54 protein-coding genes, 1 tRNA gene and 9 pseudogenes (2 of these 64 running past the window's edge) are annotated in these 55,658 nt (G+C 73.6%); 41 read left to right on the top strand and 23 right to left on the bottom strand.

What is annotated here, in order from left to right:
• The 3 genes from DA06_RS14525 to DA06_RS14515 form a co-directional block, all read left to right on the top strand.
• Positions 1-299, top strand: the 3' portion of a protein-coding gene (locus DA06_RS14525; protein ID WP_418608026.1) for a DUF5682 family protein. 16 nt of this gene lie to the left of the window's left edge; 299 of the gene's 315 nt are visible here — the last part of the coding sequence; its start codon lies beyond the left edge, outside the window; its stop codon occupies positions 297-299.
• Positions 300-380: 81 nt separating this feature from the next.
• On the top strand, positions 381-1,478 hold the full coding sequence (locus DA06_RS14520; protein ID WP_418605333.1) for a VWA domain-containing protein: 1,098 nt from the start codon (positions 381-383) through the stop codon (positions 1,476-1,478).
• Positions 1,479-3,438: 1,960 nt separating this feature from the next.
• Complete coding sequence (locus DA06_RS14515) at positions 3,439-4,068, top strand: HNH endonuclease (RefSeq protein ID WP_418608024.1); 630 nt, start codon at positions 3,439-3,441, stop codon at positions 4,066-4,068.
• Here DA06_RS14515 and DA06_RS14510 read toward each other — a convergent pair.
• Positions 4,047-4,135, bottom strand: a tRNA-Ser gene (locus DA06_RS14510). The genes DA06_RS14515 and DA06_RS14510 overlap by 22 nt on opposite strands.
• Positions 4,136-4,316: 181 nt before the next feature.
• Between DA06_RS14510 and DA06_RS14505 the strand changes: the two genes are divergently transcribed.
• On the top strand, positions 4,317-4,892 hold the full coding sequence (locus tag DA06_RS14505) for a protoglobin domain-containing protein (protein ID WP_043501275.1): 576 nt from the start codon (positions 4,317-4,319) through the stop codon (positions 4,890-4,892).
• A gap of 51 nt (positions 4,893-4,943) precedes the next feature.
• Here the strand turns inward: DA06_RS14505 and DA06_RS14500 are convergent, their stop codons facing one another.
• Both DA06_RS14500 and DA06_RS14495 read right to left on the bottom strand, forming a co-directional pair.
• Positions 4,944-6,128 (bottom strand): FAD-dependent oxidoreductase, encoded by a 1,185-nt coding sequence (locus tag DA06_RS14500; protein WP_043501274.1) that lies wholly within the window; start codon positions 6,126-6,128, stop codon positions 4,944-4,946.
• Between the two features lie 64 nt (positions 6,129-6,192).
• Entirely contained in the window at positions 6,193-6,639 is a 447-nt protein-coding gene (locus tag DA06_RS14495) for a hypothetical protein (protein WP_043501272.1), read from the bottom strand.
• Positions 6,640-6,887: 248 nt separating this feature from the next.
• Here DA06_RS14495 and DA06_RS14490 point away from each other — a divergent pair, with 248 nt between their 5' ends.
• Entirely contained in the window at positions 6,888-7,703 is an 816-nt protein-coding gene (locus DA06_RS14490; RefSeq protein ID WP_043501283.1) for an NAD-dependent protein deacetylase, read from the top strand.
• 15 nt (positions 7,704-7,718) lie between these two features.
• Here DA06_RS14490 and DA06_RS14485 read toward each other — a convergent pair whose 3' ends face one another.
• The 3 genes from DA06_RS14485 to DA06_RS14475 are packed head-to-tail and all read right to left on the bottom strand — an operon-like array spanning position 7,719 to position 8,786.
• On the bottom strand, positions 7,719-7,985 hold the full coding sequence (locus tag DA06_RS14485) for an acylphosphatase (RefSeq protein ID WP_043501270.1): 267 nt from the start codon (positions 7,983-7,985) through the stop codon (positions 7,719-7,721).
• 58 nt (positions 7,986-8,043) lie between these two features.
• Entirely contained in the window at positions 8,044-8,409 is a 366-nt protein-coding gene (locus tag DA06_RS14480) for a GntR family transcriptional regulator (protein ID WP_043501280.1), read from the bottom strand.
• Positions 8,406-8,786, bottom strand: a complete 381-nt coding sequence (locus tag DA06_RS14475) for a hypothetical protein (protein WP_418605332.1) — start codon at positions 8,784-8,786, stop codon at positions 8,406-8,408. Before DA06_RS14475 ends, DA06_RS14480 begins: the two co-directional genes overlap by 4 nt.
• A 373-nt stretch (positions 8,787-9,159) precedes the next feature.
• Here DA06_RS14475 and DA06_RS14470 point away from each other — a divergent pair, with 373 nt between their 5' ends.
• The 10 genes and pseudogenes from DA06_RS14470 to DA06_RS14425 all read left to right on the top strand — a co-directional run bounded on the left by DA06_RS14470 (position 9,160) and on the right by DA06_RS14425 (position 16,298).
• Positions 9,160-9,807 carry a low molecular weight phosphatase family protein gene (locus DA06_RS14470; protein ID WP_043501261.1) on the top strand — a complete coding sequence of 216 codons (648 nt, stop codon included), beginning with the start codon at positions 9,160-9,162 and terminating at the stop codon, positions 9,805-9,807.
• A 122-nt stretch (positions 9,808-9,929) separates the two neighbouring features.
• Entirely contained in the window at positions 9,930-10,364 is a 435-nt protein-coding gene (locus DA06_RS14465) for an SRPBCC family protein (protein ID WP_043501260.1), read from the top strand.
• A 54-nt stretch (positions 10,365-10,418) separates the two neighbouring features.
• On the top strand, positions 10,419-10,895 hold the full coding sequence (locus DA06_RS14460) for an alpha-amylase family glycosyl hydrolase (RefSeq protein ID WP_418605331.1): 477 nt from the start codon (positions 10,419-10,421) through the stop codon (positions 10,893-10,895).
• The gene (locus DA06_RS14455; RefSeq protein WP_418605329.1) at positions 10,886-11,737 is read left to right on the top strand and encodes an alpha-amylase family glycosyl hydrolase; all 852 of its coding nucleotides are present in this window, start codon (positions 10,886-10,888) and stop codon (positions 11,735-11,737) included. The genes DA06_RS14460 and DA06_RS14455 overlap by 10 nt, the downstream gene beginning before the upstream one ends.
• A 230-nt stretch (positions 11,738-11,967) precedes the next feature.
• On the top strand, positions 11,968-12,129 hold the full coding sequence (locus DA06_RS14450) for a hypothetical protein (protein WP_418605328.1): 162 nt from the start codon (positions 11,968-11,970) through the stop codon (positions 12,127-12,129).
• Between the two features lie 13 nt (positions 12,130-12,142).
• Positions 12,143-12,853 (top strand): nicotinate-nucleotide adenylyltransferase, encoded by a 711-nt coding sequence (gene nadD, locus DA06_RS14445; RefSeq protein ID WP_418605326.1) that lies wholly within the window; start codon positions 12,143-12,145, stop codon positions 12,851-12,853.
• 264 nt (positions 12,854-13,117) lie between these two features.
• Positions 13,118-13,549: a hypothetical protein gene (locus tag DA06_RS14440; RefSeq protein ID WP_052436776.1), complete on the top strand. Its 432-nt coding sequence runs from the start codon at positions 13,118-13,120 to the stop codon at positions 13,547-13,549.
• Between the two features lie 144 nt (positions 13,550-13,693).
• Positions 13,694-13,945 (top strand): annotated as a pseudogene (locus DA06_RS14435) (hypothetical protein); the annotation flags it as partial.
• Entirely contained in the window at positions 13,942-15,195 is a 1,254-nt protein-coding gene (locus tag DA06_RS14430; RefSeq protein WP_052436775.1) for a TIGR02678 family protein, read from the top strand. The pseudogene DA06_RS14435 and the gene DA06_RS14430, both read left to right, overlap by 4 nt.
• A complete protein-coding gene (locus tag DA06_RS14425; RefSeq protein ID WP_418605324.1) occupies positions 15,192-16,298 on the top strand; it encodes a hypothetical protein in 1,107 nt (368 codons plus the stop codon). Before DA06_RS14430 ends, DA06_RS14425 begins: the two co-directional genes overlap by 4 nt.
• Here the strand turns inward: DA06_RS14425 and DA06_RS14420 are convergent.
• The 5 genes from DA06_RS14420 to DA06_RS14400 form a co-directional block, all read right to left on the bottom strand.
• Positions 16,267-16,341, bottom strand: coding sequence for a Wadjet anti-phage system protein JetD domain-containing protein (locus DA06_RS14420; protein ID WP_418608023.1), 75 nt, complete (start codon positions 16,339-16,341; stop codon positions 16,267-16,269). The genes DA06_RS14425 and DA06_RS14420 overlap by 32 nt on opposite strands.
• 124 nt (positions 16,342-16,465) lie before the next feature.
• Positions 16,466-16,684 carry a hypothetical protein gene (locus tag DA06_RS14415; RefSeq protein ID WP_418605322.1) on the bottom strand — a complete coding sequence of 73 codons (219 nt, stop codon included), beginning with the start codon at positions 16,682-16,684 and terminating at the stop codon, positions 16,466-16,468.
• A gap of 208 nt (positions 16,685-16,892) precedes the next feature.
• Entirely contained in the window at positions 16,893-18,248 is a 1,356-nt protein-coding gene (locus tag DA06_RS14410; protein ID WP_043501242.1) for a hypothetical protein, read from the bottom strand.
• 84 nt (positions 18,249-18,332) lie between these two features.
• Positions 18,333-19,580, bottom strand: a complete 1,248-nt coding sequence (locus DA06_RS14405) for a hypothetical protein (protein WP_418605320.1) — start codon at positions 19,578-19,580, stop codon at positions 18,333-18,335.
• On the bottom strand, positions 19,577-20,887 hold the full coding sequence (locus tag DA06_RS14400) for a hypothetical protein (RefSeq protein WP_043501238.1): 1,311 nt from the start codon (positions 20,885-20,887) through the stop codon (positions 19,577-19,579). The genes DA06_RS14405 and DA06_RS14400 overlap by 4 nt, the downstream gene beginning before the upstream one ends.
• A gap of 189 nt (positions 20,888-21,076) precedes the next feature.
• Between DA06_RS14400 and DA06_RS14395 the strand changes: the two genes are divergently transcribed.
• The 3 genes from DA06_RS14395 (at position 21,077) to DA06_RS14385 (ending at position 24,305) form a co-directional block, all read left to right on the top strand.
• Complete coding sequence (locus DA06_RS14395; RefSeq protein ID WP_043501235.1) at positions 21,077-22,237, top strand: hypothetical protein; 1,161 nt, start codon at positions 21,077-21,079, stop codon at positions 22,235-22,237.
• Positions 22,238-22,503: 266 nt separating this feature from the next.
• The gene (locus DA06_RS14390) at positions 22,504-23,055 is read left to right on the top strand and encodes a hypothetical protein (RefSeq protein ID WP_418605318.1); all 552 of its coding nucleotides are present in this window, start codon (positions 22,504-22,506) and stop codon (positions 23,053-23,055) included.
• Complete coding sequence (locus DA06_RS14385) at positions 22,971-24,305, top strand: polysaccharide biosynthesis protein (protein WP_418605317.1); 1,335 nt, start codon at positions 22,971-22,973, stop codon at positions 24,303-24,305. Before DA06_RS14390 ends, DA06_RS14385 begins: the two co-directional genes overlap by 85 nt.
• Here the strand turns inward: DA06_RS14385 and DA06_RS14380 are convergent.
• Positions 24,295-24,549, bottom strand: a complete 255-nt coding sequence (locus tag DA06_RS14380) for a hypothetical protein (RefSeq protein WP_418605316.1) — start codon at positions 24,547-24,549, stop codon at positions 24,295-24,297. The genes DA06_RS14385 and DA06_RS14380 overlap by 11 nt on opposite strands.
• Here DA06_RS14380 and DA06_RS14375 point away from each other — a divergent pair.
• The 7 genes and pseudogenes from DA06_RS14375 to pstA all read left to right on the top strand — a co-directional run bounded on the left by DA06_RS14375 (position 24,548) and on the right by pstA (position 32,682).
• On the top strand, positions 24,548-26,770 hold the full coding sequence (locus DA06_RS14375) for an RNA degradosome polyphosphate kinase (RefSeq protein WP_052436772.1): 2,223 nt from the start codon (positions 24,548-24,550) through the stop codon (positions 26,768-26,770). The two genes, DA06_RS14380 and DA06_RS14375, sit on opposite strands and share 2 nt — an antisense overlap.
• Positions 26,767-27,096: pseudogene (locus DA06_RS14370) on the top strand (NUDIX hydrolase); the annotation flags it as partial. The gene DA06_RS14375 and the pseudogene DA06_RS14370, both read left to right, overlap by 4 nt.
• Positions 27,053-27,736 carry a histidine phosphatase family protein gene (locus tag DA06_RS14365; protein ID WP_418605315.1) on the top strand — a complete coding sequence of 228 codons (684 nt, stop codon included), beginning with the start codon at positions 27,053-27,055 and terminating at the stop codon, positions 27,734-27,736. The pseudogene DA06_RS14370 and the gene DA06_RS14365, both read left to right, overlap by 44 nt.
• 262 nt (positions 27,737-27,998) lie before the next feature.
• Positions 27,999-29,126, top strand: a complete 1,128-nt coding sequence (locus DA06_RS14360) for a phosphate ABC transporter substrate-binding protein PstS (protein WP_043501224.1) — start codon at positions 27,999-28,001, stop codon at positions 29,124-29,126.
• A 145-nt stretch (positions 29,127-29,271) separates the two neighbouring features.
• Positions 29,272-30,363: a phosphate ABC transporter substrate-binding protein PstS gene (gene pstS / locus DA06_RS14355; RefSeq protein WP_418605313.1), complete on the top strand. Its 1,092-nt coding sequence runs from the start codon at positions 29,272-29,274 to the stop codon at positions 30,361-30,363.
• Positions 30,364-30,651: 288 nt separating this feature from the next.
• A pseudogene (pstC, locus tag DA06_RS14350) lies at positions 30,652-31,636 on the top strand (phosphate ABC transporter permease subunit PstC).
• Entirely contained in the window at positions 31,636-32,682 is a 1,047-nt protein-coding gene (pstA, locus tag DA06_RS14345; protein ID WP_043501221.1) for a phosphate ABC transporter permease PstA, read from the top strand. Before pstC ends, pstA begins: the two are co-directional and overlap by 1 nt.
• A gap of 492 nt (positions 32,683-33,174) precedes the next feature.
• Here pstA and DA06_RS14340 read toward each other — a convergent pair whose 3' ends face one another.
• Together DA06_RS14340 and DA06_RS14335 are read right to left on the bottom strand one after the other, a co-directional pair.
• Positions 33,175-34,467 carry a glycosyltransferase gene (locus tag DA06_RS14340; RefSeq protein WP_043501213.1) on the bottom strand — a complete coding sequence of 431 codons (1,293 nt, stop codon included), beginning with the start codon at positions 34,465-34,467 and terminating at the stop codon, positions 33,175-33,177.
• A gap of 112 nt (positions 34,468-34,579) precedes the next feature.
• Positions 34,580-36,814: a glycoside hydrolase domain-containing protein gene (locus DA06_RS14335; protein ID WP_043501210.1), complete on the bottom strand. Its 2,235-nt coding sequence runs from the start codon at positions 36,812-36,814 to the stop codon at positions 34,580-34,582.
• 217 nt (positions 36,815-37,031) lie between these two features.
• Here DA06_RS14335 and DA06_RS14330 point away from each other — a divergent pair, with 217 nt between their 5' ends.
• Both DA06_RS14330 and DA06_RS14325 read left to right on the top strand, forming a co-directional pair.
• On the top strand, positions 37,032-37,376 hold the full coding sequence (locus tag DA06_RS14330) for a hypothetical protein (protein ID WP_043501209.1): 345 nt from the start codon (positions 37,032-37,034) through the stop codon (positions 37,374-37,376).
• 68 nt (positions 37,377-37,444) lie between these two features.
• The gene (locus tag DA06_RS14325; RefSeq protein WP_043501206.1) at positions 37,445-38,881 is read left to right on the top strand and encodes a lipase maturation factor family protein; all 1,437 of its coding nucleotides are present in this window, start codon (positions 37,445-37,447) and stop codon (positions 38,879-38,881) included.
• A gap of 38 nt (positions 38,882-38,919) precedes the next feature.
• Here DA06_RS14325 and DA06_RS14320 read toward each other — a convergent pair whose 3' ends face one another.
• The gene (locus tag DA06_RS14320) at positions 38,920-39,234 is read right to left on the bottom strand and encodes a GNAT family N-acetyltransferase (RefSeq protein WP_043501204.1); all 315 of its coding nucleotides are present in this window, start codon (positions 39,232-39,234) and stop codon (positions 38,920-38,922) included.
• Between the two features lie 107 nt (positions 39,235-39,341).
• On the opposite strand from DA06_RS14320, the gene DA06_RS14315 reads away from it, so the two are divergent.
• From DA06_RS14315 to DA06_RS14265, 11 genes and pseudogenes are all read left to right on the top strand, one after another.
• The gene (locus DA06_RS14315) at positions 39,342-39,722 is read left to right on the top strand and encodes a VOC family protein (RefSeq protein ID WP_043501217.1); all 381 of its coding nucleotides are present in this window, start codon (positions 39,342-39,344) and stop codon (positions 39,720-39,722) included.
• Positions 39,723-39,814: 92 nt separating this feature from the next.
• Positions 39,815-40,336 (top strand): SRPBCC family protein, encoded by a 522-nt coding sequence (locus tag DA06_RS14310; protein WP_043501200.1) that lies wholly within the window; start codon positions 39,815-39,817, stop codon positions 40,334-40,336.
• A 70-nt stretch (positions 40,337-40,406) separates the two neighbouring features.
• The gene (locus tag DA06_RS14305; RefSeq protein WP_418605309.1) at positions 40,407-41,639 is read left to right on the top strand and encodes a molybdopterin dinucleotide binding domain-containing protein; all 1,233 of its coding nucleotides are present in this window, start codon (positions 40,407-40,409) and stop codon (positions 41,637-41,639) included.
• Positions 41,636-43,011, top strand: a pseudogene (nuoH, locus tag DA06_RS14300) (NADH-quinone oxidoreductase subunit NuoH). Before DA06_RS14305 ends, nuoH begins: the two are co-directional and overlap by 4 nt.
• Positions 43,004-43,729 (top strand): NADH-quinone oxidoreductase subunit NuoI, encoded by a 726-nt coding sequence (nuoI, locus tag DA06_RS14295; RefSeq protein ID WP_043501195.1) that lies wholly within the window; start codon positions 43,004-43,006, stop codon positions 43,727-43,729. Before nuoH ends, nuoI begins: the two are co-directional and overlap by 8 nt.
• Before the next feature lie 141 nt (positions 43,730-43,870).
• Positions 43,871-44,749 (top strand): NADH-quinone oxidoreductase subunit J, encoded by an 879-nt coding sequence (locus tag DA06_RS14290; protein ID WP_052436770.1) that lies wholly within the window; start codon positions 43,871-43,873, stop codon positions 44,747-44,749.
• The gene (nuoK, locus tag DA06_RS14285) at positions 44,746-45,045 is read left to right on the top strand and encodes an NADH-quinone oxidoreductase subunit NuoK (RefSeq protein ID WP_043501193.1); all 300 of its coding nucleotides are present in this window, start codon (positions 44,746-44,748) and stop codon (positions 45,043-45,045) included. The genes DA06_RS14290 and nuoK overlap by 4 nt, the downstream gene beginning before the upstream one ends.
• Before the next feature lie 168 nt (positions 45,046-45,213).
• Positions 45,214-45,390, top strand: a pseudogene (locus tag DA06_RS14280) (putative sulfate exporter family transporter); the annotation flags it as partial.
• 86 nt (positions 45,391-45,476) lie between these two features.
• Positions 45,477-45,776, top strand: coding sequence for a putative sulfate exporter family transporter (locus tag DA06_RS14275; protein WP_052436769.1), 300 nt, complete (start codon positions 45,477-45,479; stop codon positions 45,774-45,776).
• A 149-nt stretch (positions 45,777-45,925) separates the two neighbouring features.
• A complete protein-coding gene (locus tag DA06_RS14270; protein ID WP_052436768.1) occupies positions 45,926-46,549 on the top strand; it encodes a hypothetical protein in 624 nt (207 codons plus the stop codon).
• A 269-nt stretch (positions 46,550-46,818) separates the two neighbouring features.
• On the top strand, positions 46,819-47,643 hold the full coding sequence (locus DA06_RS14265) for a RecB family exonuclease (RefSeq protein ID WP_418605308.1): 825 nt from the start codon (positions 46,819-46,821) through the stop codon (positions 47,641-47,643).
• A gap of 111 nt (positions 47,644-47,754) precedes the next feature.
• Here the strand turns inward: DA06_RS14265 and DA06_RS14260 are convergent, their stop codons facing one another.
• Both DA06_RS14260 and DA06_RS14255 read right to left on the bottom strand, forming a co-directional pair.
• Complete coding sequence (locus tag DA06_RS14260) at positions 47,755-48,249, bottom strand: HAD family hydrolase (protein WP_418608021.1); 495 nt, start codon at positions 48,247-48,249, stop codon at positions 47,755-47,757.
• Between the two features lie 73 nt (positions 48,250-48,322).
• A pseudogene (locus DA06_RS14255) lies at positions 48,323-48,388 on the bottom strand (hypothetical protein); the annotation flags it as partial.
• Positions 48,389-48,495: 107 nt separating this feature from the next.
• Here DA06_RS14255 and DA06_RS14250 point away from each other — a divergent pair.
• Entirely contained in the window at positions 48,496-49,443 is a 948-nt protein-coding gene (locus tag DA06_RS14250; RefSeq protein ID WP_418605307.1) for a PAC2 family protein, read from the top strand.
• 96 nt (positions 49,444-49,539) lie between these two features.
• Here the strand turns inward: DA06_RS14250 and DA06_RS14245 are convergent, their stop codons facing one another.
• The 4 genes from DA06_RS14245 to DA06_RS14230 form a co-directional block, all read right to left on the bottom strand.
• Positions 49,540-50,529 (bottom strand): Gfo/Idh/MocA family protein, encoded by a 990-nt coding sequence (locus DA06_RS14245; protein WP_052436766.1) that lies wholly within the window; start codon positions 50,527-50,529, stop codon positions 49,540-49,542.
• A 93-nt stretch (positions 50,530-50,622) separates the two neighbouring features.
• Positions 50,623-51,894 (bottom strand): cysteine--1-D-myo-inosityl 2-amino-2-deoxy-alpha-D-glucopyranoside ligase, encoded by a 1,272-nt coding sequence (gene mshC / locus DA06_RS14240; RefSeq protein ID WP_418605305.1) that lies wholly within the window; start codon positions 51,892-51,894, stop codon positions 50,623-50,625.
• 91 nt (positions 51,895-51,985) lie between these two features.
• A complete protein-coding gene (locus DA06_RS14235; RefSeq protein ID WP_052436765.1) occupies positions 51,986-52,441 on the bottom strand; it encodes a DUF4440 domain-containing protein in 456 nt (151 codons plus the stop codon).
• Positions 52,442-52,560: 119 nt separating this feature from the next.
• The gene (locus tag DA06_RS14230; protein ID WP_043501177.1) at positions 52,561-53,445 is read right to left on the bottom strand and encodes an undecaprenyl-diphosphate phosphatase; all 885 of its coding nucleotides are present in this window, start codon (positions 53,443-53,445) and stop codon (positions 52,561-52,563) included.
• A gap of 129 nt (positions 53,446-53,574) precedes the next feature.
• Between DA06_RS14230 and DA06_RS14225 the strand changes: the two are divergent.
• Both DA06_RS14225 and DA06_RS14220 read left to right on the top strand, forming a co-directional pair.
• Positions 53,575-54,036: pseudogene (locus tag DA06_RS14225) on the top strand (aldo/keto reductase); the annotation flags it as partial.
• A 35-nt stretch (positions 54,037-54,071) separates the two neighbouring features.
• Positions 54,072-54,245: pseudogene (locus DA06_RS14220) on the top strand (aldo/keto reductase); the annotation flags it as partial.
• Here DA06_RS14220 and DA06_RS14215 read toward each other — a convergent pair.
• Together DA06_RS14215 and DA06_RS14210 are read right to left on the bottom strand one after the other, a co-directional pair.
• Positions 54,222-55,055 carry an MBL fold metallo-hydrolase gene (locus DA06_RS14215; RefSeq protein ID WP_418605303.1) on the bottom strand — a complete coding sequence of 278 codons (834 nt, stop codon included), beginning with the start codon at positions 55,053-55,055 and terminating at the stop codon, positions 54,222-54,224. The pseudogene DA06_RS14220 and the gene DA06_RS14215 overlap by 24 nt on opposite strands.
• A gap of 73 nt (positions 55,056-55,128) precedes the next feature.
• A pseudogene (locus DA06_RS14210) lies at positions 55,129-55,658 on the bottom strand (acyl-CoA dehydrogenase) (it continues 1,550 nt past the right edge of the window).

The following is a 55,658-nucleotide window of genomic DNA, read 5'->3' as shown; positions in this document are numbered from 1 at the left end:
AGGCCGCGTGGCAGGAGCCGGCGCTGATCGGCGCGCTCGACGGACGCCTGGGCGCCTGGGACCGGGAGACCTTCGTCGAGCACCTGCCCGAGCTGCGCCTCGCGTTCGCCGGGATGACGCCGCGCGAGACGGACCGGATCGCCCGGGCCGTCGCCGAGCTGCACGGCCGGACGGACCTCGGGGTGCTCCGGCGGCCGGACGTCGACGAAGGCTCGGTCCACCGGCACCTGGAGGTCTCCCGTGCGGTCACCGCCCTGCTCGCGCGGGACGGCCTCGCCTCGTGGGGAGGCGGGGCGTGAGCACGGGGCGAGCGGCACGGCGGCGCGTCGGCCTCGGGCCGCGACGGCGGGCACGGCCAGCCGCTGGAACGGTGGCGGCTCGTGCTCGGCCGGTACGCCTCGAGCTCGCTCGGCGGCTGCCGCGGCGGGGCCGCGCGCCTGGACGCCGCGCTCGAGTTTCTCTACGGACGCGAGTACGGCGGCCGCGGCCTGCGACCTGAGGAGGGGCCCGCGGAGACCACCCCGGGGTCGCTGGAGGAGTCCGCTCCCGGTCTCGTGACCTGGCTCGGCGAGGTCCGGGAGCTGTTCCCGCGCGAGACCGCCGAGATGGTGGAACGTCACGCGCTGGAGCGCTACGGGCTCACCGAGCTCGTCACCGACCCGCAGACCCTCGAACGCCTGGAGCCCAGCGAGCAGCTGCTCCGCACGCTGCTCGCACTCAAGGGCCACCTCGGCGAGCAGGCTCTGGTCGTCGCCCGCCGGATCATCCGGCAGGTGGTCGAGGACCTGACCCGCCGGCTCCGGACGGACGTCCGCCGGGCCATGTCCGGCCGCCTCAGCCGTGACCGTCACTCCCCCGTCCAGATCGCCGCCAACTTCGACGCCGCGGGCACCATCCGCCGCAACCTCAAGCACTTCGACGCCGCGCGCGGCCAGCTCGTGCTCCAGGAGGTCCTCTTCTTCGAGCGCAACACGCGGCGGCTGCCCTGGGACGTCATCGTGTGCGTGGACCAGAGCGGCTCCATGGTGGGATCGGTCATCCACAGCGCCGTCATGGCCGGAATCCTCTCGGGGCTGCCCGCGTTCCGGGTGCGGCTCGTGGCCTTCGACACCGCCGACGTCGACCTCACCGACCACGTCGAGGACCCGGTCGAGGTACTCATGCGCGTCCAGCTCGGCGGCGGCACGGACATCGGCCGGGCCGTCCGCTACTGCACCCAGCTCGTGGAGAACCCGCAGCGCACGGTCCTCGTGCTCGTCACCGACTTCTGCGAGGGCGCCTCGCCGGGCGAGCTGGTCCGCGCGGTGCGCGGGCTGGCGGAGTCGCGCGTGACGCTCATCGGTCTGGCCGCGCTCGACGGCGAGGCGCACCCGCACTACGACCGGGACGTCGCCCGGCGCCTGGCCGACTGCGGGATGAGTATCGCCGCGCTCACGCCGGGCCGGCTCGCCGAGTGGCTGGTCGCGGTGACCTCGTGAACGTGCGCGCCGCAGTGGTGGCCCAGCTCGAGCGGTACGACGACGACGCCTGGGCGGCGCTCGCCAGCCGCGGCCTGCTCCGCCGCGCGCGGAAGGACCTCGAGACGGTCGGGATCGACGTCGTCGCCGACGACGAGCAGGTCCTGCGTCTGCGGGTCGGACCGCACGAGGTGACCCTCGACGACCGCGGACCGGTCCACGCCCGGTGCTCGTGCCCGAGCGCGACGACGTGCCAGCACGTGGTCGCCGCCGGCCTGTGGCTCGCCGCGACTGCGGCGAGCGACACCGGGCCCGGCCCCCCGAGGCGCAGCCGGCACCACTGGCGCCGACGCCGGCCCCGGCCCCGGCGCCGAACCCGGCACAGACGCCCTTCACCACGAGCTCATGGCGCTCGGTCCCGACGCGCTCGTGACGCACGCGGGCCGGGCCGGCTTCCGCTGGGCCCGTCAGCTGGTCGACGACATGGAGCTCGCCGGCGTGCGGGTCGAGGGCGGCAAGAATCTGTCGATCACGTTCTCGCACCCGTTCGTCACCTTCCGGTATATGGGCGGGGGGACACCGGGCCTCGTGGCCGACACCCGTCTCTCGGCCGTCGAGAAGTACCAGGTGGCGGCGGTTCTCGCCTACCAGCGGGCCCACGGCGCCGACCGCGTCGGCGCTGCGCCGACCAGCCGCCCGGCTCGCACCGTCGACGACCTCGGCCGGACGCGAGCACGCCTGCGAACCACGGCCGCCCACCTCCTCACCGACACGGTGGCGCTGGGTCTGTCCCACCTCTCCCCGTCCGTCCACCAGCGGTACGAGACGGTGGCGGTGTGGGCGCATGGAGCGCAGTACCACCGGCTGGCGCTGCTGCTCCGGCGTCTCGCCGACCACGTGGAGCTGCTGCTGGAGCGTTCCGCCCGGGCCGACGAGCAGCTGCTCCTCGACGAGGCCGCCACGGCGTACGCGCTCGTCGCCGCCCTCGAGTCCGCGGCGGCCGACGGCGACGCCCCGGCGCGGCTGGTCGGGAGCGCCCGGAACCGGTACGACCCGGTCCCGTCGATGGAGCTCGTCGGGCTCGGTGCCGCGCCCTGGCGCACCGCCTCCGGCTACCACGGGCTGACCACGCTGTTCTGGTGGCCGCAGCAGTCGCGTTTCCTCTCCCTCACCGACGCCCGCCCCGAGGCCCTCGGCGGCTTCGATCCCAGGGCGCGGTACACCACCGGCGGACCGTGGAGCGGGCTGTCCTCACCGGCGGCCGCGACGGGCGCCCGGGTGGTCCTCACCGACGCACAGCTGAGCGCCGGCGGGCGGCTGTCCGGCGTCGACCGGACCCGCGCCACGCTCCAGCCGCTCTCCGGCGGGGAGCTCGCCGAGCTGCTCCCCGTGGTGGACTCGTGGCAGGCCCTCGGCCGGGACGCCATCGGACTGCTCGACCTGCCGGACCCGCTGCGCGACTGGGTGGTCCTGCGTCCGGCACGGTACGGCGCCGCCGTCTTCGACCGCGCGTCCCAGACGCTGACCTGGCCGGTGGTCGACCGCGACGGCGCCGTCCTCCCGGTCACGGTGGCCTACACGGCAGTGACCGCCCGCCTGCTCGAGCGGGTCGAGGAGGTCGCCGGGGCCGGCACGGCCGAGGGCACGCTGCTCGTCTGTCGACTGCGGCGCGACGCCGCCGGACTCACCGGCGAGCCGCTCAGCCTCGTCCACCCTGGACGGCCCCCCGGCGGGGCCGTCGAGGCGCTGCACTTCGCGCCTCCCGACGACGGGGCGACGGCGACGGCGAGCGTGTCGAGGCGGCGTATCTGGAAGGGTACGGGCCGATCACCCCCGCCTCGCGCGGCGCTGGCCGCCGGCGGGACCTGGCGCCGGCTCGTCACGACCCGGTCACGGGCGTCGTCACCCACCTCGGCCGCAGCCTCTACCGACCCCCCCGCCGCCCTCCACGGACCTCGTCCGCGCCCGCGACGTCACCTGCGTGCGCCCCGCCTGCACCCACCCCGCCCGCCGCGCCCAGATCGACCACACCAAGGCGTGGTCCGCCGGCGGGACCACCGACATCGACCAGCTCGGCTCGATGTGCAAGCGCGACCACACCACCAAGACCGTCGGCGCCTTCGCCGTCACCCAGCCCGAGCCCGGCATCTTCGTCTGGACCACCCCCCTCCGGACACACCTACCGCCGCGAACGCAACGGCACCACCACGCTCCTCGCCATCCGCCCGCCGCACCACGGCACACCCGAACCCCTCCACGACGACGACCCCGCCGCCCTTCTGACCCCCCGCGCCAGGCGCGGCGGCCCCGCAGCTCACGCGCCAGGTGCCCGCGGCCCGCGGCTCACGCACCAGGTGCCCGCGGCCCGCGGCTCACGCACCAGGTGCCCGCGGCCCGCAGCTCCTCCTCCGCCAGTCCACGGGTCCGCAGCCCGAGCCCCGCGAGCCCGAGTCCGTACAGCGGCGACCGACCGAGCAGCGGCGACCGACCGACCGAGCAACGACGACCAGCCGGAACAGGCCCACCGCCGGAAAACGCACGACACACGACGAAAAAGGCGAAGGGCCCCGGATCCCGGGGCCCTTCGACTGGCGGTAGCGGTGGGATTTGAACCCACGGAGGCTGTTAACCTCACACGCTTTCGAGGCGTGCTCCTTAGGCCGCTCGGACACGCTACCTCGCCGGACGATGCTACCGGTGCCGTCGTCGCCGCCCAAAATCGGCAGAAGTGCGACCCGTCACCCTCAGCAACTGGCGACCGCCGGAGCAGCGATCCCCGGGTCGCCCGACAACCGCACTTCCGTCCCCCTCCCGCCCGGCGTACCGTCCAGATCGAGACGTCCTGCTCAAGGAGGAGACATGACGACCATCTCGGGCTACGACTACGAGACCGCTACGGCATCGCCCGTGTCGCTCGAGGAGCTGCAGCTCCTCAAAGCGTCCGTGCTCTTCGGCCCCGCGGACGAGGCTGCCCTGCGCCAGGCCGGCGAGGTGCTGTCCGACCAGATCGAGGACGTGCTCGACGTCTGGTACGGCTTCATGGGCTCGCACCACCACCTGCTCGCCCAGTTCTCCGGGCCGGACGGTGAGCCGGTCAGCCGCTACCTCGACGCGGTGCGCGGCAGGTTCGGGCAGTGGGTCCGGGACACGTGCGAGCGCCCGTGGGACGACCAGTGGCTGGCGTACCAGCACGAGATCGGCCTGCGGCACACCCCGTACAAGAAGAACCGCACCGACCGCGTCGAGTCCACAACCCACGTCCCGCTGCGCTACCTCGTCGCGCTCATCTACCCGATCACCGCGACGATCCGGCCGTTCCTCGAGAAGTCCGGCCGCCCCGCCGAGGACATCGACGCGATGCACGAAGCGTGGCGCAAGGCTGTGACGCTTCAGGTGGCGCTGTGGACACGGCCCTACGCACCTGGGCCGTGGTGAGCCGCGCACCTAGAGCCTCGACACCCGAGCACCTGCTCACGCAGGCGAGGTTCAACGCCCGAGCACGTGCTCCCTCAGCTCGACGCCGCCCGCGAAACGCTCCAGCGAGAAGGACGCGACGTCGTCGTCCGGGGTCTCTCCCTCGGCGAGGTCGGCGAGCACCAGGCCCATGAGCGCGGAGAACTTGAACCCCTCGCCGGAGTCTCCGCACGCCACCACAACCCCGCCCGGCAGCCGGTCGATGACGAACCGGCCGTCCGGGGACATCGTCCACGAGCACACCTGCGCGTCCAGCGCGTGCGGCGTGAGAGCCCCGAGGTCGCGGCGCACGCGGTCGACGATCAGCTCGGTGAGGCTGTCGTCCGGCGTCCGGTCGACGTCCCCGGGCAGCAGGTCCCGGAGCGAACGGTCGAGGCCGAGCTTGTAGCCGACCCCGGGCGTCGGCATGGTGTACATCCCCGGCTCGGCGTCTCGGACCGCGGGCGCCTCGCCGCTGCGGCCGTCACCCTCCCGCTGCCGGGGACCGTCGAACAGGCACGGCATATGGTCGGCAGTACCCGGCTGCGCGGGGTCGCCCACGTGCACTACCTGCTCCAGCACCGGCCGCAGGGGCAGGTCCACCCCGAGCGTGGCCAGCAGGGGCTGCGCCCCCGGTCCGGGCGCGAGGACGACGACGTCCCCCGAGTGCGTCGTCCCGTCACCGCACACGACCTCGGGTCCATGCGACGTCGTGCGCACCTCGCGCACCTCGACGCCGGTCACGACCGTCCCGCCACCCGCCTCGAGCAGACCCGCCTGGGCGCGCATCGACTCGGCCGCCAGCACCGGTCCGGCGTCGGCCTGCCAGACCGCGGGGCGGCCGTCCGGCCGAAGCCCCGGAAAGTAGCGTCCGACGTCGTCCGCCCCCACGGCCTCGTGCGCGACCCCCTCCGCCTCGAGGGCCTCGAGCACGGCGGGGACCGTGGCGTCGTCGCGCCACAGCAGGCCGCGCCGCAGAAACACCTCGGCACCCGACCGGCTCGCGAGCCGCTCCATCGCCTCGACGCCACGTCGGGCGAGCCGCACGCGGACGCGGTCCGGGTGCGTCAACCGCCAGAGCCGCGTCGGACCGGCGGACGAGGAGAGCGCGTTGGCGACGCCGTACCGGTCCAGGAGGACCACGTCGTGCCCGCGCCCGGCCAGCTCGGCCGCCGCGGGCAGGCCCCACGCTCCGGCTCCCACCACGATGCATCGCATACGGTCGAGGCTAGTCCCTCCGGCGATCGGTCCTCAGCCCCGAGCGGCCCCGCGGAGCGCCAGGTCAGAACCCCTGCGTCAGCTCGCCCCAGGACCGCAGCAGCGGCCGCAGGTCGTCGTCGGACAGCCGCACGGCCTCACCCTCGACACGGTCGGCGTCGTCCTCGTCGAAGTCGTCGGCGGTGACGATCGAGTGCAGCAGCTCGCGCACCTGGTTCTCCCGCGCGAGATAGACCTCCGGCTGCTTCGCCTCGTCGTCGCTGAACCGCACGAACGACCACCAGCCGTCGGGGAAGACCGTCGGCGGACGTCGCGCGTAGGCCCACGGCACGAGCCACCCGCCCGAGCTCGTCACGGTCACACGGATCCGGCGGTGCTCCCCCGCCTCGTTGAGGATCTCCACCAGGTCCTCGTCCTCGGCCAACCAGGTCACGTCCACACCGGCGAGGTAGGAGGTCACCACGTCACGGCCACGCGTATAGAGGTCCGGCGCCTTGCGCTCCGTGTCCATGACAGGACGGTAGGCCGCTGCGCCAGAGCCTGCACGAGCGGCGCGCCGTCCGCTCGCGCCGTCGTAGCCTGAGGCGCGTGAGCGAGCCCGAGGACCAGGTGCGTCTGCCACGGCACGGCCACCACACCGTGGCAGAGCTCTTCCCGCGCACGCACGCCGAGGCCTCCCCGCGGCTGGTCATCAAGCCCGCGCCCGTCGCGCCTCCCGCCGCGGGCCACGTCCCGGACCCCGACGACGTCGTCGCCGCCCTGGCACCCGCGGTCGCCCTGCTCGCCGGACGCAAGGTCGCCGTCCTGACGGGTGCCGGCCTGTCCACAGACTCGGGCATCCCCGACTACCGCTCCCCCGGGTCGCCGCCGCGCCACCCGATGACGCACCAGCAGTTCGTCTCCTCGGCGGCGTTCCGGCGCCACTACTGGGCGCGCAACCACCTTGGCTGGCGCCACCTGCTCGCCGCCCGGCCCAACGCCGGTCACCGCGCGCTGGCCCGCATGGAGCACGCAGGCCTGATGACCGGACTGATCACCCAGAACATCGACCTGCTGCACGTGCGGGCCGGCTCCCGCCGCGTGATCCACCTCCACGGCCGGTACGACCGCGTGGTCTGCCTGGGCTGCGGCGCCGTCGTGCCCCGCGACGAGCACGACGCCGCACTGGTGGCCCTGAACCCGCAATGGCGGGAGCGGTTCCGGCACGTCGCGGACCTGGAGGTGGCACCCGACGCCGACGTCGTCCTCGAGTCCACCGCCGACTTCCGGGTCGCGGACTGCCCGCGGTGCGGCGGGATCCTCAAGCCGGACGTCGTGTTCTTCGGCGACAACACCCCGCGCGAGCGCGTCGACAAGGCGTACGCGTTGGTCGACGACGCCGAGGCGTTGCTCGTCGCCGGGTCCTCGCTCGCCGTCATGAGCGGGCTGCGGTTCGTCCGCCGGGTCCACAAGGCCGGCAAGCCGGTCGCCGTCGTCAATCGTGGCCCGACGCGCGGGGACGACCTTGCCGACGTCCGCGTCCACGTGGGCACGAGCGAGGCACTGCCCGTGCTGGCCCGGGAGCTGAGCTCCTAGCAGGAAGGCTGCTCCCTACCCGGAGGTGAAGCCGCGCAGCCCCTCCGGCTCCTCCTGGCGGATCTCGACCCGGCTGACGTCGGCGTGCCGGGGCCCCTGGCGGGCCCACTCGATCAACGACTCGACCGCGGACTCGGCGCCCTCCACCACGGCCTCGACCGTGCCGTCGTCGTTGTTGCGCACCCAGCCGCTGACGCCGAGCCGCTCGGCGGCAAGCTCGCACGAGTAGCGGTACCCCACGCCCTGCACCCGGCCGTGGACCACGAGACGACGGCGGATCATGGCCTTCAGTCTGGCCCGCCCGCCGCCGTCGAGCCACCGCGGCCGACGGTGGCGCGGCTCAGCCCCGCGCGCCGGCGGCGAGCCGCCGCACCTCCTCGACGGCCTGGTCGAGAGTCAGCCCGAGCTCGGTCGTCCGGTCGAGGTACTGCCGGGCCGCCGACCGCGCCTCACGCTCCCGGTCGGAGCCCCGGGCCGTCACAAAGGTCCCGCGCCGTCCCCGGCTGACGATGAGGCCCGCGAGCTCGAGCTCACGGTAGGCACGGGCCACGGTGTTCACGGCGAGCCCGAGGTCCTCCGCCATCCGGCGCATCGGCTGCAGGCGGTGCCCGGCGGGGAGCGCCCCCTCCACGATCGCGGCCTCGAGCTGGGCTCGGACCTGCTCGAAGGGCGGGACGTGCGAGGCCGCGTCGACGACGACGATCACGGCCGTGCCCCCTGACCGGCGCCCCACAGGCGCTGCCGGAAGTACCGCTCGGGCCGCTGGGCGAGGGACACGACGCACGCCGCCAGGGCGACGAGCAGCACCAGGAACATCAGGCCGGACACCAGCCCCGACGCGGGGTTCTCCGGCCAGCCGCCGACGATCCCGTCGCCGACGGCGCCGAGCAGGACCAGCGGGGCGAGCAGGCCCACGGTCAGCGGCACGGTCACCATGTCGCGCAGCGCGCGGGCGCGGAGCGCGTCGTCCCAGGCGAGCTCGAGCGTCGTCTCCGCCCGCTGGGGCGTCGCGAGGACCCGGCGGGCGACCGCCTCGTCCAGGACGACGGCGGCGGCCGGCACCACCGCGGCCAGGACGAACACCGCCGGCGGTGCGGCCCCGAGGTCCAGGGCGCCGGTCAGGTCCGTCAGCAGGAGCCCGACGGACAGAAGCGCCGAGAGCGCCGCGGCGACCCACGCACCCTTCCTCTCCAGGGGCGCGACGTAGTCGCCGTGGGCGGGCGTCGAGGCCCGGGCGACGCGGACCGCGCGGCGGGGCGCCGTGCCGAGGGTCTGGACGACCGCCGGGCGTGGTGCGTGGGCGTGCCGCGCGCCCGGAGCGCCGCAGGCTTACTCTGGGACGGTCCCCGGCGCGCCGTCGCGCACCCGTAGCGACCCGACGGCGCCGGGGGACCGTACGGGCGGCCGCGTCGTCGGGCATGACCGCTCCGCCCGCCACGCCGTCCTGGGAGGCGTGATGACCGTCAGAGGGATGCCCGGGCTTTCGGACCCCGACCACGAGCTGCGGGGCGTCGTCGCGGACCTCACGCGCCGGTACGACGGCACCCTCGCGCCCGAGACGGTCGAGCGCACCGTGATGGAGTCCTACACGGCCCTGGCCCGGACGGCCAAGGTCACGACGCACCTGCCGGTGCTCGCCGCACACTTCGCGACCGAGCGTCTCGCCGCGCTCGCCCGGGCCAAGGGCGTTCACGCCCGGGACTGCCCGGAGGTGCTCTTCGTGTGCGTGCAGAACGCCGGACGGTCCCAGATGGCCGCCCTGCTCCTCGAGCACTACTCGGCCGGCAGGGTCCGCGCCCGGTCCGCGGGTGCGGCCCCCATCCGGCAGGTGGATCCGCACGCGGTCGCCGCCATGGCGGAGCGGGGCCTCGACATGAGCCACGCCTACCCGAAGCCGCTCACCGACGACGTCGTGCGCGCGGCGGACGTCGTCGTCACCATGGGTTCCGCGGACGCGGTACCTGTCTACCCGGACAAGCGGTACGAGGAGTGGGGTCTGGCCGATCCCGCCGAGGACACGATCGAGGAGGCCCGGCGCATCCGCGACGACGTCGACGCGCGGGTCCTGAAGCTGCTCGAGGAGCTGGCGCCGCTCGGCTCCTGACGACCGGTCCGGCCGTTCCGGAGCCCGGCGCGTCTTGTGCCCCCGCGGGAGCAGGAGGACGCTGGTCCGGGTGCCGCGCACCCGGTCCGGCCGTCGTGGCGCGAGCAGCTCAGGAGGGCGACATGGCCGACAACCTCTCGGTGTGCACGGTGGACATCGACGCGCTGCCGCGCACCGTGTGGACCGTCCTCACCAGCCCGGAGCTTCTCGGTCGCGTCATGTTCGGCGCCGTGGTCGACAGCGACTTCGTCCCGGGCGCACCGATCACGTTCGCCGGCGAGTGGGAGGGACGGCGGTTCGAGGACCACGGCGAGATCCTCGAGGTCGACGAACCGCGGCTGCTCCGGTACAGCCACTACAGCCCGCTGACCGGCCTGCCCGACGTGCCGGAGAGCTACCACACGGTGACCTGGACGCTCGACGAGCTCCCGGCGGGCACACGGGTCACGCTGACGCAGGACAACAACCCGACGCCCGACGCGGCCGAGCACTCCACCGAGAACTGGCGCCGGGCCCTGGCGGAGCTCCGTCACGCGGCCGAGCTGCTGAGCGGCTGAGCGCGGGCGAGCTCGCGTCGCCGTCGCCCCGTCCGTGCGCGAGGATGGCCGGCGATGACCACCTGGCACCAGCACGCGATCTTCTGGCACGTCTACCCGCTCGGGTTCGTCGGGGCGGAGCCCGTCCTCGAGCCCTCCGCGGCGCCCGTCCACCGGCTCGGTCGCCTGACCGGGTGGCTCGACCACGCCGTCGCGCTCGGCGCCTCGGGGCTCCTCCTCGGTCCCGTCTTCACCAGCCACAGCCACGGCTACGACACCGTCGACCACTTCACGATCGATCCCCGGCTCGGTGACCGCGCCGACTTCGACGCCCTCGTCGCGGCCGCCCACGACCGGGGGCTCAAGGTGGTCCTCGACGGCGTCTTCAACCACGTCGGCTCCCGGCACCCCGCCTTCCTCCGGGCGCTCGACGGCGGACCCGGCACGGCCGAGGCCGAGCTGTTCCGCCTCACCTGGCCCCAGGACGCCGCACCGGGGGGTGCGGCCCGAGCACGAGACCTTCGAGGGCCACGGGGGGACTGGTGGCGCTGAACCACGACGCGCCCGCCGTCGCCGGGCTCGTCGAGGAGGTCATGCGCCACTGGCTCCGCGCCGGGGCGGACGGCTGGCGTCTCGACGCGGCCTACGCCGTGCCGCCGTCGTTCTGGGCGAGGGTCCTGCCGGCCGTGAGGTCGGAGTTCCCGGACGCCTACGTCGTCGGAGAGGTCATCCACGGCGACTACGCCGGCATCGTGGCGGAGTCGGGGATGGACGCCGTCACCCAGTACGAGCTGTGGAAGGCCGTCTGGAGCAGCATCGAGGACCAGAACTTCTACGAGCTCGACCACGCGCTCGGCCGGCACAACACCTTCCTCGAGACGTTCGCGCCGATGACCTTCGTGGGCAACCACGACGTGACCCGGATCGCCACGCGCCTGAGCGACCGTCGCCATCTCCCGCACGCCCTCGCGGTGCTGATGACGGTGGGCGGCACCCCGTCGGTCTACGCCGGCGACGAGTTCGCCCTCGAGGGCGTCAAGGAGGAGCGGCTCGGCGGGGACGACGCGATCCGGCCCGCCTTCCCCGACCGCCCCAGGGAGCTCGACGGCACCGACGGCGAGGTGCTCCGGCTCCACAAGGAGCTGATCGGCCTGCGCCGTCGTCACCCCTGGCTCCACCGGGCCCGGACGGCGGTGCTCGAGCTGCGCAACGAGCTCCTCGCCTACGAGGTCGCCGCGGCGGACGGAAGGCTCGTCGTCGTCCTCAACCTCGCCGACAGCGGTGCGGAGGTCGCGGCGCCCGGCGCCACCTCCGTCCTCGCCGGCGGCGCTCGCCTCGACGGCGGTCGGGCCACCGTGCCGGGGCACGGCTGGGCGGTCCTCGGGACGACTTGAGGCGGCCCGCACTGCGCCCGGGCGGGCGGCAGGCCGCGCCGGCCGGCAAGCTGTCCGGCTCACCTTCCCGGTCCTCGCGCCGCCGGTCGGTCGCCTGGCGGGGAGGCTCGTGAAGCCGGCAGGCCCAGCGGCGGGAGCGACGCGTGCCACGCGGGCGGGCGGCGCCCGGCCTCGACGACTCGTGCAAGACTGTCCCCCAGACATTCGCAGGTCCGGTGGAAGGGAACCCCGTGAAGAGCTCGCTCATGATGTTCGCCGCCCAGGAGGCGGAGCACGCCGAGGCCGCCGGTGCGGCCGTGAATCCGTACGTCCTCGGCGCGATCACCCTGGCGGTCTTCATCTTCCTGCTCCTGGTGACGTACGCGTTCCGTAACGTCCACACGCGTCACTGACCCCGCCGCTGCGATGGCGTGGGGCGCGCGGACGAAGCGTCGGGTCGGTGTCATGGGTGGCACCTTCGACCCGGTGCACCACGGACACCTCGTCGCCGCGAGCGAGGTCCTGGAGTCGTTCTCGCTGGACGAGGTGATCTTCGTCCCCACCGGCGAGCAGCCGTTCAAGGAGGACCGCGACGTCACCCAGGCCGAGCACCGCTACCTCATGACGGTCGTCGCCACCGCGTCCAACCCCAGGTTCACCGTCTCCAGGCTGGAGATCGACCGGCCGGGAAAGACCTACACGATCGACACGCTGCGCGAGCTCAGGGTGCAACTGCCCGACACGGAGCTCTTCTTCATCACCGGTGCGGACGTGCTCCCGCAGATCCTCACGTGGAAGGACGCCGACGAGCTGTGGTCGCTGGCGCACTTCATCGGTGTCACCCGGCCGGGGCACGAGCTCGACGTCTCCGGGCTCCCGGAGGCGGGAGTCTCGCTGCTGGAGGTCCCGGCCATGGCGATCTCCTCGACGGACTGCCGCGAGCGGGTGGCCGCCGGGAAGCCGGTCTGGTACCTCGTGCCGGACGGCGTGGTGCAGTACATCGCCAAGTACGGCCTCTACCGCAAGGGCCCGGCGAAGGTCGACGACTTCTCGCGGCCGACGTCGCGCCGCAGGGCCAACGCCCGGGCGCAGGACAGCATGACCCTGCCGCCCCGGACCGTAGGAGCAGGTAAGTGAACCAGCAGGAACCCTCCACCGAGACCAGCGGTCTGGGGGAGCGCCGGCGACGCCGCGAGGCCGAGCGTGCGGCGCGCCTCGCTGCCGAGAAGGCAGGGCAGGCGCAGCCGCTGACGCGTCGCGAGCTCCGCCGACGTCAGCTCGAGGAGCAGGCCCGGCTCGAGGCGATCGCCACGGGTGAGCTGCCCCTCGTGGACGAGGACGGACGGCCGCTGAGCCCGGAGGCCGCCGCCCAGGTCGCGCAGACCTGCCTGGAGGACTTCGATGACCAGCACCGAGATCGGCCACCCGGACGTGGCGACCGAGGCAGAGACCGTCGACCTTCTGATCTACAGCGACGACGTCGACACCCGCCGGGCAGTCATCGAGGCCGTGGGCAGGCGGCCGGGCAAGGGGCTGCCGCTGGTGCGCTGGACGGAGTCGGCGACCCACGCGGGTGTGGTGAAGAAGGTCGAGGAGGGCAGCTTCGCGATCCTCGTCCTCGACGGCGAGGCGGCCAACGGCGGGATGGCCATCTCCCGGCAGCTGAAGAACGAGATCTTCGAGTGCCCCCCGGTCCTCATCCTCACCGCCCGTCCCCAGGACCAGTGGTTGGCGACCTGGGCCGACGCGGACGCCGTCGTCAGCGCCCCGTACGACCCGATCGAGCTGCAGGAGGCGGTGGCCGGCCTGCTGCGCCGCGGACGCCAGCGGTGAGCGACTCCGTCCACGAACGACGGTCCGGGCCCACCTGGCCCGACCTCATCGCCCGGCTCGTCGCCCGCCAGGACCTCTCCGCCGAGCGGCCGCCGTCGGTGAACTGGTCGCCGCCGGCCGCTCGACGGGGCGCAGGTCAGCCCGGCCGCCCTCAGTCTCCTGCTGGGCCAGCTGACGCGCCTGCTCGCGCTCCATCCCCAGCTGGAGACCACCGCCACGGCCACGGACACCGATCTCGGGCTGACCCTCGTCGCCGCGCCGGAGCCGACGGCGTCGACGATGCTGCGGACCAGGGACGGTGACCTCACGGTTCACGGGCTCGTCCTGGAGGTGACCGCCGCGGGCGCGGCGGACGACGAGGTCTCCTCGCGCGAGCCGGCCGGGGTGCTCGCGTGAGCGCGCACGGCACCGCCGAGCACGACGCCGCGGAACGGCGCGAGGCCGCCCGCGCACTGCTGCGTCATCCGGTCCTGACGAAAGCTCGCCACGGGGAGGAGCTCGCGCTCGTCCGCCGTCATGCGCCGGCGCTGAGGAAGATGTTCCCGGCGGTCCTGGGGTACCCGCTGGTCGTGGAGTCCTCCTTCGCCCGCCTCGTCAAGGACGCCCCGAGCGCCGACGCACCGTCGCGTCCCGCCCAGCGCCGCGGCGGGCAGCCGTTCGCACCGCGCACCTACGCCTACCTCGCTCTCGTGTGCGCCGCGCTGCTGCAGACCGCCGGCCGTGAACAGGTGCTCCTGGGCACCCTGGTCGAGCAGGTCCGCGCCGACGCCGCGGTGGCGGGTATCGCCGTCGACGACTCGCTGACCGACCGGCGCCATCTCGTGCAGGCGATCGCGCTGCTCCTCGACCGGGGCGTGCTGAGCGAGACCGACGGCTCCGTCACCGCGTGGGGCGACCGCCAGGAGGAGGCCCTGCTCGACGTCAACCGGACGCTGCTGACACACGTGCTCGCGCGCCCGCTGGGTGGGGTGGCCACCCCCGAGGAGCTCCTCGCGCGCGGCGAGCGCGCCGCGGCCGAGCAGCCTCGCCGCGCGCTGCGCCGCCGGCTCGTCGAGAACCCGCTCGTGCGCCGGGAGGACCTCACCGCCGAGGAGCAGCACGTCCTCTCCCGCGAGCGCGCCGATCTCAGCCGCACTCTCGCCGAGCACTTCGGCCTGACGCTGGAGGTCCGGCAGGAGGGAGCACTCGCCTACGACGTCGACGGGGAGCTCACGGACATCGCCTTCCCCGGCCAGGGCACCGTCGCGCACGTCGCGCTCCTGCTGGTCAACGCTCTCGTCGACGACCTCGACGGCGGCCCCGGCGTCGTCGCCGACGTCGGCGGCCGCACCGTGCCCGGACTCCTCGTCCCGTGGGCCGCGGTGCAGGACGCGGTGGATCTGCTCGTCGAGCAGTACGGCACCACCTTCGCCGAGGCGTTCGCCCGTGACCCCGAGTTCCTGCAGGAGGAGGTCGTCTCCCGGCTCGAGGACCTGAGCCTGGCCCGGTGCACCGCAGCAGGGCTCGTGCTGCACCCCGCCTGCGCCCGCTACCAGCCCGAGCCTCAGCGCACCCCTCGCCGGGTGCCCGCCCCCGCCGCCCGCGCGCCCGAGGACGTGCTGCCGGAGACGCAGCAGAGCCTTTTCCCGCTCCAGGAGGACCGATGAGTGCCGTGACCACGAACCCGATCCCGGCCGACCTGGCGGGCGCTGCCGAGACCGCCCCGGACAGCGCCGTCGGCACCGCCACGGAGGGAGAGGTCACGCACCGCCCGCACCGGTGGCGCCTGCACCGGTCCGGCATCGTCAACGTCTGGCACTACTGGGCGGAGACCTTCCAGTTCTCCGGCGGCCGGATGGTGCTGCGCGGCACCAACGGGTCGGGGAAGAGCCGTGCCCTGGAGATGCTCCTGCCGTTCGTCCTCGACGCCGACCGGCGGCGCATGGACTCCACCGGCTCGGGCAAGGTGCGACTGGACGAGCTCATGAAGGTGGGCGCCGAGGGCCAGGGCAACCGCCTCGGGTACCTGTGGGTCGAGCTCACCCGCGACGGAGAGGCCGGCCGCGAGCACCTCACAATCGGCGCTCTGGTGCGCTGGTCGGCGAGCTCGGGGGAGGCGCGGGTCTGGTACTTCACCACCTCGCTCCGCGTGGGCCACGACCTCGAGCTCCTCGACGCCGCGCGCCAGCCCATGCCCCGCGAACGCCTGGCCGAGCTCATCGGCGCCGAGCGCCTCACGGAGAACCCCGAGACCCACCGCGAACGCGTCCGCAGCACCGTCTTCGGCCTGACCGGGCCGGGCGCACGCGAACGCTACGACGGCCTCCTGCAGCTCATCCGCACGCTGCGCTCGCCCGACGTCGGCAACCGCATCGAGGAGGGCAATCTTCCGCGAATCCTCTCCGACGCGCTGCCGCCGCTGTCGGAGGAGACGCTCAACGACGCCGGAGGCCGGCTCGACGATCTGTCCGAGTCCCGCGAGTCCCAGCGCCGGCTCGCCGCCGCCCACGAGCACATCAGCACCTTCCTCGGGACCTACGGGCGGTACGCGGCCACGGAACTTCGCGCCACGGCGGACCAGGCCGCCCGCACCGCCGACGCGACGCGGGCCGCCGCCGAGAAGGCCGCCGCCGCCACCGTCGCCCGCGACCAGCTCGCAGCCCGGACGGTGGAGGCACGCTCCGCCGTCGAGCGGCTGGAGACCCGGGACGGTGAGCTCGCCGCAACCACGGAGGGTCTCAAGGCGTCCGAGGCGTACCGCACTGGTTGACGATCTCGAACCCGGCCGCGTCGATGTCGCCCCAGTAGAGCACGTGCGGGCGTCGCGGAGCCAGTCGATGGCGGCGACCGCGGCCGCGCTCGCGAACCCGCCGCCCTGCACGGCGACCGTGCCGGGGAGGGGCGGGAAGTGCACGGCGGTGTCTTTGTTCTCCGAGATCAGCACGATCTCCGGTGGTATGCCGGGGTCATGGTGTCCCCGACGGTGACCGAGTCGTGCCGGCGTCCGCCGGCGGCGCGGTGGTCGGGGTCGAGGTACGTGAAGTCGACCTTGAGAAGTCGGTCGGCGAGCAGGCCGAGGTCGCTCTGGCCGGTCAGGGCGAGAATTTGCGGGCGGTGGGTGTTGAGCCACTTTGCGTGCAGGCCCTCGATGGGCACCTGTCGCGGGGTCAGGCCGCTGGCGGACCGCGGGCCTGGCCCGGGCGCTCGCCCACGCCGCGGGCCGGTGGTCCCAGCGGTACGCCGTCGAGGCGGTCCTGCTCGACCCGGCCGCGCTCCACGACGTGCTCGCGGAGGCCACGGGGGGAGTAGGGCCACGGACCGGCGTGGAGCCGGGGCCAGGCGGTCGTCGGGCGGCGTGCCGGGGTCAGGAGGAGGCGACCGCGGGCTCCGGCACCCCGGGACTCGCGAGACCTGGAGTCCTCGGCGTCCCGCGGTCCCACTCGTTGGCGAAGGCCCGCCGCTTGCCCGAGCGCAGCAGCGGGATGCTGTCGACGTAGCGCATCTCGATACGGGCGTCCCGCCCGAGGTAGGACCGGAACTCGTCGGCGAGGGCGCGGTCGCGGTCGGCGTCGACCGTCGCGCGCTGCCTGAAGAGGTAGCTCCCGGAACCGGTCTGGACGAACTGCCACTCCTCGATCCCGCGGTAGGCGCCCCAGTCGCGGACGATGCCCAGCACCGAGACCAGGCGGTCAGCGGTGTCGTAGATCTGGTCGTTGATCCGCCCGGTGACCTCCTCCAGGACGGTGGCGTCCGGCGTGCCGTCGGGGAGCACGCCGAACCGGCCGAGGTCGCCGGTGTCGTACCGCACGAACGGCATGGCCCGGTTGAACAGGTCCGTCACGACGATGCGGCCGAGCTGGCCCGGACCGGCCGGGACGTCGCGGTGGAGGTCGAGGACCTCGACGTGGTGGCTGGCCACGTTCACCCGGTACGGCCTCTCCCCGGTGCGCTGCTGGGCGAGGAGCCCGAGCTCGACGTCGGAGTAGCGGGCGGTCAGCTCACGGCCGAACCACTCCGGGGCGGCACGGTAGAGGTGCTCGCTCGGGCTCTCCGCCAGGCTGATCACGCAGGTTACGTGGTCCAGCGGCCGACCGCGCGCCTCGAGCTCCCGGCACAGTGCCTCGAGACCGGAGGCGTAACCCATGAGCGCGACGGGTCCGCGTGTGCGGCGGATCCTCGCGACCACCTCGGGCGCGGCACCGGCCCGCAGGTCCCCGACGTCGACGTCGAGGAGGTTCGACGCCAGCGCGCGCAGCGGCGAGGTCGGGTGCTCGCGGCGCAGGTAGAACATCGGCATCCCGACGTCGTAGCCCGCCGCCCGGGCCAGGGCCAGGGCGTCGACGAAGTTGCGGCGTACCTTGACGTCGTCGCGCAGCACCCGGAAGGGCGCGCCGGTCGAGCCGCTCGTCGCGGTCTCGGACAGCTGCGCGCCGAGGTAGGGCCGGGAGAGGAAGTCGGCGCCGCCGTCGCGCATCAGGGCCTTGCGGACCACCGGGAAGCTGCCGAGGTCGTCCGGGTCGCAGCCCGCGAGGTGGGGGACCGTCGCCGCCGCGTGGGCCAGCAGGCGACGCAGCCGACGGTCGAGGAAGTCCCGGACCTCCGGGGACCGGGGCGCGGCGAGGATCGCCTCGACGTCCCCGAGCGAGCGGCGCGCAGGGGAGCCCTTCAGCCGGTCGACGGCCCAGAACGTGCGGTTCCGGGCCGCGGCGGAGAGATTCATGGCCGACCCTCCTGGTCCGTGGGCTCCTCACCGTAGCGGGCAGGCGGGTCCGGCGGGCGTGATCGGGCCACCTGCCCCAGCGCCTCACGGTCGTGGCGCCTCACCCACCCGGGCCGCCGCGACGGCGTCGACGTACTCCTGCGGCACCGGCGGCTTCATGGAGCGCGAGGCCCCCCACTCGTGCTCCTCCGTGTAGAGCCAGACGTAGCCCGTGGCCTCGGCCAGCGCGAAACGGGTGAGCTCGCCGAGCGTGGCCGCGTCGTGGACGCGGTAGTCGTCCAGCTGGTCGCGGTCGTAGACGGCGAGCGCCGCCGGCACGTCACGCAGGTAGTCGTCGGTCTGGCCCGTCGGCACGGAGCGGCTGCCGGCGAGCACGAACCCGCGGCGCTGCCAGTCGGCGAAGGCGGCGTAGTCGGAGCGGCTGCGCGCGTCGTAGAACTCGCCGCCGTCGATCACCTCGGCCCGCCCCCGTCGCTCGACCATGCCCAGGAAGAACGGCCCGGCCAGCTCGTTGACCCACGAGATGTCGTTGTAGGGCAGGCCGGCGTCGCTCAGCGCCCGGTACGTGGAGGGCTCGGAGACCCAGGGCCCGAAGAGCACCATGACCTCCAGGTCGGGCCAGCCGGCGGTCATGGCTGCCATGACCTCGGTGCCGCGGCTGCGCACCAGCTGCGCCGCCTCCGCGGGTGAGAGGCCAGGGGTGGCGCCCCCGGCGTCCGACGGCGTCCAGGCCCGGGTGGTCCCGCCGTAGTCCCAGGGCGACCGGCCCTCGCCGTACCACTCGTTGTCGAACCAGATCCCGTTGTACGGCCGCCCGCTCTCGCGCAGGGCCCGGGCCATGGTGCCGGCGTTCCGCGCGACGGTGCGCCACAGGGCGTCGTCGGACCAGTCGAGCTCGTCGTGGAGGGTGATGCGCAGCCAGTTGTCCTGCATCCGCAGCCCCATCGGCAGCGCGGAGACCTTCTCGAGCAGCTCGTCGTGGTCCACGCGCCGGGCCGAGAAGATCTCCGCCGACTCCGTGGTGCGCATGACGATGCCGTCGAACGGCAGGGCGTCGTAACGGTCCGCCGCCGCGGCCACCTGGCGCGGGCTCGGGATGTCCTGGCCGTACTTGATCAGCCTCGGGGCGCCGGAGGCGGGGCCGGGCGCGGTACCCGCCGGCACGTGCTCGACGACGGGGCCGACGTCGAGCCCCGGGCTTCGACCCGCCGGCCAGACGTTCATGGCCGCCACCGCGAGCGCGGCGAGCGCCAGGGCGGCGGCGATCCACCGGCTCGCCACCGACTCCATGGTCCGTGGGCGTCCGGAGCGTGACAGCGAGTCATCGTTCACCTGCGGGACCCGGGTCGCCACTCGTTCACGATCATCCGGCGCTTGCCCGAGTCGAGCAGGGGGACGCCGTCGACGTGGACCACCCGCACGTCCGCGTCCTGCCCGAGCACCGAGAGGAACTCCTGCTGGATGCGGGCGTCACGGCCGTCGTCGGGCCGGGCGTTGAGCCGCACCTCGTAACGCCCCGGTCCCGTCTGGGCGAGCTGGAACTGCCGGACGTCGCCGAAGCCCTCCAGCTCCGGCGTCGCCATGGGGTTGACCGGACGGCCGCGGGTGTCGGTGACGACGTCGAGCACGCGGCCCGCGACGGCCGCGAGCGTGGTGTCGTCGACGCGGCCTCCCTCGTCGACGGCGAAGGCGCCGAGGTCCCCGGTGTCGTAGCGGATGAACGGCATGGCCCGGTTGAACAGGTCCGTCAGCACGATCCGGCCCGTCTCTCCGGGAGCGGCGGGCTCGTCGCCGTCACGCCGCAGGATCTCGACGGCGTAGCTCGCGACGTTCACGCGGTAGGCGGCCGTGCCGTCCCCCTGGGCGACCAGTCCGTTCTCGGTGTTGGAGTAGCGGGCCACGAGCCGGCGGCCGAAGTGGCGCGGGACGGCTGCCCGCAGGTACTCGGCCGGCGCCTCCCCGACCGCGACGACGGCGGCGACGAGGCCGTCGACCGCCGGAGCGCCCGCGTCGAGCGCCCGGCACAGCTCCTCCAGCGCCGAGCCGTAGCCCAGCAGCACCACGGGCCGGGCCCGCCGCCGGATCCCGGAGAGGACGTCCCGGGCCCGCGCCTCGTCGAGACCGAGCACCTCCACGGGGACGACCCCCCGCGCCCACGTGCGCAGGCGGTGGCCGCCGTACTGGCCGTGCCAGGCCCGCAGGTACAGGACCGGCATGCCCAGCTGGTACCCGGCCAGGCGCGCGAGCGCGATGGCGTCGGCCTCGTTGCGGCGGGCCTTGACGCGGTCCCAGACCGCCTCGAACGGCGTGCCGGTCGAGCCGGACGTGCGGTGCACCTGGAGGTGGCGGTCGCCGAGGTCCCCGGCGCGCATCGCGCGGCCGTGCTCGCGGTACGTCGCCTTGTCCACCACGGGGAAGGCGGCCAGGTCGGTGGGGTCGTGGCCGGCGTGGAACCGCGTGGTCCGTGCGGCGTGGTCGAGGATGCGGGCGAGCCGGGCACGGCGTACGGCGTCGGCGGCGGGGCTGTGCGGTGCGGCGAACAGCGCCTCGACGTCCGCGACGGACCGGGCGAGGGAGCCGCCCCGGGCGCGGTCGAGCGCCCAGAACACCTGACGGCGGGCGCGTGCGGCGGCGGTCATCGATTCCCTCTCTGGGCAGCCCCCCGACCGTGGTCATCACGCTAGCAGCGGCGCTTTCGGACGGTCGGGCGTTCGGCAGGCCGTCCCGCGCGGACCGGCCGTCCCGTTCTCCGCCGCGGCCGGGCTCCGGCCGTGTAGCGTTCGGCGCGCCCTGGCTATCGGGAGCCAGGGCGATTCGAGGTGGCCTGGATGTCCCGCACACGCGTCGTCGTCTCCACGGGCGTCCATGCCGTCGGCTCGCTCCTGCCCCAGCTGGTGGGGCTCGCCACCCTGGAGGCCACCGACTACGGGCACTTCTCGGCGCTGTACCTCACCTACGTGCTGGGGCTCTCGGTCGTCTTCTCGACGGTGTGCGACGCCTGGATCGTCACCGCACGCACCGGTGGGCCGCTCGCGCGCTGGGCGGACTACGGCAACTCGCTGGGCTGGGTCGCGCTCCTGTGCGGGGCCGCCGTCGCCCTCGTCGCGGAGCTGACGACGCTCGACCCGGCCGTCACGGCGGTCGCCGGGGTCGGCTCCGCGCTGATGGTCTACTACGACGGCGCCCGCTTCTACCAGGCCCACCGCGACCGGTGGGGGAGGGTGCTCGCCGGGGACGTCCTGGTGGTCGCCGGCTTCCTCGTCGGCTGGGCCGCGGGCGCCCTCACGGGCCAGCACGGGCTCGTCAGCCTGCTCATCGCCTGGGCGGGGGCCGCGGCCGGGGGCGCCCTCGGCGTCGTCCGGCCGCTCCTCGGTCACCCGGCCCGGGTGAAGCGGTGGATGGCGGAGCACCACCACGCCATCAAGACGCTCATCGCCGACGCCACGATGATGAACATTGGCTCGATCGGCACGCCGTACCTGCTTCTCCTCCCCATGAGCCTGCACCAGTTCGGCCTGTACCGGGCGGTCTCCAACGTCTCCGCCCCGGCCCGGCTGGTGCTCTCGCCGCTGCGCCCCGTCATCGCCGGCATGACCCGGTCGCGCCTGCACTCGGTCCCGCTGGTGGGCGCCGTGCTCGCGGGGGCCGCCTTCTTCGGGACGGCCTCGGCCCTGGCGCTGGTCTGGATCGAGCTCGTGCCGCTGCCGCTGGGGGTCATCTCCGAGATCGGCCCGTACGCCGTCCCCGCCGGCCTGTACGTGGCCGGCAACGTGATCGGTGAGTTCTTCTACATGGTGGTGCGCTTCCACACCGGCCGGGCGGCGCTCTGGTCCGGCCGCCTCGTGGAGACCGTGCTTGCGGTCCTGGGACCGGTGCTCGGCTGGATACTCGGCGGACTCAGCGGAGCCATCTGGGGCTACGCCGTCGGCACGATGGCGTTCGGCGTGGTCTGGATGTGGATCGGGCTGCGCTGTACCCGCGGGCGCTGACGCCCCGAACGCAGCGCGGGCGGCACGGCGGCCGGGAGGCCCGAACGGCAGACCGCGGACCCGGACGCCGGTCCGGGGTCCCCACTCACCCTGTTGCCGGCGGCTCCTAACCCCCCTCGCCCCCCGGAGGGTGACGGCGAGGGCATGGGGACCACCTCTAATCATCCGCGAAGTCGGTGGAGGGCACCCCGTCCGGAGTCCTTGAATGAGCGCGTCGGGGGGACCGACCGGGCAGTGCTGCCCAGCCGATCTCGAAGGACGTGCTCATGCCGACATTCGTCAGAACCCGACTCCCTCGACTCGCCTGGGACGCGGCCAGCTGGGTCATCGCGTCCGCCGTCGTCACCGGCGTCGTCCACTGGCACCTCTCGCCGCACCAGTGGGCGATCGTGGCCAGCTACGTCGTCGCCGCCTCACTCCTGCAGGTCCTCGTGGGCCTCGCGCTCAAGCTGTACCTGGGCAGGTACCGCCTCGCCACGTTCGACGAGAACGTCGGGCTCGCCGTGGTCACCGGCGTGGTGAGCGTCGTGCTCGCCACCTTCTCCGTCTCGCTCTACGGCCTGGAGTCCACCGCCGTGGCGCTGTCCGTGCTCTGCCCCCCTGCTCGCGCTGCTGTTCATGGCCCTGGGCCGGGGCGCCTACCGGATGCTCCACGACCGCGAACGGCCCCCCCGCACCGCCCACGTGCGAGCGGGTCCTCGTCTACGGCGCCGGCGACGCCGGCTCGCAGCTGGTGCGGCTCATCAGGGAGGACCGTGCCGCGGCCTACCACGTGGTCGGGCTCGTCGACGACGACCGGCTCAAGCGCCACCTGGTGATCGACGGCTGCCGCGTCCTCGGCACCGGGCAGGCCCTCGCCGAGCACGCCCGCGGCACCGGTGCCACCGCCGTGATCCTCGCCATCCCGTCGGCCGGCGCCGAGCTCGTGCGACGCGTCTCGGACGCGGCGGAGGCGGCCGACCTGAAGTTCCTCACGCTCCCGCCGCTGCGCGAGATGATCTCCCGGCCCGTCCGCCTCGGCGACGTCCGGGACCTCGACATCGCGGACCTGCTCGGGCGGCGACAGGTGGACACGGACGTCGCCCGCATCGCCGACCACCTGTCCGGCCGCCGGGTGCTGATCACCGGGGCCGGCGGCTCCATCGGCTCCGAGCTGGCCCGGCAGGTGCACCGGTTCGGCCCGGCGAGCCTGATCCTGCTCGACCGCGACGAGTCCGGGCTGCACGGGGTGCAGCTGTCGATCTACGGCCACGCCCTCCTGGACACCCCGGACGTCGTGCTCTGCGACATCCGGGACGAGCAGGCGCTGCGCGAGGTGTTCGAGAAGCACCGGCCGGAGGTGGTCTTCCACGCCGCGGCCCTGAAGCACCTGCCGATGCTCGAGCAGTACCCCGACGAGGGGTGGAAGACGAACGTGCTGGGCACGCGCAACGTGCTCCAGATGGCGACCGAGCAGGGCGTCGAGCGGTTCGTCAACATCTCCACCGACAAGGCGGCGGACGCCCGGTCCGTCCTCGGTGCGACCAAGCGCGTCGCCGAGCGGCTCACCTCGTGGTACGCCGAGCACCACGCCGGCACGTACGTCTCCGTGCGCTTCGGCAACGTGCTCGGCTCGCGGGGATCCGTGCTGCACACGTTCCGCGAGCAGATCGCCCGGGGCGGTCCGGTCACGGTCACCGACCCCGAGGTCACGCGCTACTTCATGACGATCCCGGAGGCGTGCGAGCTGGTCGTCCAGGCCGCCGCCATCGGCCACGACGGCGAGGTGCTCGTCCTGGACATGGGGGAGCCGGTCAAGATCGTCGACGTCGCCCGCCGCATGATCGCCCAGTCCGGCAAGGACGTGGAGATCGTCTTCACCGGCATGCGCCCGGGCGAGAAGCTCCACGAGGACCTCTTCTCCCAGGCGGAGCACCGGACCCGCTCCCGGCACCCGGCCATCTCCGTGGTGGCCGTGCCGTCCCTCGACCCCGCCCACCTGCCCGGCACGCGCGGCGCGCTCGCCGTGCTGCGCCTGGCGCCCGAGCTCGTGGAGGAGCGTCATGCTCGAGTCTCGCTCAGCGCCTGACGCGCGCCCGGCCGGGTCCCGGCGGCCTGCCGCCGCCCGTCCCGTGCCGCACGACGCCGTTCCCGGGGCGGCGCACGACGCCGTTCCCGGGGCGGCGCACGACGCCGTTCCCCCCGTCCAGCTCCCTGGCGGCCCAGGTCGCGCGCGAGGCGCACCTCGCGGACCTCGAGGACGACGGCGAGGACGAGCTCGCCCGCCTCGAGGACGACGACGAGGACGAGCTGGCGGCGCAGGCCCGCGCCATGGCACGGGTGCTCTCCGGCGTCTCGGCGTCCTCGGCGTCGCTGACCCGCCAGGTCGAGGAGGCCGAGGCCGAGGCGGCCGAGGAGGACCTGCCCCCGTGGGAGGCGGACCTGCCCGACGGCCGCTTCGCCGACCGGGAGCTCAGCTGGCTGGCGTTCAACGAGCGGGTGCTCGAGCAGGCGGAGGACCAGGACCTGCCGATCCTCGAGCGTGCGTGGTTCCTGGCCATCTTCGCCTCGAACCTCGACGAGTTCTACATGGTCCGCGTGGCCGGCCTGAAGCGGCGCATCGCCACCGGGATGGCCGTCACGGCGGCCTCCGGCCTCTCGCCGCGCCAGGTGCTCGAGGCGATCTCCCACCGCGCCAAGGAGCTCGCCGAGCGGCACGCCCGGGTCTTCGCCGACGACGTCCAGCCCAAGCTCGCCGCGGAGGGCATCCAGCTGCTCCACTGGGAGGGGCTCAGCACGAGCGAGCAGGAGCGCCTGCACAAGTTCTTCCGCAAGCAGATCTTCCCCGTGCTCACCCCGCTCGCGGTGGACCCCGCGCACCCGTTCCCCTACATCTCCGGGCTTTCGCTGAACCTGGCCGTGCTGGTGCGCAACCCGGTCAGCGGCAAGGAGCACTTCGCCCGGGTGAAGGTCCCGCCCCTGCTGCCCCGGTTCATCGCCGTCGACTCCGAGGGCCGGCCCTACCGCCCGGAGGACGTGCCGGCGGACGCGGGCGGGCGCACCTCGTTCGTGCCGCTCGAGGAAATCATCGCCCATCACCTCGACACGCTGTTCCCTGGCATGGAGATCGTCGAGCACCACACCTTCCGGGTCACGCGCAACGAGGACGTCGAGGTCGAGGAGGACGACGCCGAGAACCTCCTCAAGGCGCTCGAGAAGGAGCTCATGCGGCGCCGCTTCGGGCCCGCCGTGCGCCTGGAGGTCGCCGAGGGGATCAGCCCGCACGTGCTCGACCTGCTCAAGCGCGAGCTCGGGGTGGTCGACCTGGAGGTCTTCCACCTCCCCGCGCCGCTGGACCTCACGGGCCTGAACGTCATCCACGACCTCGACCGCCCGGCCCTGAAGTACCCCAAGTTCGTGCCCGTGACGGCCCAGGGGCTCGCCGAGGTGGAGTCGGCCAGCCCGACCGACATCTTTGCCGCCATCCGCGAGCGCGACATCCTCCTGCACCACCCGTACGACTCGTTCTCGACGTCGGTCCAGCAGTTCCTGGCGCAGGCCGCCGCCGATCCGAAGGTGCTGGCGATCAAGCAGACCCTCTACCGCACCTCGGGGGACTCGCCGATCGTCGACGCCCTCATCGACGCCGCCGAGTCCGGCAAGCAGGTGCTCGCGATCGTCGAGATCAAGGCGAGGTTCGACGAGCAGGCGAACATCACCTGGGCGCGCAAGCTCGAGCAGGCCGGCGTCCACGTGGTCTACGGCATCGTCGGCCTGAAGACCCACGCCAAGCTCTGCCTGGTGGTGCGGCAGGAGCCGGACGGCCTGCGCCGGTACTGCCACGTCGGAACCGGGAACTACCACCCCAAGACGGCCCGCGGCTACGAGGACCTCGGGCTGCTCACGTGCGACCGGGACGTCGGCCAGGACCTCACCCGCCTGTTCAACCAGCTCTCCGGCTACGCGCCGCGCACCCGCTTCCACCGGCTGCTCGTGGCGCCGCGGTCGGTCCGCACCGGGCTGATCGAGCGCATCGAGCGCGAGATCATCAACCACCGCGAGGGCCGGCCGGCCTGGGTGAAGATCAAGGCGAACTCGATCGTCGACGAGAAGGTCATCGACGCTCTCTACCGGGCGAGCCAGGCCGGGGTGCCGGTCGACGTCGTCGTCCGGGGGATCTGCGCGCTGCGCGCCGGGGTGCCGGGCCTGAGCGAGAACATCCGCGTCCGGTCGATCCTCGGGCGGTTCCTCGAGCACGCCCGCGTCTTCGCCTTCGGCAACGGCGGGGACCACGAGGTGTGGATCGGCTCCGCCGACCTCATGCACCGCAACCTCGACCGCCGCGTGGAGGCGCTCATCCGGATCGCGGACGAGGGCCAGATCGACTTCCTCGTCGAGCTGCTGGAGGTCTCGATGGCGGACACCACGTCCACCTGGCACCTCGAGCGCGACGGCTGGCACCGGGTGAGCCGGGGACCCGACGGCGAACGGCTCGACGACATCCAGGAGATGCTCATGGCCCGAGCCCGACGCCGCGTGGCGGCCTCCCGGTGACGTCGCGGCCGGAGGTCCTGGCCGCGGGGACGCTCACCTGGCGCGTGCGTGGGCGCAAGCTGGAGGTTCTCCTGGTCCACCGCCCGCGCTACGACGACTGGTCCTGGCCGAAGGGCAAGCTCGAGCCGGGGGAGACCCTCGTCGAGTGCGCCGCGCGCGAGGCGGCGGAGGAGACCGGGGTGCCGGTGGTGCTCGGCCAGCCGCTGCCGACCGTGCGCCACCGCCTGAAGGACGGGCGCGTGAAGACCACCCGGTACTGGGCGGCGCAGGCGGTCGACGGCGATGCCCAGTCCGTGCTGTGCCGTGACGAGGTGTGCCCCGCGTCACCGAACGAGATCGACGACGTGCGCTGGGTCGAGGTTCGCCGGGCGGCCAAGATGCTCACGTACCCGCACGACCGCGACCCCCTCGGCGCGCTCGTCGACCAGTGGAAGGACGAGCGCCTGCGGACCTGGACGATGGTGGTCCTCCGGCACGCCCGCGCCCGGAAGCGCTCCGCCTGGAACGGCGAGGAGGCCACCCGGCCGCTCACCCCCCGTCGGCCAGACGCAGTCGGAGAACCTGGTCCCGCTGCTGTCGGCGTACGGCGTCGAGGAGATCATGACCTCCCCGTGGGAGCGCTGCGCCGCGACGGTGCGCCCGTACCTCGAGGCCAGTGGCATCGGCGCGGAGCTGCGTCCGGAGCTGACCGAGGCCGCGCACGAGCGCCGGGCCAGACCGGTGCGCAACCTCGTCCGGCGGGAGCTGACCACGCGGGACGTGCCGGCGGTGATCTGCACGCACCGCCCGGTGCTGCCCACCGTCGTGGAGGAGGTCGCGGAGCGCACGCCGCACCGGATCATGAAGCAGGTGCCCGAGTCCGACCCGTGGCTGCGCACCGCCGAGATGCTGGTCGTCCACGTGGCCAAGCGGCCCGGCCGCGGTGCCGTCGTGGCGGCGCTCGAGAAGCACCGCGCCTCCTCCTGACGACGCCGGTACGGCCCGCGGCGTGGCCCCGCTCCGTCCTCGCAGGCCTCCTCGCGCGCGCCTTCGCCTCGCGCTTCCGCCGCCCCTCACCCGAGCGCCCTCGCGCGCCCTGCAGGCGGCTGATGCTCAACCGTGATCGAACGACAAGCGCATGTTCACCCACCGTTCACCGCGCGCCCGCATCGCCGACACCCGCGCTGTCTAGCGTCATCTTCCAGTCGGGCCCCCAACTCCCGGCCCCCGAGAAGAGGATGGAAATACCGTGAAGCTTGCAGCTAGCCGCCGTGTGGCGGGCCTCGCCGTGATCAGCGCCGTCGCGCTCACCCTCGCGGCCTGTGGTGGTAGTGAGGCGGACGAGAACGGCGGCGGCTCCGAGGCCACCGAGGAGGGCGCGGCCCTCTCCGGCACCCTCCCGGGCGCCGGCGCGTCCTCGCAGGAGAACGCCGTGAACAGCTGGCTCGCCGGATTCACCGAGCAGCACCCCGACGTCCAGGCGTCCTACGACCCGGTCGGGTCCGGCACGGGCCGTGAGCAGTTCATCAGCGGCGCGACCCTGTGGGGCGGCACGGACGCGGCGTTCGACGAGGAGGAGCTGGCGCAGGGGGCGGAGCGCTGCTACGGCGGCGAGGTCGTCGAGCTGCCGCTGTACATCTCCCCGATCGCGGTCGCGTACAACCTGCCCGGCCTCGGTGTCGAGAACCTCAACCTGCAGCCGGAGACGCTCGCCGGGATCTTCAACGGCGACATCACGACCTGGAACGACCCGGCCATCGCCGAGGCCAACCCCGACGTCGAGCTGCCCGACACCGACATCGTCCCGGTCAACCGTTCCGACGACTCCGGGACCACCGAGAACTTCACCGAGTACCTCGCCGCCGCCGCGGGCGACGCCTGGCCGCACGAGGCGAGCGAGACCTGGCCGATCTCCGGCACCCAGTCCGGTGCCCAGACCTCCGGCGTCGTCTCCACGCTCGAGGCCGCCGAGGGCACCATCGCCTACCTCGACGCCTCCCAGGTGCCGGACGGCTTCGGCACCGTCGCCGTCGGGGTCGGCGAGGAGTTCGTGCCGTTCTCCCCCGAGGCCGCCGCGGCCGTCGTGGACGCCTCCCCGGCCGCCGAGGACGCCACGGACCTGCGCCTGACGATCGACCTGGCCCGCGACACCGAGGAGTCGGGCACGTACCCGATCGTCCTGGTCTCCTACACCATGGCCTGCTCCGTCTACGAGTCCGAGCAGGACGCGGAGAACGTCAAGGCCCTGCTCAGCTACATCGCCTCCGAGGAGGGCCAGGAGCGCGCCGCCGACCCGTCCGTCGCCGGCTCCGCCCCGATCTCCGACGACCTGCGTACCGAGGTCGAGGCGGCGATCGAGCAGATCTCCGTCGCCTGACGCACAGCGACCGCCACGGGCGGGGCCGTGCCACCGGGACACCGGTGGGACGGCCCCGCCCGCCGTCGTGGCACCGAATGGTCGCGCGGTCCCCGGCCGCCTAGAGTGTGGCGCGGCACTGAGGTCGGACCGGAGGAGGATCCACGTGCGGGCACCATCCCGGACGGCCACGATCGCGGCGGTGACGTGCGCCCTGGGGCTCACCCTGGCTGGTTGCAGCTCTGGCGGTGAGGACCCTTCCGGCCTCTCCGGGCCGCTCCCGGGAGCGGGTGCCTCCTCCCAGGAGATCGCGATGACGGCCTGGCTCGCGGGGATGAACGACCTCCACCCTGGGGTGCTGGTCTCCTACGACCCGGTGGGGTCGGGGACCGGCCGCGAGATGTTCCTCAACGAGGCGACCGCGTTCGCCGGCTCCGACGCCGCCATGAGCGCCGACGAGCTCGAGAAGGGGCGGGAGCGCTGCTACGGCGGCGAGGTGGTCGAGCTGCCGCTGTACATCTCTCCGATCGCGGTCGCGTACAACCTTCCCGGGCTCGGTGCCGAGCACCTCAACCTGCAGCCGGAGACGCTCGCCGGGATCTTCAACGGCGACATCACGACGTGGAACGACCCGGCGATCGCCGAGACGAACCCCGACGTGGCGCTGCCCGGCACGGCGATCGTCCCGGTCAACCGCTCCGACGACTCCGGGACAACCGAGAACTTCACCGAGTACCTGGCCGAGGCGGCGGGTGACGCCTGGCCGCACGAGGCGAGCGAGACCTGGCCGATCTCCGGCACCCAGTCCGGGACCCAGACCTCCGGCGTCGTCACGACGATGCAGGCCGCCGAGGGCACCATCGGCTACGTCGACGCCGCACAGGTGCCCGACGACCTGGGCACCGTCGCCGTCGGGGTGGGGGACGAGTTCGTGCCGTTCTCCCCGGAGGCGGCGGCGGCCGTCGTGGACGCCTCCCCGGCCGCCGAGGACGCCACCGATCTGCGCCTGACGATCGACCTGGCCCGGGACACGTCCGAGTCGGGCACCTACCCCATCGTGCTGATCTCCTACACGATCGCGTGCTCCGTGTACGAGTCCGCGCAGGACGCGGAGAACGTCAGGGCACTCCTGACCTACATCGCCTCGGAGGACGGCCAGGAGCGGGTCGCCGACCCGCGGGTTGCCGGCTCCGCCCCGATCTCGGACGACCTTCGTTCGCGGGTGATGGCCGCGGTCGACCAGATCCGGGCGGCCTGACAGGGGGCCTCTGGACTGTGGCACGGAACCGATGCTCGATCCCTGTGAGCGAGACGACAGGCGCAGTTCACCCTCTGTTAACCCGGCGACCGCCTCACGGACACCGGCGCTGCCTAGAGTTCATGGCGTCGGTCTCGGCGTGCTCGCGTCCGGGTCCTACCACCGTGCGGTGCCCCCGCCGCACGCGCGACTGCCGGCCGGGTGCGAGCACCCAGGCCCAGCGCCCCGGTGCCCGGCCAGCCGCTGCGCACCGTCCACCGACCGCAACCGCTACCACCCGGAGGACCCGTGACGACCGTCACCACTCCTGACGCCCCGCCCGGACGTGCGCCGACGACCAGGCTGAGCGACGCCCCGGGCCGCCTGGGCAACAAGGTCTTCGCCGGCGTCTCCACCGGAGCGGGCATCGCGATCCTCATCATCCTCGCGGCGGTCGCGGGCTTCCTCCTCGTGCGTTCGTGGCCCGCCATCATGGCCTCGCAGGAGGACTACGAGGCCGTCGGGTTCATGCAGGGCAAGGGCCTGGGCGCCTACATCGCCCCGCTGATCTTCGGCACGCTGCTCTCCTCCGCCATCGCCCTGCTGCTCGCGGTGCCGCTGAGCGTCGCGATCGCGCTCTTCATCTCGCACTACGCCCCCCCGCCGGGCCGCGCAGGGCCTGGGGTACCTGGTCGACCTGCTGGCCGCCATCCCGTCGGTCGTCTACGGCATGTGGGGCATGTCCTGGCTCGTTCCCCAGCTGGAGCCGCTGTTCGACTGGCTCTCGGGCACGCTCGGCTTCATCCCGCTCTTCGCCGACTTCCAGGCCCCGGCGAAGAACGTCATGTCCGCCGGCATCGTGCTCGCGGTGATGATCCTGCCGATCATCACCGCCACGATCCGCGAGGTCTTCCTCCAGACGCCCCGCCTGCACGAGGAAGCGTCCCTGGCGCTCGGCTCGACCCGGTGGGAGATGATCCGGATGGCGGTCTTCCCGTTCGGCCGCTCGGGAATCATCAGCGCCTCGATGCTGGGCCTCGGCCGCGCGCTCGGTGAGACGATGGCCGTTCTGATGATTCTCTCGCCCGGCTTCCTCATCAACTTCTACCTGCTCAAGCCGGGCCAGCACCAGTCCATCGCGGCGAACATCGCCAACCAGTTCCCGGAGGCCTCCGGCCTCGGTGCCGACGTGCTCATCGCGACAGGACTCGCCCTCTTCGCGATCACCTTCGGCGTGAACCTGTTCGCCCGCTGGATCATCGCCCGCCGCGCCGAGTTCTCGGGAGCGAACTGATGACCACCACGACCGCCCCGCTGCTCGAGCGCACGGGCAAGTTGCCCGCGTGGGCGCCCTGGGGGATCCTCGCCGGCTCCTTCGTCGTCGCGCTCGTGCTGCTCAGCGTGCTCTCCGAGCCGACCGTCGCGTCGGTCGTGCTCGTCGGGGCCATCGTCTTCCTCGTGGCCAACTGGGGGACCTCCCGAGCCGTCGAGGGCCGGCGTCGCGCCAAGGACCGTCTCGCCACGTCCCTCGTGACGGGCGCGTTCGCGCTGGCGATGGTCCCCCTCGTCTCGCTGGTGTGGACCGTCCTGTCCAACGGCCTGGCGCTGCTGAGCTGGGACTTCCTGACGACGGACATGACCGGCATCTTCGGCGACATGCGCGAGGGCGGTGCGCTGCACGCCATCATCGGCACCCTGTGGGTGACGGGGATCGCCTCGCTGATCTCGATCCCGCTGGGCATCTTCACCGCGATCTACCTGGTCGAGTACGGCAGGGGGCGCCTCGCCCGCGCGATTACCATCCTCGTGGACGTCATGACGGGCATCCCGTCCATCGTCGCCGGCCTGTTCGCCTTCGCGTTCTTCACGATCATCGTCGGGCCCGCCTACCGCTCCGCGTTCATGGGGGCCGTCGCGCTCGCCGTCCTCATGACCCCGGTGGTGGTGCGCTCCGTGGAGGAGATGCTGCGCCTCGTCCCCAACGAGCTGCGCGAGGCCTCCTACGCCCTCGGCGTGCCGAAGTGGCTCACCGTGGTCAAGGTGGTGCTCCGGACCGCCATCGCCGGCATCACCACCGGCGTGATGATCGCGATCGCCCGCGTGATCGGCGAGACCGCCCCGCTGCTGATGACCACGGGCATCATCGCCACCACGAACAACGACCCCTTCGAGGGCCGCATGGCGACGCTCCCGGTGTTCGCCTACCGCCAGTACGCGCAGGGTGGTGTCGGGGTCGAGCGGGCCTGGGCCACGGCGCTCACCCTCGTCGCGATCGTCATGCTCCTGAACCTCGTGGCGCGCCTGGTGAGCAGGTACTTCTCGCCGAAGGGCGTCTCGTGACCCGCTCCGTCCCGCCCGCGGGCACGCCCCTCGACACCGACCCCCGGCGCCTGCCGGCACGCGCCCCGGGGCTCGGGCACCCAGCAGAGCGGTGTGGAAGGCCGCGATCCCGCCGAGCCCGGCGGCGCGCCGCCGCGGGTCCCGCGAGAGCGCGAGGGCGCCGACGGCGGCCTCGTACCCGACGCCCAATAGCGGTACGAGCACGCGCGGGTGCGCACCGAACGTCGCGTCCCACAGCCCGGGGAGCGGGCCGAGGCCCCATGGCGAGACCTCCTGGAACCACCGGCCCATGCCGGCGTAGGACCCGGGACGGGCGACGACCATGCACGTGTTCAGCCCCGCGCCCCCGACCATCATCGCGCCGGCCACCACGCCGACCCGGCGGGCCCACCGGGGCCCAGGACCGTAGCTCATGACGCACCTCCGCCGTCGTCCCCTCCTTCCTACCGGGGACGACGGCGGAGCCGCGAGAGACCTTGGTCCGCGGGTCGCTCAGGCGCGAGCGGGCTCGAGCTCGGGCAGCCCGTCGAGGCGGGCGAAGAGCCGGTCGAAGACGGCCGCACGGTCGAACTGCACCCCGTGCGCCCGGGCGCGCTCCTCCCACGCCCGCCGCTCCCCGGGCGGCATCCCGACGGCGCGGTCCAGAGCGGCCGCGACGGCGGCGGGGTCCTCGACCGGGACGACGATCGCGCAGTCGCCCACGGCCTCCCCGATGCCGCCGGTGTCGGTGGTGATCACGGGTCCGCCCCCGGCGAGCATCTTCTCCACCAGCGCGATCCCGAAGGTCTCGGTGAACTCCGGCAGCGGTTTGCTGGGCAGCGCGTACGCGGCGCTGCCGGCCATGAGGTGGGGCTTCTCGGCGTCGTCGACGTCGTCGAGGAAGACGATCCGGTCGGCGACGGGCGACGCGGCCGCCTGCGCCCGCAGCGCCGCGGCCGCCGGCCCGCTGCCGGCGACCACGAGGCGGACCGAGCCGTGCACGGAGCTGGCGGCGAAGCCCTCGACGAGGTCGTCGACGCCCTTGGCGGGGCTGAGCCGGGACAGGAAGAGGACGTACCCGTCACGCTCCAGGCCGCGGGCGGCGAGAACCGCCTCGGTGTCCGCGGGGTCGAGGTCGAGGTAGGCGCTCGTGTCGATGGCCGGGTAGGAGATCGCCACCCGCTCCCGGCACCGCTCCGCGAACGTCGTGCCGTGGCGGGCGTCGATCGCGGCGGCCTCGGCGACGATGAGGTCGCGGGTGTACTCGGAGACGGCCACGCACACGTCCGAGTCGAGGTAGCTGGACAGCACGTGCGCGGCGGCGCCGAAGCGGCCCTCGTCCACGCAGGAGCGCACGACGTTGGTGACGTCGGAGCCGACGGCCTCGGCGATCGTGGTGACGTTCACGGGCAGGCCCGTGCTGCGGGCCACGCGGACGGCGTCGGCGACGGCGATCGTGTGCGGGCTGAGGTACAGCGACATGCAGACGGTGGGGACGCCGTCGGTGAACAGCTCGACCAGCCGTCCCGTGATGCCGGCGAGGTAGCGGCCGTCGGGCACCTTGTAGTCGCCCACGGGGCCCGGACGTTCGACGACGATGCCGTCGCTGTAGGGCAGCACGTGGTCCAGCGGCTTCAGCGGCAGACCGCTGGCCTGGAGCCGTTCGACCGGCCAGGTGACGATGCGGACCTCGTCGAACCCGCGTGTCAGGGCCGCCTCGGCGAGGTTGCGCGCCTCGCCGGAGTGCCCGCAGATCACCGGGTCCGCGCGGACGACGATCACCAGACGGCGCTCGGGTTTGGTCATGGCTGGGGTACCTCCAAGGCGGACGTAACGGGCGAGACGTCAACTTCTCGGTGAGACGTCAAGTTCTCGGTGAGACGTCAACTTCTCGGTGAGCGGTCAGTGCTCCGACGTCTCACGGAGAAGATGACATCTCGGCACTGAGGGGGGTGGGCCCGGCGGACGACGGCGGCCGGTGGGCCACGGCCGTGCCCCAGTCCGACGGCGTGGCCGCGAGCTCGAGAAGAAGTGTGCCACCCGCGTGGACCTCGTTGCCGCTCAGCCACGTCCGCTCGAGCGGCACGCCGTCGAGCCGGGCCGAGCGCACGTACTGCACCGGCCCACCGGGCTCGGGCTCGGTGAACCCGGCGGTGGCGATCTCGAAGGTTCCGCCGCCGACGCTGACCCGCGCGTGCCGGAACGACGGGGCGTTGAGCAGGAACAGGTTCTGCCCCGCCACGGGGAAGATTCCGAGGGAGGCCCAGACGTACCAGGAGCTCAGGCCGCCGGAGTCGTCGTTGCCCGGCAGCCCGCCGCGACCGGTCCCGAACTGGTGGTTCAGTGCCGCGTGGACCACCTCGGCGGTGCGGTCCGGCCGGCCCGCGTACTGGTAGGCCCAGGGGGCCTCCATGTCCGGCTCGTTGTTCAGGCCCTCGAACCGGTCGAGCGCGTAGCCCCGGGCCATCTCCCCGGCGGAGGGCCGTACGCCGGGCTGGCTCACCGGCGCGGCGCCGAAGCCGAAGAAGCGGTCCAGCAGGGCGACGAACGCCTCGTCGCCGCCCGCGAGCGCGATGCGCGCCGCCATGTCGTGCACCAGGCGGAAGGAGTAGTTCCACCGACCGCCCTCGTAGAACGTGGAGTCCTTCAGCAGCCCGGTCGCCGGGTCGAAGGCGTTGACCCACTGCGCGGCGAGCGGCGCGAACTGCGCCACCAGCGCCCGGTCCCCCACGTGCTCGGCCACCTTCGACGTGCACCAGTACCCGAACGCGAGGTCGAGGGTGTGGCTGACGGGGTGGGCCTCGCCCCGCAGGAGGAAGTCCTCGCCGTACATCCGGCGCAGGTCGTTGTGCATGTGGACCAGCGCCCACTCCCAGTCCATCCCGGGCAGCCCCAGCTGGCACAGGTCCGCGAGGAAGGTCTGGGCGAGGGCGGAGCCCTGCCGGGAGAACTGGTCGGCACCGCGGGACATGCGGTACCCGATCGGCAGGTTCCCCTCCTCCTCGCAGATGTGGACGAGCGCCTCGGCGAGCTCCACGGCCCGCTCCGGCACCAGCGTGGTGAGCAGCGGCAGCTGGGTGCGGTAGATGTCCCACATCGTGCTGATGTCGAACGCGAACGGGCCGTCGGCGGGCCAGAACGGGCTCTCGCCGCGGGCCAGGCAGGGCTTGAGGAGCGAGTGGTAGAGCGCCGTCGAGAAGATGGTCTCCCGCTCGGCGGAGGGAGTGTCGACGGCGATCGTGCCCAGGTGGTCGCGCCACACCTGCGCGGTCGCCGCACGCCGGGTGTCGAAGCTGCCCGGGCCGGCACCGCAGTCGCGGTAGAGGTTCTTGCGGGCCTGCTCCTCGCCCCGCAGGGAGAAGCCGAGGCGCAGCTCGACCACCTGGCCGGGCTCGGTGGGTCCGGCCCACATGAGACCGAACGGGCGCAGCGTCGTGGGCCGGATCGAGTCGAAGTCCAGGCGGGTGCCGCCGGGCATCAGCCGGCGGTCGTACCAGAGCATCTGCCGCCACTGGTCGGCGTCGCACTCCGCGTGGACGGAGAGCGGGGCCCCCTCGACGACGATCTCGCCCTGCGCGACGCCCGGCGTCAGGGCCTGCAGGTGCGCCCGCAGCGGGATCGTCGCGCCGTACGGGATGGCCAGGCCACCCAGCGAGAGGTCCACGACCAGCCGCGCGTCGCGGTGGGCGGGGAAGGTGTAGCGGTGGACGGCGCTGCGCGGCCCGACGGTCACCTCGCACCGGATCCCGGACGCGAGCGTGGCGGCGTACCAGCCGGGTTCGGCCTCCTCCTCGAGGACGTCCCACAGCGTGCCCAGGGAGTCGAGCGGCTCCAGCATCGGGGTGACCCGGAAGTAGTTGTAGTACTTGCGGATCGCGCCCGTGCCGGACTGCTGGAAGTGGGTGAAGCCCGAGGCTACCTGCCGCTCGTGCATCGTTGCCGGGACGCCCTCGGTGCTCAGCTCGTAGCGGCCGTAGCCGGTGGGGTACGCCCCGGAGTACGCGCACGCGGACACCATGCCGAGCGGGTAGGCGGCTCCCGGGTGGGTGTTGCCGACCTGCGGCTTGGGCCACCACCACGTGGCCGCGAGGCCCGACGGCGCGGGCAGGTCGGTCACCTCGGTGCCGATGAACGGGTCAACGCGCTCGAGCACGCCCGGTCCCCTCCCCCGCCCCGGCGGCTTCCGGCCGGGGACGCGCGACGACGATACGTATGGACGGACGTTAGAGCGTCGGGAACCCCGGCGCCCGACCGACACGGCGGGGGTCCGCACCGGACCGGACGGGAGGGGCCCGATCGGTCTCTCGGCTGCGGGGGCGGACCACCGGCGGCATAGTGGGTCGCAGCCGACACCCTGCCTAGGAGGACCCGTGGCCGACCTGTCCCAGCTCGCCGCCTCCCACCTCGCCGCCGCGAAGGCCGACGAGCGCGGCCGCAGCCCCGAGCTGCTCGTGCACGACGGGCCGCTGCGGCAGACGATCATCGCGCTGACGGCCGGAAGCGACCTGGCCGAGCACAACTCGCCCGACGCGGCCAGCATCCAGGTCCTCCTCGGCCGGGTCCAGGTCACCGGCGACACCGTGGAGCTCGCCGCCGGCCAGCTCGCCGTCCTGACCCACGAGCGGCACGGCGTGCGGGCCCTCGAGGACGCGGTGTTCCTCCTGACCACGGTCACCAGCGTCGGCGAGACCGCCGGGCCGCAGCGCGGACGGTAGGCGACCAGCCCCCGGCTGCGCCGCCGCGGGAGCGGGTGTGCAATGGCGGCTGAGGGAGGGGGCTCGCCGTGGAGTGGTTCGGTGCGGGGGACTACGACGCCGCCAGGCTCGTGCTGCAGCGCGGCATCGCACTGCTCTACCTCGTCGCCTTCGCGGCGGTGCTGCGCCAGTTCCGCCCGCTGCTGGGCGAGCACGGCCTGCTGCCGGTCCCCCGCTACCTCGAGCGCGCCGGGAGCCGGGCCGGGCCGACGCTCTTCCGACGCCGGTACTCCGACCGGTTGCTGCTCGTGGTGGCGTGGACCGGCGCGGTGCTGGCGCTCAGCGTCGTCGCCGGGCTGCCGCAGGCCGGCCCGCCGTGGGTCCCGATGCTCGTCTTCCTCGCGATGTACGGCCTGTACCTGTCGATCGTCAACGTCGGCCAGGTGTTCTACGGGTTCGGGTGGGAGTCCCTGCTCCTCGAGGCCGGCTTCCTCGCCGCCTTCCTCGGCTCCGACGAGGTGGCGCCGCCGGTCGTGGTGGTCTTCCTGTTCCGGTGGCTGGTCTTCCGGGTGGAGTTCGGCGCCGGGATGATCAAGATGCGTGGCGACGTCGTGTGGCGGGACCTGACGGCGCTGTACTACCACCACGAGACCCAGCCGATGCCCGGGCCGCTCAGCTGGTTCTTCCACCACCTGCCCCGTCCCCTGCACAAGGTGGAGGTGGCGGCCAACCACTTCACCCAGCTCGTCGTGCCGTGGCTGCTGCTCGCGCCGCAGCCGGTGGCCACCTTCGCAGCCGCCGTCGTCGTCGTGACGCAGGGCTGGCTGGTGCTGTCCGGCAACTTCGCGTGGCTGAACTGGCTCACCATGGTCCTGGCGTTCTCCGCGGTGTCCGACGACGTCCTCGCCCGGGTCCTCCCGCTCGGCGAGGCCTCCCACGCGCCGTCGCCGGTGTGGTTCGTGGTCGTGGTGCTGGCCGTGAGCCTGCTGCTGGTGGTGCTGAGCTGGTGGCCGGCGAAGAATCTGGTCTCGAGGCGCCAGGCCATGAACGCCTCGTTCAACCGGTGGCACCTCGTCGGTGCCTACGGCGCCTTCGGGTCGATCACGCGGCGCCGCTCGGAGGTGGTGGTCGAGGGCACGGAGGACGACGACCCGTTCACCACGGACTGGCACGAGTACGGGTTCAAGGGGAAGCCGGGGCGGGTCGACCGCCGGCCACGCCAGTACGCGCCGTACCACCTGCGGCTGGACTGGGGAATGTGGTTCCTGGCGCTCGGCTCACCGTCCCAGCACCGGTGGTTCACCATGCTGCTGCGCCGCCTGCTCGAGGCGGACCGCCCCACGCTCCGCCTGCTCGCGAGCGACCCGTTCGACGGCCGCCGCCCGCGCTACGTCCGGGCGCGCGTGTTCCGGTACCGCTACTCCACGTGGGACGAGCTGCGCCGGACGCGCCGGTGGTGGTCCCGCCTCGAGGAGGGCATGCTCGTCGCCCCGCAGGATCTCGAGTCCATGCGCCGGCTCGGCTGAGCTACCGCGTCGGGCGCCCGGGCGCAGCGGGCCGTGCGTCAGGACCTCGCCGCGACGAGGTCGCCGTCGTCGTCGGAGGCCGGCTCCACGAGGTCGGCGTACTGCTCGTGGCGCTCGACGTAGGCGGCCACGTAGGAGCACACCGGCACCACGCGGCGTCCCTCGTCCCGCGCCTCGTCCAGGGCGTGCCCGACCAGGCGGCCGGCAAGGCCCTTCCCGGACATCGCGTCGTCCACCCGCGTGCGGTGGAAGATGCGCCGCTCGCCGTCGTCCAGGTACTCGGCCACACCGACGACCTCGTCGTCGACCAGGATCTCGAACCGGTTCTCGCCCTCGCGGACTGTGGTCTCCATGACGGCGCAACAACGGACCGGGCCGCCCCATTCCGGAACGCGCGCCGGCCCGGGCCGCGCGGCGACCGGGGTCGCGGAAGCTCCCGGCCGCCGCCATGCTCGGTGCCATGACCGCGAGCATCTCGTGCCTGGTGATCGACGCCGTGGACATCCGGAGGGTGGCCGACTTCTGGCTCGCCGCCCTCGGCTGGGAGGAGCGGGAGGTCGACGAGGTCGGCGTCAGCATCGGACCGCCCGGCGGCGGGCCGGGCATCGACGTCATCGCCGTCCCCGAGAGGAAGTCCGTCAAGAACCGGCTGCACCTGGACCTGCGCGCCGACGGCTCCACCCAGGCCGCGGAGGTCGAGCGCCTGACCGGGCTCGGCGCCACGCGCGCGGACGTGGGGCAGGGCCCGGACGTCAGCTGGGTGGTGCTCGCCGACCCCGAGGGCAACGAGTTCTGCGTGCTCTCCCGCTCCGTCCAGGACCTCGACGCGGAGGGGCGGTGAGGGCGAGGACCCGGCCGCCGGTCGCCCGCCGTGACTGACGGCCCCGGCCGGTACACGCTGCGGAGGCGCAGCGGCGTCCGTACCGTGTGGCCATGACGAACGGCCGGAATCCCACCCCCACCGGGTCCCTGAGCGCGACCGCCGACGGCCGCGACCTCCTCCTTGCCCGGACGCTCGACGTGCCCGTGGAGGAGGTCTGGGCGTGGCTGACCGAGCCTGACAGGACCGCCCGCTGGATCGGCAGGTGGACGGGGACGCCGGGCGTCGGCCGCACGGTCCGGTTCGCCATGGCCTTCGAGGAGGGCGACCGGCCGTCGGACGTCACCATCACCGCGTGCGAACCACCGCGGCACCTCGCGGTCGAGCTCGGCGCGGAGAGCGGGGGCTGGCGGCTCGAGGTTGTCGTCGCCGAGGCCGGCGGCGGCTGCACCGTGACGCTCGTCCACCACCTCGACGCGGCCGTCGACCCGGGTGAGGTGGGGCCGGGCTGGGAGTACTACCTGGACAACCTGCTCGCCGCGCAGGCCGGCCGCTCACCCGTGGAGTTCGGTGACTACTACCCCGCCCAGTCGGGGTACTACACGGATCTCGCCGCGAAGGAGCCCGAGGTCTGAGGCGGTCCGGGCAGGAAGAGCCCCGGCCGACGTCCGCTCCCGCGTGGGTGCACCGGCATACGCTGCGCCGGTGAGGATCCTCGTCTCGCCCGTCGAGGGCGGCGCGCACCTGCGCACGCTCCCCGGCGGCGCGGGGGCGGGCGAGACGGTCGCCTCCACCGACCTTCCCGACCGGGTCCGCCGGCTCGAGTCCGAGCACCGCCCGCGGTGGGTCTGGGCGGACACGGCCGCCGTCTACCCGCCCCTGCTGCGCGCCGGCGTGCGCGTGGAACGCTGCCAGGACCTTCGCCTCTGCCACGCCATCCTGCGGCACGCCGTCGCCTCCGCCGGCTCCGAGATCGCGAGCGCGCCGGACGGCAGGTGGGACCACCACCCCGGCGACGCCGGGGAGCCGACGCTGCTCGACGCCGTCGGCCCGGAGGTCGGCCCCGAGGACGTCCTGGCCGAGTGCGTCCGGCAGGACGCCGCCGTCGGGACCGCCACGGAGCCCGGCCGGCTCCGGCTGCTCCTCGCCGCCGAGTCCGCCGGGGCGCTGCTCGCCGCCGAGATGGCGCACGACGGCCTGCCCTGGGACCGCGCCGTCCACGACCAGCTCCTCACCGACCTGCTCGGTCCGCGCCCCGCCCCGGGCACGCGGCCCGAGCGGGTGGAGGCGCTCGCCGACCGGATCCGCCGGCACCTCGACGCGCCCGGCCTGAACCCCGACTCCCCCGCCGAGCCTCCTGCGGGCGCTGCAGTCGGCCGGCATCGAGGTGACGACCACGCGCAAGTGGGAGCTCGCCCGGTACGACCATCCCGCGATCGCGCCGCTGCTCGAGTACAAGAAGCTCTCCCGGCTGCTCACCGCGAACGGGTGGGCCTGGATGGACGCCTGGATCCGGCCGCGGCCCGACGGCGCACGCTCGCGGTTCCACCCCGACTACGTCCCCGGCGGGGTCGTCACCGGCCGGTGGGCGACGAGCGGCGGCGGGGCGCTGCAGCTGCCCAAGCAGGTCCGCGCCGCGGTCGCGGCGGACCCGGGCTGGCGCCTCGTCGTCGCCGACGCCGCACCCTGGCGGGGACCGCGCACCGTCCCGTGGTGCGCCTCAGCCCCGAGACCGCGGCCGGCCTCGGCGTCGTCGACGGCGACCGGGTCACCGTGACCGGCCCGGGCGGCTCGGTCACCCTGCCGCTGTCCCTGACCACGATGCCCGCGCACGTGGTCTGGCTGCCGGAGAACTCCCCGGGCTCGAGCGTGCACGACATGCTCGGCGCGGGTGCCGGCGCCGTCGTCGCCCTGTCCGCCGCGGAGGTGGCCCAGTGAGAACGATCCTGCCGACGGCGGCCGCCGCGCCGACCGCCGACTTCAGCAACGACACCTGGTGGATCTGGGTCATCAAGGCCGTCTTCATCCTCGTGTTCCTGCTGGTCTCGGTGCTCATGGCGCTGTGGGTGGAGCGCCGCGGCCTCGGCCGCATGCAGACCCGCCCCGGCCCGAACGTGCACGGACCCCTCGGCCTCCTCCAGGCCGTCGGCGACGCCCTCAAGCTGGTCCTGAAGGAGGACTTCTCGGTCAAGGGCGCGGACAAGATCCTCTACGTCCTGGCGCCGTTCATCGCCGCGTTCTGCTCCTTCATGGTCCTGGCGGTCATCCCGTTCGGGCCCGAGGTGTCGATCTTCGGGGTGGTCACCCCGCTGCAGCTGACGGACATGCCCGTGGCGGTCCTCTACATCCTCGCCATCACCGCGCTCGGCGTGTACGGCATCGTGCTCGGCGGGTGGGCCTCGAACTCCACCTACCCGCTCCTCGGCTCCACGCGCTCGGCGGCCCAGGTCATCTCCTACGAGCTGGCCATGGGACTCTCGCTCGTCAGCGTCTTCCTGGTCTCGGGGTCGCTCTCGACCTCCCAGATCGTCGACGCCCAGACGCAGCTGTGGTGGGCCGTCGCGCTGTTCCCGGCGTTCGTCGTCTACCTGGTCTCCATGGTCGGCGAGGTCAACCGCCTGCCGTTCGACCTGCCCGAGGCCGAGGGCGAGCTCGTGGCCGGCCACATGGTCGAGTACACGTCGATGAAGTTCGCGTGGTTCTTCCTCGCCGAGTACATCAACATGTTCAACGTCTCGGCCGTGGCGACCACCCTGTTCCTCGGCGGCTGGCGCGCGCCGTGGCCGCTGTCCACGATCGGCGACGGCGTCCTCAACACCGGCTGGTGGCCGATGCTGTGGTTCATCGCCAAGATGTGGCTGGTCATGTTCCTCATGATCTGGACCCGCGGGACCCTGCTGCGCTTCCGGTACGACCAGTTCATGAAGCTGGGCTGGAAGATCCTCATCCCGGTCGCGCTGACCTGGCTGGTGGCGGTCGCCGTCGTCCAGGGCGTGCGCCAGTTCACCGACACCGACCTGCAGACGATGCTGCTGTGGATCGCCGGGATCTTCGCCGTCCTCATGGTCGTGCTGCTGGTGTGGCCGGCCAAGAAGGAGGAGCCGGAGCCCGAGGCGGCGGCGACGCCGCACCCCGACGTCATCCCGGCCGGACCGAGTTCGACGCGTTCGCGGGCGGCTACCCCGTGCCGCCGCTGCCCGGCCAGTCCCTGCCGCCGTCGCCCAGGCGGGCCCGCCGCGAGGCGGCCGCCGCCGGTGCGCGCACCGCCCAGGGCACCCAGACCACGCAGGAGGAGGGTCACGATGTCTGACGACCAGCGCACCGGTGACGAGGGGGCCTCGCTCGGCCGCACGGAGAGGCGGCGCGGCGAGGTCGGCCGCCCGCTGCCCCCGGAGCTCGGGCCGGCGCAGAAGGGCCCGCTCGGGCGCCTGTTCGCCCCGGTCGCCGGCTACGGCGTGACCATCTCCTCGATGTTCCGGCCCACCGTCACCGAGCAGTACCCGTTCGAGAAGGTGCCGACGCAGCCGCGCTACCACGGCCGCCACCAGCTCAACCGCTACGCCGACGGGCTCGAGAAGTGCATCGGCTGCGAGCTCTGCGCCTGGGCGTGCCCGGCGGACGCCATCTACGTCGAGGCCGGCAACAACACCCCCGACGCCCAGTACTCCCCGGGCGAGCGGTACGGCCGCGTGTACCAGATCAACTACCTGCGCTGCATCTTCTGCGGCCTGTGCATCGAGGCCTGCCCGACCCGGGCGCTGACGATGACCAACGAGTACGAGCTCGCCGGGCCCACCCGGGAGGGTCTGATCTACGAGAAGCAGGACCTCCTGGCCCCGATGCTGGAGGGCATGCTCGCCGCGCCCCACCCGATGGTGGCGGGCACGGACGACGACGACTACTACCGGGGCGAGGTCGCCGGGCCGACGGCGGAGCAGGTCGAGTGGGTGCGTGCCCACCGCCCGGGCGACCCGACGCTGGGCACCGCACGTCCCGCCGCCGCCGGCGCCGAGGGGGGCCGCAAGTGATCACCGGGATGCTTCCCGCCTCGCTCGCCGAGACCGGCACGGTCTCCACCGGCGAGACCGTCCTGTTCTGGGTGCTCGCCCCGGTCATGGTGCTGGGGGGCCCTCGCCCTGCTGTTCTCCCGGCGCGCCGTCTACGCCGCGATGTCGGTGGTGCTCGTCATGCTCTGCCTCGCGGCGATGTACATCGCCCAGGAGGCGCCCTTCCTCGGGGTGGCCCAGGTGGTCGTGTACACCGGCGCGATCATGATGATGTTCCTGTTCGTACTGATGCTCGTGGGCGTCGACGCGTCCGACTCCCTGCACGAGACGATCAAGGGCCAGCGCTGGCTGGGTGTCCTCGCCGGGCTCGGGCTGGCCGTGCTCATCGGCGCCGTCGTGCTCCGCGCCAGCGGTCCGGAGCCCACCGGCCTGGCCGGCGCGAACGCCGACACCAACCCCGTGGGGGTCGCGCGGCTGATCTTCTCCGACCACGTCTTCGCGATGGAGCTGACCGGTCTGCTGCTCATCGTCGCCGCCGTCGGGGCCATCACGCTCACCCACCGCGAGCGGCTGCACCGGAAGGCCAGCCAGCAGGAGGTGCTGGAGGCCAGGATGGCCGCCTACGGCGCGGGCGAGACCCGGGTGGGCCAGCTGCCCGCCCCCGGCGTGTACGCGCGCTCGAACGCCGCCGACCTCCCCGCCCTCTCCGCCACGGGCGAGCCGCTCAACGACTCCGTGCCCCGCGTGCTGCGCATCCGCGGCCAGGGCCGCACGATCGGGGACGTCAGCCCCGAGACGGTCGAGGCCGTCGCGCGGGCCCGCACCGGGGAGACGGGCCGCGGCCTGCGCCGGTCGGCCGGCTCCGTCGGCTCGCGCGCCGTCGCGCAGGCGCAGCTGCCGAGCATGCGCGGCGAGGCCGCGCCGGAGCCGCGGCTGCCCGGCAGCCCCGGGTACGAGGAGGCCGGCGACGTGACCGGCCCGTCCGACGTCGGGGCCGACGGCGCCCGCAGGGAGATCGAGAACGCGGAGGCGGACAAGTGAGCCTGGTCAACTACCTGGTGCTCTCCGGGATCCTGTTCGCCATCGGCGCCACCACGGTGCTCGTGCGGCGCAACGCCATCATCGCCCTGCTGGGGGTGGAGATCATGCTGAACTCCTCCAACCTGGCGCTGGTGACGTTCGCCCGGATCCACGGTGACCTCACCGGGCAGGTCCTGGCCTTCTTCGTGATGGTCGTCGCCGCCGCCGAGGTCGTGGTCGGCCTCGCCATCATCGTGTCCATCTTCCGAACCCGCAGGTCCGCGTCGGTCGACGACGTCAGCCTGCTGAAGCACTGACGGGGGCCGGCGCATGCTGGGTTCTACAACCGTGTCCACCTCCCTGCCGGGTGCGCTGACCGCCGCCCTGCCGGGCGTGCTCCCCGCGGCCACGGGCAGCGCCGCGGCGGCGTCGACGCGGCCGCCACGACCGCCGTCGCCGCCGTGACGATCTTCGGCACCGTCGCGATGCTGGCCCTGCCACCGCTCGCCACGGCCCTCGCGCTGGACGAGCACGCCACCGGCGTGTGGCTCGGGGCAGGGATCCACGAGGTGGGCCAGGTGGTCGCCGCCGGCGGGCTGGTCGGCGAGGCGGTGCTGGCGACGGCGGTCGTCACCAAGCTCGGCCGGGTGGTCCTGCTCGCGCCGCTGGTCGCCGGCGTCGGGTACGCGTCCAGCCGGCGTGCCCGGGCGGAGGCAGAGCGCGCGCGGCCGTCGAGTCGGCCGACGCCGTGCTGGCCGGCACCGAGCCCGCCCCGCACGCGACCGCCCGCACGCCCCTCGTGCCGGGCTTCGTCCTCGGCTTCCTCGCCCTGGTGCTGGTGCGCTCGCTGCTGCCGGTGCCCGCCGAGGTCCTGCTGGTGGTCCAGACGGCGTCGACTTTCCTGCTCACCGTGGCGATGGTGGCGCTGGGCACCGGGGTGAACGTCCGGGCGCTGCTCACCCGCGGCGGGCCCGCGCTCCTGCTGGGCCTCGTCGCCGCGGTGGTCGCGGCGGGGATCTCGCTCGTCGGGGTGCTCACGCTCCTGTGACCCGGCGCGCGACGACCCCGTCCGCCCGCGTCCGGTGTCCCACCTGCCGGCCGCGCCGGTGTCCCACTTGGAGGGACGGCGCGCTCGCCCATCAAGACAACACCTCCCTCCGATCGTGCGGACGGCAGGCCGCCCCTACCATCGGCGACATGGCAGCAGCGACGGGGCAGCGCCGCTACGTCCTCGAGAGGATCGCGCGGGGCCTGAGCACCCGGGCATCCGGCGCGCGGGTGCTCCGGGTCGCCATCGACGGCCCGGACGCGGCGGGGAAGACCACCTTCGCGCGGGAGCTGGACGACATCCTGCACCCGATGCTGCCCCGGGGTCCGGAGGTGCGCCGGTTCAGCGCGGACGAGCTCATCATCCCGCTGCAGCTGCGCCGCTCGCCGCAGGCCGCCGACCCAAGGTGGGTGTACGAGAACACCTACCCGCTCGACCGCATCCGAGAGATCACGGTCGGCGACCCCGCCCACGAGCATCCCGGCACGGTGGTCCTCGTGGACGGCATGAGCCTCCTGCGGCCCGAGCTCGAGGACCTGTGGGACGTGACGATCTACCTGTCGGTGCCCGAGTCGGTCACGGTGGACCGGGTGCTGGCGCGCCTCGACGTCGAGGACGACGAGCCCGACGCCGTCGAGGCCCGCTACCGGGAGCGCTACCTGCCCGCCCTGGCGCTGTACCGCGAGATCGCGGACCCGCTGCGCCGCTCGGACGTCATCATCGACATGGTGGACCCCGACAACCCCGTGGTCCTGCGGTGGGGCGGGATGTAGCAGGCCAGGACCCCCCGCCCCGCGGGACGGAACCGCCGCCGCCCGAAGGGGACAAAGTCCCATGCGCGCGCCGGCGGGCAGCCTAGGCTCGACGGCGTGAGCACCGTCGCAGCGCCGCGAGAGCCCGCCCCGGAGACGCGCGTCGCCCTGGTCCCGGAGGTGGCGGGCTCGCTCGTGCGCGCCGGACGCCGGACGCGGCGACGCCGGACGCCGCGACGCCGGACGAGGCGACGCCGGACGAGGCGACGCCGGACGAGGCGGTCGCACCGGTGCGTCGCCGTGCGGCGATCTCCCCGTCACGGGCCAAGGACTTCCGGCAGTGCCCGCTGCTGTTCCGCTTCCGTGCCGTCGACCGGCTGCCCGAGCCGCCCAGCCAGGCGGCGGTGAAGGGCTCGCTCGTCCACGCGGTCCTCGAGCACCTCTTCGACCTGCCCGCCGCCGGGCGCACGGAAGAGGCCGCGCAGGAGCTGCTCGACCCTCGGTGGCAGGAGCTGCAGGCCACCCGTCCGGACCTCCTGCGCATGTTCTCCGGGCCCGAGGACCTCGGCGCGTGGCTGGCGGAGGCGCGCAGCCTCCTTACCCAGTACTTCCGCATGGAGAACCCCACCCGCCTGGAGCCGGCCGAGCGCGAGATGCTCGTGGAGACCGAGCTCGCCTCGGGGATCCTGCTGCGCGGGTTCGTGGACCGGATGGACGTCGCACCGAACGGAATGGTGCGGGTGGTCGACTACAAGACCGGCCGGTCCCCGCACCCGCGGTACCAGGACGAGGCGCTGTTCCAGATGCGGTTCTACGCGCTGATGCTGTGGCGGCTGCACGGCCGGGTGCCCGCCCGCCTGCAGCTGGTCTACCTCGGCGACGGGCGCACGCTCACCCACGACCCGGGCGAGGAGGAGCTCGTCGCGCTGGAGCGGGACCTTGAGTCGCTGTGGGCGGCGATCTCCGAGTCGGCCAGGACCCAGAAGTTCGCCTACCGCACGTCCAGGCTGTGCTCGTGGTGCTCGTTCCAGTCGTACTGCCCCGCGTTCGGTGGCGAGGAGCCGCCGATGCCGCCGGGCGGGGTCGAGCATCTGCTGACCGTCCAGGCGGTCTGAGCCCGGAGACGGACGCCGACCGCGCAGCCACGCGGGCGCCAGAGCCCGCTGCGACGCCCTGTGCCGCGCCGCGCCCATGCCCGCGCCGCGAGCCATGCCCGCGCGGCGCGCTCAGCGGCCGGCGCGCCCCACGGTCGCGAGCTCGTCCACGACCTCGCCCGCGAGGATCCGGGCGAGCAGGTCAAGGCCCACGCCCTCGAGCGAGCGCAGCCGGCTGAGGGTGTCCTGCGCGGCCACCTGGACCATGAGCGGCACGGCGATCGTCCGGGCCCCGGACGCCAGCGCCGCGGTGACGCCCACGGTGGAGTCCTCGACCGCGATGCAACGCGCGGGGTCGACGCCGAGCCGCTCGGCCGCGGTGAGGTACGCCTCCGGGTGCGGCTTTCCGCGGGTCACCTGGTCGCCCGTGACGACCTCCTGGAACGTGCCGGCGGGAGCGGCCGCGACGACGGCGCCCGCGAAGCTCTCGTAGGACATCGTCACCAGTGCGCACGGCACGCCCGCCGACCGCAGCTCCGCGAGGATCTCGAGCGCGCCCCGGCCGCCAGGGCGCCCCCTTCTCGCGCACCCGCGCGACCACGCCGGCGAGGATCTCCTCGACCAGATCGGCCGGGTCGCCGCCGATGCCGGTCTGCGCCTGGATGATGCGGGCGGAGGTGATCAGGTCGTTGCCGACCAGCTGGAGTCCCTGCTCCTGGGTCCACGTGCCGCCGTGCCGCGAGACCACCGCGGTCTCGGAGGCCATCCAGTAGGGCTCGGTGTCCACCAGCGTGCCGTCCATGTCCCACAGCACCGCGTCCGGAAGTCGCCTGTCGCTCACCCCACGACCCTATCCGCGCCTAATGTGGGTTCATGACCAGCAGCGAGCCAGGCAAGCAGGACGCCACCGGCGGCGGGACGCCGGCGGAGGCTCCCGACGAGAGCGCCAAGGGCAACGAGCTCCCGCCCGCGATCCTGCTCGCCTCCTTCGAGGGCTGGAACGACGCCGGCGGCGCCGCGTCGCAGGCGCTGGACATCGTCGCCGAGGCGTGGGACGCGGACGTGGTCCACGAGCTCGACGCGCAGGACTACCACGACTTCCAGGTCAACCGTCCGCACGTGAGCATCGGCGAGGACGGCACCCGCGAGCTCACGTGGCCCTCCACCACGGTCTCCGTGGCGCGGGCGCCGATCTCGGGCCGCCGCGTGGTGCTGGTGCAGGGCGTGGAGCCGTCGTTCCACTGGCGCGACTACTGCGACGAGATCCTCGAGGTCGCCCGCGGGCTCGGGGTCGGCACCGTCGTCGGGGTCGGCGCCCTGCTCGCCGACGTGCCCCACTCCCGGCCCATCCCGGTCCAGACCACCTCCGCCGACCCGCAGGTCCAGGCGCTTCTCGGCGTGGAGGGCTCGGAGTACGAGGGACCGTCCGGGATCGTCGGCGTCCTCACCCACTTCGCCGCCGAGCAGCGGCTGCACACCCTGAACGTGTGGGCCGCCGTGCCCCACTACGTCGCGCAGCCGCCCTCGCCGAAGGCGACCCTCGCGATCCTGCTGCGTCTGGAGGAGCTCGTCGGCGAGCCTCTCCCGGTGGGCGACCTCCCCGAGGACGCCCGCGCCTGGCAGGCCGGCGTCGACGAGCTGGCCGGCCAGGACCCCGACGTCGCCGAGTACATCCAGCAGCTCGAGGAGGTCAAGGACACCGCCGACCTCCCCGAGGCCTCCGGCGAGGCGATCGCCCGCGAGTTCGAGCGGTACCTGCGCCGTCGGGACATCCGCGGCGACAAGGGAGACAAGGGCGGGCAGGGCCCCGCCGGTCTCTGAGACCTGCACTGGAACTGGTCGAGATCTTCGAGGACAGCCCACGGAACTTCGGGCGGACCTACCGCCCGAGGCGCCGCTAGCCGGTCGACAGCCCTGCTACCCCGCCGCCGGGGTCTCCCGCCCGGCGGCCGCCTCGATGCGCTCGAGGGTGGCCGCCGTGCGGCGGGTGAGCGCGGCGCCGTCGGGGTCTGCCGTGCCGTGCTCGGCCCGCCGCGCGAAGGCGGCGACCTGGTTGCCGTACTGGTCGCCCGCGACCTCGACGACGGAGACGTCACCGTCCCGCTCGATGCGGATGCGGGCGGTCCCGCCGCGGTTGTCGGCCCGGAAGGCGTCGGGCAGCTCGATGCTCCCGGCGGTGCCGATGAGTCTGGCCTGCGCACGGAAGGGCGCGTCGAAGGAGCAGTGCAGGTTGGCGGTGACGTCGCCGTACCGGGCGGCGACGGCCATCCGGGTGTCGGCGCCACCGGGCTGGTCGCGGTGCGCGACGACGCCGAGGTCGTCCGGCTCTGCGCCGGTCAGCCACCCGAGGAGGTCGACCGGGTAGCAGCCGATGTCCCGCAGCGACCCGCCGCCCAGGTCCGGCCGCAGCCGGATGTCGAGCGGGTCGGTCCTGGGCAGGGTGAAGTGGAAGGACGACTCGACGGTGACGAGCTCGCCGATCGTGCCGGCGTCGAGCAGCTCGCGCAGCCGCTGCAGCTGGGGGTGGTGGCGGTACATGAACGCCTCGGCCAGCTGCACGCCGGCGGTGGCGCAGGCGTCCTCCACGTCGTCGAGCTCGGCGGTGCTGAGCACCACCGGCTTCTCGCAGAGCACGTGCTTGCCGGCCCGGGCCGCGGCGACGATCCACTCCGCGTGGGCGGCGTTCGGCAGGGCGATGTAGACGGCGTCGACGTCCGGGTCCGCGAGCAGCTCGTCGTAGCCGCCGTACGCGCGGGGGATCTCCAGCTCGGCGGCGAACGCCTCCGCCTTCCCGCTCGCGGAGGCGACGGCGAGCACCTCGCCGGCACCGGCACGCCGGATCGCCGGGATGACCGCCTTGCGGGCGATCCGCGCCGCCCCGAGCACGCCCCACCGGATGTCGGACACAGCAACCTCCCTGTCGCGGACGAGCCCGGTGTGCCGGGCCCGCGGTGCACGGCCCGTTGCGGACCGCTCCCCAGGGTAACGACCGGGGAGCCCTTACAGCGCGACGCCGAGCAGCGCGTCGACGGTGCGCCTCACCAGGTCCGGCGCACCCTGGACCTGCTCGCCGTCGCCGGCGAGGGCGGCGCGCGCCCAGTCGTCGACGGCGGCCAGCGCCCGCGGGGAGTCCAGGTCGTCGGCGAGGGCCTCGCGGACCTGCTGCAGCAGCGGCTCGGCGGCGGGGCCGCTCTCCCCCGCCGCCGCCCGGCGCCAGAGGTCCAGCCGGTCGGTGGCGGCCGCCAGGCCGGCGTCGGTGTACTCCCAGTCCGAGTGGTAGTGGTGCGCAAGCAGGCCCACCCGGACGGCCATGGGGTCGGCTCCGGCGGCGACGAGCTCGGAGACCAGGACGAGATTGCCGAGCGACTTGCTCATCTTCTCGCCCTCGTGGCCGACCATCCCGCCGTGGTTGTGGATCATGACGGGCGCCGGCGTGTCTCGCAGCACCCGCAGGTGGGACTCGCTCATCTCGTGGTGGGGGAAGATCAGGTCGCGGCCGCCGCCCTGGACCTCGACGAGGGACCCGAGGTGCTTGCCGGCGATGCAGGCGCACTCGATGTGCCAGCCCGGACGGCCGCGCCCGAGCGAGCCGCCGTCCCAGTCGGGCTCGCCCACGCGGGTGCGGCGCCACAGCAGCGGGTCGAGCGCGTGGCGCTTGCCCTGCCGGTCCGGGTCTCCGCCGTTCTCGGCGAAGACCTCGATCATCTGGTCGGGCTGGAGGTGGGCGCCGGTGCCGAACAGCGGGTCCACGCTGAGGTCGGCGTAGACGTCCCCGAGCTCGGGGGTGTCGCCGCCCGCGCCCTCGGGCAGGGGGACGGCGGTAGGCGGTGCCGTCGGCGAGCATGCGCTCGACCGCCTCGGCCACGAGATCCATCGCCTCGACGGCGCGACGTAGTGGTCGGGCGGGAGGACCCGCAGGGCCGTCATGTCGGAGCGGAACAGGTCCGTCTGGGACTCGGCGAGCTCGCGCCAGTCGGTGCCGGTCTGCTCGGCCCGCTCGAGCAGCGGGTCGTCGACGTCGGTGACGTTCTGCACGTACGTCACCTTCCGGCCGGCGTCGAGCCAGGCCCGCACGAGCAGGTCGAAGCCGACGTAGGTGTTGGCGTGGCCGAGGTGGGTGGCGTCGTACGGAGTGATGCCGCAGACGTAGAGCGTGGCCGTCTCGTCCGTGCCGCGGGTGGGCGTCAGGGCGCCGGCGGCGGTGTCGTGCAGGTGCACGGTGAGGCCGTGACCGGGCAGGGAGGGGACGTCGGGGGCGGACCAGGAATGCACCAGGCGATGCTATCCGCCGCAGACGGTCCGGCATCCCCGGCGTCCACGCCCCCGGCCGGCCGGACGACGGCGCAGGGCCGGGCCGACCGGCTCACCCGCTGACCGGCTCACCGGTCGGCCCTCGGGGTGCGTCGTCGGCGACGACGGTTCCCTGGTGGTAGAGGATCTTCCAGTCACCTGCGTGGCGCTGCCAGATCGTCGCCCGTCGGGTGAGCCTGGTGCCCTGCAGGAGCGTGTAGGTCAGCAGATAGGTGTCCGGGGCGATGGCCCGCAGCCGGAAGTCGCTGGTTCGCCAACCATCGTCGGGCCGGCCGGCCGGGTCCGCCGCGTACCGCTGCTCGAGGACCGACCAGACGTGCTCGCGGCTGTAGCGGCGGCCGGAGGCCCCGGTCTCCCAGAAGCCGGGGTCGGTGAGCCGGTCGAAGTCCTCCCGCGTGGTGCCCAGCCCGGGGCGGTGGAAGATGGGCTCTCGGCGCTCGAGCTCCTCGAGCAGGTCGCGGAGCTCGGGGTCGGTACGACGATCGGGCTCGCTCGCGGCAGGTTCCACGGGCCGAGTATGCCCGCCGCCGTCGTCGGGCGGCGGGACGACCGCGTGAGCCGGGCTCTCTCGCCTGGCGGCGGACGGGACGACGGCGCGAGCCGGGCTGCGCCGACGGCGGGCCGCCGTCAGGCGCCGGCGGCCTGCCCGGACGGCACGGCGTCGATGACGCCGGCGACCACCAGGACGACGACGAGGACCGCGAGCACCAGCCGGTAGATCACGAACGGCTTGTAGCTGTTGGTGGAGACGTACCGCAGGAACCACACGATGACGGCGTAGCCGACGACGAAGGCGACCGCCGTCGCCAGCGCGATGAGCGACCCGGGCACCGTGGCGCTGCCCGGGGCGGGCTCGCCGAAGATGACGTCGGTGAACAGCTTGTAGAAGCCCGAGATCATCACCGCCGGGATGGCGAGGAGGAACGCGTACCGGGCGGCGGCCTCGCGGGTGTACCCGAGCAGCAGCCCGGCCGTGATGGTGCCGCCGGAGCGCGAGACGCCCGGGACGAGGGCGAGTGCCTGCGCCAGGCCGAAGAGCACGGCGTCCTTGGTGCTCATGTGGTCGAGCGTCTTGGTGCGCCGGCCGACGCGGTCGGCCCAGCCGAGCAGCAGGGCGAAGATCGCGAGCATCGCGGCCGTGATGTAGAGGTGGCGAAGGGTGTCGTCGATGGCGTCCTCGAACAGGAGCCCCAGCAGGCCGATGGGGATCGAGCCGAGGATCACGAACCAGCCTAGCCGGGCGTCGGGGTCGCTGCGCGGCACGGTGTTCTTCCACGGCCCGAGCGGCAGGGCCCCGACCCAGGCCTTGATGATCCGCCAGATGTCCTTGCGGAAGTAGATGACGACGGCGGTCTCGGTGCCGATCTGCGTGATCGCCGTGAAGGCCGCGCCGGGGTCGGCGCCGCTCGGGAGGAGCTCGCCGACGATCCTCAGGTGCGCGCTCGAGGAGATCGGGAGGAACTCTGTGAGGCCCTGAACGAGGCCGAGGACGATTGCTTCCCACCAGGTCACGGTCGGCAACGATAGGGCACCGACCTGGGCGCGCCATCGTCCGACGGGCGGAGCGTGCGCAGGTTCACGTGCGGCTGGAGGACGACCCCCGCCTCCTCCCGCCGCACCCCTCAGCGGCACGGGCGGACGATGCCCGCCCACTACGGTGAACCCATGCAGCAACGCAGGGTCGGCCGGACGGGCCTGACGGTCTCCAGCATCGGGCTGGGCACCATGACATGGGGCCGGGACACCGACGAGCACGACGCCACCGAGCAGCTCGAGGCCTTCCTCGAGGCCGGCGGCACCCTGCTCGACACCGCCGCCACCTACGGCGAGGGCGCGTCGGAGGCGCTCATCGGGCGGCTGCTCGGGGCGTCGGTGGACCGCCAGGACGTCGTCCTCGTCTCCAAGGCCGGGGTCCGCTCCCGTCGCACGGCCGACGGTGGAGGCGTCGTCGACGCCTCGCGCGGCTCCCTCCTCGACACCCTCGACGACTCCCTCGACCGCCTCGGCACCGACCACCTCGACCTCTGGCTCGTCCAGACGCCCGACCCCGCCACCCCGCTCGAGGAGACGCTCGGCGCGCTCGAGCACGCCGTCGCGACCGGCCGGACCCGGTACGTCGGCCTGTCCAACTACCCGGCATGGACGACGGCGCAGGCCGCCACCATGCTGCGCGCCGGTCCGGTCCCGGGCTTGCCGCCGTCGAGGTCGAGTACTCGCTGCTGCAGCGCGGCGTCGAGCGGGAGGTCGTACCGGCAGCGTGCGCGCTGGGCGCGGGGCTGCTGGCGTGGTCACCGCTCGGGCGCGGGGTGCTGACGGGCAAGTACCGCGCGACCGTCCCCGCGAGCTCGCGGGCGGCGTCCCCGCACCTGCGCCGGGTTCGTCGAGCCGTACCTCAACGACCGGCCGTGCCCGGGTGCGACCAGGCTGGGGCGCAGGGCGGCCAGCGCGTGCAAGGACCGCCGGGCCGTCTCGGCGTCCCACGTGGTCAGCCGGGGCGGGCCGGCCAGCCTCTGGCGCCCGGAGACGACGCCCGAGAGCGAGTTCAGGTCCACGGTCAGCACGGCGTCGCCCGAGAGCAGGACACCGTCGGAACGGCGCAGGTAGGCGACGTGTCCGGGGGTGTGCCCGGGGGACGGGACGTACTCCCAGTCGGGCATCGCCGGAACCGCGCCGGCCGGCCCGAGCGGTCGTACGACGTCGGTGATGTCACCCGCCGCCTCGACCGCCGTGCGCCGGCGTGCGGGCAGCAGCCTCATGAGCGGGACCACCAGCCACCGGTCGAGAGGCATCGACCGCTCGGGCAGGTACCTTCCGGCCGCCGTCGGCACCTCGTCGGGGTGGACGTGCACCTGCACGTCCCACGTGCGGGCGAGCACCCCAGCCGCGCCGGAGTGGTCGGGGTGGAGGTGGGTCAGGAGGATCGCGGCGGGCCTCTCCCCGGGCCCGAGCAGCTGGTCCACCGCCGCGTCGATCGCCGGTGCGCTGCCGCGCCATCCGGCGTCGACCAGCACCCACCGCCCGCCGGCCGAACGCACCAGGTAGACGTTCGTGGCCGCGATCCCCCGTCCGAGGGTGACCAGGTGGACACCCGGGGCGATCCTCTCCGGGACTGGCCGGCCCATGGGCGCCACCTCCTCGGCCCATCGTGCACTCGCGTCGAGCGCGCCGACAGAGGCGAACGTCCTCGGTGTCGCGTCAGTCGGCCGACGCCGGCTCCGCGACGCCCGCCCGCTGCTGGCCGGCGTGCAGCACCTTCTCGTTGACCGGCTCCCGACCGGCCGCGCGCAGCCGCCGGAAGTGCTCGCGGGCCTCGTCCTGGCGCTCCTTCTCCACGCCGGTGGCGATGGTCGCGCGCAGGTGGCCGGCCGAGTAGCCGAAGGCGTCCACCAGGTCCAGCGCGTGCGGGCGCAGCCGCACCAGGAGCCGGTCGACGTAGCTCGTCACCGTCCTGGCCCGCTGCGCCGAGATGCGCCCGTTCACGAGGTACCAGGCGAGGTTCTTCTCGATCACGGTCAGCCCGAACAGGTCTCGCACGGTGGTGAGCACCTCGCGGGTCCTCTCGTCACGCACCTTCGGCAGCGCGGCGGTGAAGGCCTCCCACTGCAGCAGCTCGGCGTGGGCGCGGGCCGCCTCGATGAGCTCGTGCTGGTGGGCGTTGAACAGTGCGGCCGCCTCGACGGGCGAGGCCCGGCGGGCCGGACGAAGCGCGCCGGCGATCTCCTCGA

The organism is Georgenia sp. SUBG003, from assembly GCF_000715355.2.
In the GTDB taxonomy this organism is placed as follows: domain Bacteria; phylum Actinomycetota; class Actinomycetes; order Actinomycetales; family Actinomycetaceae; genus Georgenia.
This window is presented reverse-complemented; position numbering and strand designations above follow the sequence as displayed.

Bases quoted from the DNA above. Each gene is read 5' to 3' on its own strand.
- DA06_RS14505 (WP_043501275.1), top strand. From the start codon at position 4,317: ATGACGACCATCTCGGGCTACGACTACGAGACCGCTACGGCATCGCCC.
- DA06_RS14500 (WP_043501274.1), bottom strand. From the start codon at position 6,128: ATGCGATGCATCGTGGTGGGAGCCGGAGCGTGGGGCCTGCCCGCGGCG.
- DA06_RS14495 (WP_043501272.1), bottom strand. From the start codon at position 6,639: ATGGACACGGAGCGCAAGGCGCCGGACCTCTATACGCGTGGCCGTGAC.
- DA06_RS14485 (WP_043501270.1), bottom strand. From the start codon at position 7,985: ATGATCCGCCGTCGTCTCGTGGTCCACGGCCGGGTGCAGGGCGTGGGG.
- DA06_RS14470 (WP_043501261.1), top strand. From the start codon at position 9,160: ATGACCGTCAGAGGGATGCCCGGGCTTTCGGACCCCGACCACGAGCTG.
- DA06_RS14465 (WP_043501260.1), top strand. From the start codon at position 9,930: ATGGCCGACAACCTCTCGGTGTGCACGGTGGACATCGACGCGCTGCCG.
- DA06_RS14460 (WP_418605331.1), top strand. From the start codon at position 10,419: ATGACCACCTGGCACCAGCACGCGATCTTCTGGCACGTCTACCCGCTC.
- nadD (WP_418605326.1), top strand. From the start codon at position 12,143: ATGGCGTGGGGCGCGCGGACGAAGCGTCGGGTCGGTGTCATGGGTGGC.
- DA06_RS14440 (WP_052436776.1), top strand. From the start codon at position 13,118: ATGACCAGCACCGAGATCGGCCACCCGGACGTGGCGACCGAGGCAGAG.
- DA06_RS14425 (WP_418605324.1), top strand. From the start codon at position 15,192: ATGAGTGCCGTGACCACGAACCCGATCCCGGCCGACCTGGCGGGCGCT.
- DA06_RS14410 (WP_043501242.1), bottom strand. From the start codon at position 18,248: ATGAATCTCTCCGCCGCGGCCCGGAACCGCACGTTCTGGGCCGTCGAC.
- DA06_RS14400 (WP_043501238.1), bottom strand. From the start codon at position 20,887: ATGACCGCCGCCGCACGCGCCCGCCGTCAGGTGTTCTGGGCGCTCGAC.
- DA06_RS14395 (WP_043501235.1), top strand. From the start codon at position 21,077: ATGTCCCGCACACGCGTCGTCGTCTCCACGGGCGTCCATGCCGTCGGC.
- DA06_RS14390 (WP_418605318.1), top strand. From the start codon at position 22,504: ATGCCGACATTCGTCAGAACCCGACTCCCTCGACTCGCCTGGGACGCG.
- DA06_RS14375 (WP_052436772.1), top strand. From the start codon at position 24,548: ATGGCACGGGTGCTCTCCGGCGTCTCGGCGTCCTCGGCGTCGCTGACC.
- DA06_RS14380 (WP_418605316.1), bottom strand. From the start codon at position 24,549: ATGGCGCGGGCCTGCGCCGCCAGCTCGTCCTCGTCGTCGTCCTCGAGG.
- DA06_RS14365 (WP_418605315.1), top strand. From the start codon at position 27,053: ATGCCCAGTCCGTGCTGTGCCGTGACGAGGTGTGCCCCGCGTCACCGA.
- pstA (WP_043501221.1), top strand. From the start codon at position 31,636: ATGACCACCACGACCGCCCCGCTGCTCGAGCGCACGGGCAAGTTGCCC.
- DA06_RS14340 (WP_043501213.1), bottom strand. From the start codon at position 34,467: ATGACCAAACCCGAGCGCCGTCTGGTGATCGTCGTCCGCGCGGACCCG.
- DA06_RS14320 (WP_043501204.1), bottom strand. From the start codon at position 39,234: ATGGAGACCACAGTCCGCGAGGGCGAGAACCGGTTCGAGATCCTGGTC.
- DA06_RS14315 (WP_043501217.1), top strand. From the start codon at position 39,342: ATGACCGCGAGCATCTCGTGCCTGGTGATCGACGCCGTGGACATCCGG.
- DA06_RS14310 (WP_043501200.1), top strand. From the start codon at position 39,815: ATGACGAACGGCCGGAATCCCACCCCCACCGGGTCCCTGAGCGCGACC.
- nuoI (WP_043501195.1), top strand. From the start codon at position 43,004: ATGTCTGACGACCAGCGCACCGGTGACGAGGGGGCCTCGCTCGGCCGC.
- DA06_RS14290 (WP_052436770.1), top strand. From the start codon at position 43,871: ATGTCGGTGGTGCTCGTCATGCTCTGCCTCGCGGCGATGTACATCGCC.
- DA06_RS14270 (WP_052436768.1), top strand. From the start codon at position 45,926: ATGGCAGCAGCGACGGGGCAGCGCCGCTACGTCCTCGAGAGGATCGCG.
- DA06_RS14250 (WP_418605307.1), top strand. From the start codon at position 48,496: ATGACCAGCAGCGAGCCAGGCAAGCAGGACGCCACCGGCGGCGGGACG.
- DA06_RS14215 (WP_418605303.1), bottom strand. From the start codon at position 55,055: ATGGGCCGGCCAGTCCCGGAGAGGATCGCCCCGGGTGTCCACCTGGTC.